The sequence below is a fragment of the Tabrizicola sp. genome, assembly GCF_022842145.1.
Lineage (GTDB): Bacteria > Pseudomonadota > Alphaproteobacteria > Rhodobacterales > Rhodobacteraceae > Tabrizicola.
In genome coordinates this window covers 116,750-172,525 of sequence record NZ_JALHQD010000001.1, presented here as the reverse complement: position 1 = coordinate 172,525, position 55,776 = coordinate 116,750, and the positions used below count along the sequence as shown (strand labels likewise).

Genomic DNA, 55,776 nt, shown 5'->3' with positions numbered 1-55,776 from the left:
GCATCGGCATGTCCATCGCCGTGGGCGCCCTGGTGGCGCGGGCGCTGGGCGCGCGCGATCCGGTCCTGGCGCGGGAGAAGGCGACCACGGGGCTGGTGCTGAGCTTTGTGGCCGGCTCGATCTTCGCCGCGGTCGTCTGGTTGTTCCTGACACCGCTCGTCGGCCTTCTGGGTGCCACGGGCGAGACAGCGGCGCTGGCGGTGCATTTCCTGCAGATCGTCGTCCCGTCGCAGCCCCTGCTGATGGTCGGCATGATCGGCGGTGCGATCCTGCGCAGCCACGGTGATGCGCGGGCGGCGATGATGGCGACGGTCTGGGGCGCGGTGGCGACGGCGGTGCTGGACCCGATCCTGATCTTCGGCTTCGGCTGGGAGCTGACCGGGGCGGCGATTGCATCGGTGGCGGCCCGCATCGTGATCGCCTGGATGGCGCTGCGGCCGATCACCGCGAAATATGGCGGGTTCGACCGGCCGACTCCCGGACAGGTCGTGGCGGACATGGCGCCGATCTGGGCCATCGCGGTGCCGGCGATCCTGACCCAGGTGGCGACGCCCGTGGGCCAGGCTTTCGTGACGCGGGCGACGAGCGCCTATGGCGAGGCCGCGGTGGCGGGCATGGCGATTGCCGGGCGGCTGACGCCGGTGGCTTTCGGGGTGATCTTCGCTTTGGCCGGGGCCATCGGGCCGATCATCGGCCAGAACTTCGGCGCGGGCCGGATGGACCGGGTGCGGCGGACCTTCTGGGACGCGCTGGTCTTCACCGCGCTGGTGATCGTGCTTGTCTCGGGGCTGCTGTACGTCCTGCGCGGTCCGATTGCGGATGCCTTCCGGGCCGAGGGTCTGACGCGGGATCTGGTGTTCCTGTTCTGCGGGCCGCTTGCGCTTTTGTGGTTCTTCAACGGCATGATCTTTGTCGGCAATGCAGTCTGCAACAACCTGGGCCGGCCCTTCTGGTCCACGGTGGTGAACTGGGGGCGGCACACCGTGGGAACCATTCCGCTGGCGCTGTGGCTGGGTCAGCACTGGGGCGCGCAGGGCGTGCTGGTGGGCCAGGCCCTGGGCGGAGTGGTGTTCGGCTTTGCCGCCGCCTGGCTGGCGCTGCTGGCGATCCGCTCTCCGGTCATGCCGGCGCCGCGTGGCCGCCCGGTACCTGACCCCGCGCCCGAAACGGAGCCCGTGGCCAGCCCCGGCGAGCGGCGGGCTTAGCCCTTCCGTTCTGGTTAAGTTCTCATCAAGCATAAGCTGCTACTCCCGTGATGCGCGACACGGGAGAAGCCTATGGCGGAGAACACCAGCACTACGCCTGGAATGGCCGGCGGCAACACCTATACCGGCACCGCGACGAATGACACCTTCACCGCCGGGGGTGGCAACGATGTGGTCAACGCCGGCTCTGGCGACGACCGGATCGCGGGCGACGGACCTCTGTCCGGGCAGTGGACCTATTCGGTCTACACGCGCGACTTCACCAATGCGACGAACCAGACCGGGACGATCTCGACCGGCACGCTGCAGGGCACCGGCTATGTCGACGAGTTCAACGTGCTTGCCCTGCGCAACACGCTGGCCGGGACCGCACAGGGGACGAACCAGGACGATTTCGGGGTCATCTACCAGTCGACACTGAACGTCTCGACCTCGGGGACCTATACCTTCGGGGTGACCTCGGACGACGGGTCGCGGATCATCATCCGGGATTCCTCGGGCAACATCGTCTTCAACCTGGACAACGACCGGGCGCAGACTGCGACCCAGGCGAGCGGGACGGCGACGCTGCAGGCGGGGCAGACCTATTCCATCGAGCTTTTCTACTGGGAGGACTGGGGCGAAACTGCCTTCAGCGCCACCATCGCGGGGCCGGGGCTGGCCCAGACCGACCTTGCCACCGCGTCCCTGGTCGGCACGCCTCCCCTGGCGGCGGGGCATGTCGACGGGAGCGACACGCTGTCGGGTCAGGCCGGGGCCGACACCTTGTCGGGCGGCGGCGGGACCGATGTGCTTTACGGTGGGACCGAGGCGGACAGCCTTCTGGGCGAGGCGGGCAATGACCGGCTTTTCGGCGATGGGGGCAACGACACGCTGTATGGCGGCACCGGTGACGACACGCTTTTTGGCGGGACCGAGGCGGACCGGCTGTTCGGGGGTGACGGCAACGACCAGCTGCACGGCGATGCGGGCAATGACACGCTGCTGGGCGGGATCGGGGAGGACACGCTGTTCGGGGGCACCGACTCCGACAGTCTGGCGGGTGAGGACGGCAATGACCTTCTCTACGGTGAGGCCGCGGCCGACACGCTGAGCGGCGGGCTCGGCAACGACCGGCTGTTCGGCGGCGACAGCGCCGACAGCCTTGCGGGCGACGATGGCGACGATCTTCTGTACGGCGAGGCAGGCAACGACACGCTGGCCGGAGGCATCGGGGAGGACACTCTGTATGGCGGGGCCGAGGCCGACAGCTTGGCCGGGGACGACGGCAACGACCGGCTGTTCGGCGACGACGGCCAGGACACGCTGCAAGGCGGGGCCGGGGATGACACGCTTGTCGGCGGGACCGGGTCCGACCTTCTGAGCGGTGGGACTGGCCGCGACACCGCCGATTACAGCGGATCGGGTCTGGGGGTGAACGTCAACCTGCTGACAGGCCAGGGGTCGGGCGGCGATGCCCTGGGTGACACTCTGACCGGCATGGACAATGTCATCGGCTCTGCCCTTGGCGACACGCTGACGGCGCACAATACCCAGAGCGACCTTTATGGTGGCGGTGGCAATGATCTGCTTTACGGCGGTACCGGCAACGGCGACCGGCTGTTCGGCGGGGACGGCAGCGACCAGCTTTCCGGGCAGGCAGGCGGCGATCTGCTTTACGGCGACGCGGGCGGTGATACCCTTTCGGGCGGGGCCGACAATGATACCCTGTTCGGTGGCAACGACGCCGACCGGGTGTCGGGCGACGACGGCAGCGACCTGTTGTACGGCGAGGCCGGACTGGACACGCTCTTGGGCGGGATCGGCGACGACACGCTTTATGGCGGGGTCGAGGCCGACAGTCTGGCCGGCGAGGACGGGCACGACCGCCTCTTCGGCGAGGCCGGTCTTGATACCCTGCTGGGTGGGGCGGGGAACGATACGCTTTTCGGTGGCGGTGACGCGGACAGCCTGAACGGCGGAACCGGGGATGACATTCTGTACGGCGACGCGGGGCTGGACACTCTCAGCACCGGCGGTGGCGAGGATACCGTCTATGGCGGCGCCGACGCGGACCGGATCCAGGGCGAGGATGGCAACGACCGCCTTTACGGTGACGCCGGCATGGACAGCCTGGTCGGCGGCATCGGCAACGATCAGCTGTTCGGCGGGACCGAGGCGGACAACCTGTCGGGCGATGCGGGCAACGACGTCCTGGACGGCGGGAGCAATACCGACACGATCTATGGCGGCGACGGCAACGATACGGTCGATGCGGGGTCCGAGGACGATTCCGTCTACGGCGGCGACGGTTCGGATTCGATCCTGGGCGGCGAGGGGCGGGACTACCTGCTGTTCGGCAGTGGCGACGACACCGTGTATGGCGGCGGTGGAGACGAATTCATCGACGACCAGGAAGGCGTGCAGCTGACGGGCCGCAACCTGATCTACGGCGGCGACGGCGCGGACCGTGTCTATACCGGCTTCGATGCGGACACCGTCTTTGGTGATGCGGGAGCCGACAGCATCTTCGCCGAGGGCGGGAACGACCTTCTCTACGGCGGTGGCGGGGCCGACTGGGTCGAGGGCGGCGACGGCCGTGACAGCATCCTCATGCGGGATGGCGACTTCGCGCAGGGGGATTTTGTCGACGGCGGGGCCGGGGGCGACGACTTCGACGTCCTTGATCTGTCGGGGTACGGCTGGGCGCGGACGGACGTGGCCTACAACAGCGCCGAGTCCGGAACCGTGACCTTCTACGATACCAGTGGCGCGGTCCTTGGCACGATGAACTTCGCCGAGATCGAGCAGGTCGTGCCCTGCTTTGCCGCGGGCATGCTGGTCGAAACGCCGACGGGTCCGCGCGCGGTCGAACAGCTGCGGCCGGGCGATCTGGTGCTGACGCTGGACGACGGGCCGCAGCCGGTCCGCTGGGTGGGCCAGCGCCGCGTGGGGCTTGCCGATCTGCTGGCCGACCCCAACCTGCAGCCGGTGGACATCGACGCCGATGCCTTCGGGCCCGGCGTGCCCGACCGCCTGGTACAGGTCTCGCCGCAGCACCGGGTCCTGTTCGGCGGCGCGGCCTGCGAGCTTTACTTCGGCACCGGTGAAGTTCTGATTCCAGCGATCCAGATGGTCGGGCAGGATGGCGTCCGGCAAAGGCTTGCCGCGGTCACCTATGTGCATGTCATGTTCGACTGCCACCAGATCGTCCTGACGCATGGCATGTGGTCGGAAAGCTTCCAGCCGGGAAAGCGCACGCTGGACGGCATGCCCGACCCGCAAAGGGATGAACTTCTGCGGCTGTTCCCCGAACTTCACGACCCGGAAACCTATCCTGCCGCCCGCATGACCCTGAAGGGTTATGAGGCAAGGGTGCTGCTGCAGGCGTGACCGGGGAAGGTCGCGGATGCTCGGCATACCGTCGCATTCCGATTTCCTCTTGCCCGATCGGGGGGCTTTGCGGTAGGCAAAGGTCGTCAGGTTCGGGAGAATCCGGCGGGCCCGCTTGCCCGACGGTGCCGAAGGAGCAACCGCCCCGGTAAACTCTCAGGCGCAAGGGACCGTAGCTGACGACAGACTCTGGAGAGTTCCCGGCACGGTCGGGACGCCGAAGGGATAACGATCTCAGGCGCGCTAGATGGCGCAAGGACAGAGGGGGCATCGCAGGGTGGGGATTTGCCCGCCTGACGGTGCCGGTGTGTTTTCCGGCAAGACGACGGGAGGGACGGCGATGGCCGACCTTGAAGAGCCGGAGCTGCGGCTTCTGGGGCTGGATGCGCTGCACGAGGGGCTGGGCGGCAAGATGGTGCCCTTCGCGGGCTACCGGATGCCGGTGCAATATCCCGATGGAGTGATGAAGGAACACCTGCACACGCGGTCGGAGGCGGGGCTGTTCGACGTCAGCCACATGGGTCAGGTGATCCTGCGGCCCAAGGGTCAGATGGACGACCTGAAGCTGGCCTTCGAAGCGCTGATGCCGGTCGATGTGCTGGGTCTGGCCGAGGGGCGGCAGCGCTATGGCCTGTTCACCAACGACCAGGGTGGCATCCTGGACGACCTGATGTTCACCAACCGGGGCGACCACCTTTATGTGGTGGTCAATGCGGCCTGCAAGGCCGAGGACATCGCCCACATGACCAGGATGATGCCGGGCGTGTCGGTCCAGCCCGTGACCGACCGCGCGCTTCTGGCGCTGCAGGGGCCCGGGGCGGAAGCGGCGCTGGAAACAGTGGTGCCAGGGGTCGCGGCCATGCGGTTCATGGATCACCGGGTGATCGGCGACATCTGGGTCTCGCGGTCGGGCTATACCGGCGAGGACGGGTTCGAGATCTCGGTCCCGGACGCGCAGGCCGAGGCCTTTGCGCGCAAGCTTCTGGCGCAGCCGGGTGTCGCCCCCATCGGGCTTGGCGCGCGGGATTCCTTGCGGCTTGAGGCGGGGCTTTGCCTTTACGGCCATGACATCGACACGATGACCAGCCCGGTCGAGGCGAACCTGACCTGGGCGATCCAGAAGGCGCGCCGCGCCGGTGGTCCCCGCGAGGGGGGTTTCCCCGGGGCTGCGCGTATCCTTAAGGAGTTGGCCGAGGGGCCGGAGCGGCTTCGTGTGGGTCTGCGCCCCGAGGGCCGCGCCCCGATGCGCGAAGGCGTGGAGCTGTTCGCGGAAGATGGCACTCCGGTCGGGCGCGTCACCTCGGGCGGCTTCGGGCCTTCGGTGAATGCCCCGATTGCCATGGGCTATGTGGCCCGCGCCCATGCTAATCTGGGCACGACTCTGATGGGCGAAGTGCGCGGCAAGCGCCTGCCCGTGACCGTGACCGAACTTCCCTTCCACCCGACAACCTACAAGCGCTGAGGACATTGCGATGAAATACACCAAGGAACACGAATGGCTGCGGGTCGAGGGTGACCTCGTGGTCGTCGGGATCACCGAACACGCCGCGACCCAATTGGGCGACGTGGTTTTCGTGGAACTGCCCGAGACGGACACGGTGGTCGCCGAGGGCGACGAGGTCTGCGTGATCGAAAGCGTCAAGGCCGCATCTGACATCCTGGCCCCGGTCGATGGCGAAATCGTCGCGGTCAACACCAAGCTGGTCGACACACCGGCGCTGGTGAACGAGGACCCGACAGGGGCCGGTTGGTTCTTCAAGATGAAGCTCGATGACCTGAGCGTGCTCGACCAGCTTATGGACGAGGACGAGTATCAGGACCTGATCGGCTGATCGCGATCCCGAGGTTGAAGCCGGGGGGCCAGCCCCCCGGACCCCCCGGGGATATTTGGGCAAAGATGAAAGGGAGCGGGTCCATAGCGGCCCCGAGCAGGACATGAGCTTTACCCCGACCGACTACAATCCCTACGACTTCGCCAACCGCCGCCACATCGGCCCCTCTCCCTTGGAGATGGAGGAGATGCTGGCCGCGGTCGGCGTGCGGACCCTGGACGAGTTGATCGAGCAGACGGTGCCGCCGTCGATCCGGCAGACGCAGCCGCTGCCTTGGGCGCCTTTGGCCGAGCATGAGTTGCTGGCCAAGATGAAGGAGGTCGGCGCGAAGAACCGGGTGATGACCCAGCTGATCGGGCAGGGCTATTACGGGACCGTCACGCCTCCGGCGATCCAGCGGAACATCCTGGAGAACCCGGCCTGGTACACGGCCTATACTCCGTATCAGCCCGAGATCGCGCAGGGCCGGCTGGAGGCGCTGCTCAATTTCCAGACGATGGTCTGCGACCTGACGGGTCTGGACGTGGCGAACGCAAGTCTTCTGGACGAGGCGACGGCGGCGGCCGAGGCGATGACGATGGCCGAACGGGTGGCGAAGTCCAAGGCCAAGGCGTTCTTCGTCGACCGCTTCTGCCATCCCCAGACCATTGCCGTGATCCGCACCCGGGCGCTGCCCTTGGGGATCGAGATCATCGAGGATGATGTGCGCAACCTGGACCCGACCAAGGTGTTCGGCGCGATCTTCCAGTATCCCTCCAGCTACGGGCATGTGGTGGACTTCACCGTCCGCATCGCCACGCTGCATGCGGCGGGGGCCATCGCGATCATGGCGACGGACCTGCTGGCGCTGTGCGTTCTGAAGGAACCGGGCGCGATGGGGGCGGATATCGCCATCGGCAGCGCCCAGCGGTTTGGCGTGCCGATGGGGTATGGCGGGCCGCATGCCGCCTTCATGGCGGTGAAGGATGCCCACAAGCGGCAGATGCCGGGGCGGATCGTGGGGGTGTCGATCGACGCTCAGGGCGGCAAGGCCTACCGGCTGTCGCTGCAAACCCGCGAGCAGCATATCCGGCGCGAGAAGGCGACGTCGAACGTCTGCACGGCCCAGGCTTTGCTGGCGGTGATGGCCAGCATGTATGCCGTCTTCCACGGGCCGAAGGGCCTGCGCGCGATTGCGGAGCGGGTGCATTTCCTGACTCAGCGGCTGGCGCGGGCGCTGAAGGCGGCGGGGGCGAAGGTGGCTCCGAAAGCCTTTTTCGACACGATCACGGTCGAGGTTGGTGTGGGTCAGGCTGGCATCCTTGCCGCCGCCCGCAATGAGGGGCTGAACTTCCGCAAGATCGGCAATGATCGCGTCGGGATCAGCCTGGATGAGACGACGGATGAGCGCGTGCTGATCAAGGTCCTGCGCGCCTTCGGCATCGACGGGGTGCCGCCGCATCGCGCCACGCTGGGCTTCCCGGAAGAGATGCTGCGCACGACCGACTACCTGACCCACCCGGTCTTCCACATGAACCGAGCCGAGTCGGAGATGATGCGCTACATGCGCCGCTTGTCGGACCGCGACCTGGCGCTGGACCGGGCGATGATCCCCTTGGGGTCCTGCACGATGAAGCTGAACGCGGCGGCGGAGATGATGCCGATCACCTGGCCGGAATTTGGGAGCCTTCACCCCTTCGTGCCGCGCGATCAGGCGGCAGGGTATCATGAGGCGATCAGCGACCTTTCCGCCAAGCTGTGCGAGATCACCGGCTATGACGCGATGTCGATGCAGCCGAACTCGGGCGCGCAAGGGGAATATGCGGGGCTACTGACCATCCTCGCCTATCACCGCGCCCGGGGCGATACCCAGCGGACGGTCTGCCTGATCCCGACCAGCGCGCATGGTACCAACCCGGCCTCGGCACAGATGGCGGGGATGGAGGTGGTGGTGGTCAAGGCTTCGCCCAACGGGGACGTGGATGTCGAGGACTTCCGCGCCAAGGCCGTGGCGGCGGGGACCAAGCTGGCGGCCTGCATGATCACCTATCCGTCCACGCATGGGGTGTTCGAGGAAACCGTGAAGGCGATCTGCCAGATCACCCATGACCACGGCGGGCAGGTCTACATCGACGGCGCGAACATGAACGCGCTGGTCGGGCTGGTGAAGCCGGGCGAGATCGGGGGCGACGTCAGCCACCTGAACCTGCACAAGACCTTTGCCATCCCGCATGGCGGCGGGGGGCCGGGGATGGGGCCGATTGGTGTGAAGGCTCACCTTGCTCCGCATCTGCCGGGGCATCCTGAAACCGGGGGCGACGGCGCGGTTTCGGCGGCGCCCTATGGGTCGGCAAGCATCCTCCTGATCAGCTGGGCCTACTGCCTGATGATGGGGGGGCCGGGGCTGACGCAGGCAACGCGGGTGGCGATCCTGAACGCCAATTACATCGCGGCGCGGCTGGCGGGCAGCTATCCGATCCTCTTCATGGGCAACAAGGGCCGGGTCGCGCATGAGTGCATCCTGGACACCCGCCCCTTTGCCGAGGTGGGCGTGACGGTGGACGACATCGCCAAGCGTCTGATCGACAACGGTTTCCACGCGCCGACGATGTCCTGGCCGGTGGCCGGCACGCTGATGGTGGAGCCGACCGAGTCCGAAACCAAGGCCGAGATCGACCGTTTCATCACGGCGCTTTTGTCGATCCGCGAGGAGATCCGCGCGGTGGAGAAGGGCGAGATCACCGCCGAGGAAAGCCCGCTGCGCTTTGCCCCGCATACGGTGGCGGCGCTGGTCGGCGACTGGGACCGGAAGTACAGCCGCGAGACGGGCTGCTTCCCGCCGGGGTCGTTCCGCGTCGACAAGTACTGGCCACCGGTGGGGCGGGTCGACAACGTCTTTGGCGACCGCAACCTGATCTGCACTTGCCCGCCGGTGGAAAGCTATGCCGAAGCGGCGGAGTGAGGACCCAAAATCCTTGAGCAAGGATTTTGACAAATTTCTTGCTTAAGAAATTTGGCCCCCGGGGAAACCTGGGGGCCGTTGCGTCAGGGCTGGGGCTTTGGCGCGGGCGTCCCGAGCGCGCCGCCCGGCCGGGTGCCAAGTCCGCCGCCCGACCCGACGCCGCTGGTCTTGGGCTTTGACAGGTCCGGCACCTTGGGTGGGCCCTTCACGCCTCCGGGGGCGGAGCCGAGGACCTTGCCACCCGCCCCGGATTGCCGGGCCAGACAGTCCTGCGCAAGTTCCAGCGCCGGGGCAATTCCGTCGATGTCGAAGCCGTCGTCGATGCCCATGCCCAGCATCCGCAGGTAGCGACCGCTGAGAAGGAAGTCGACGGTCGGCTGGATGCCGTCATAGGTGATGCCGGCAAAGCTTTCGTCCCAGGCCTCGCCGTCGCCGATGGCGGGCAGGCCGGTTTCCATCATCACCCAAAGCTCGAACTTCTGGCCTGGCTCGAAGCGCACCTCGGGCTGCGACAACAGGATGGACACCGTGTCGTTGGGGTAAAGCCCGACCCAGAGCGTCTGGCCGTTCACGTATCCGACCGAGGTGTAGCAGTGCGAGAACGCCCCGCGGTCATCCGGGATCGCGCCGCCGACCCAGTTGCCCGCCTCGAACGCAGAGCCTGGCATGTCCTGGGCAGAGGCTGGGACGAGGGGGGCCAAGGTAAGGGCGGACGCAAGGGCAAGGCAGCGCATGGGCGGATCCTGAGGAGGTTTCTGGGGCAAGAATGCAGAGACGGGCGGCGAGGCGCAAGTCAGGGTTTCCGCAGCGGACGGGCGGCATTGACCGCGACCGGCCGCCACGATAGCCGTTTCGCCCGATGACCCGCACGCGCCCGCCTTTCCTTGACGGCCTGATCGCCAGCCTGCCGATCGTCCTGGGCTATTTCCCCATCTCCTTTTCCTTCGGGGTCGCCGCCACCCGCGCCGGGTCCACCGGGCTGGAGGCCTTCGCGCTGTCGCTGGTCGTCTATGCCGGCGCTTCGCAGTTCCTGGCGCTGGCATTGCTCTCCTCGGGCGCGCCCGTGCTGGTGGCCGGCTTCACGCTGATCGCGATGAACCTGCGGCACATGCTCTACGGCCCCGCCCTGATGCGCGAGGCAGGTTCGGGCGCTGGCCGCCGCCACGCCTGGGCATGGGCCTGGGGCCTGACGGACGAGGTGTTCGGCCAAGCCCTGGGCGCGCTGGCACGGGGACACAGGTTTTCCGAGCCGTACATGTTTGGCCTTGGGCTTGGGGCCTATGCCAGCTGGGTTACGGGTACGGTCGTGGGGGCCTATGCGGGGGGCGGTGCACTGGAGGGCTGGCCCGCGCTGAACGCAGGCCTTGGCTTCATGCTGCCGGCGCTGTTCCTGGCGCTTCTGCTGTCGATCATCAGCCGCCCGCAGGTTCCGGTGATCGCGGTTGCAGGCCTGGTGACCGTGGCGGCAACGCTGATGCTTGGCGCGACAAGCGGCATTCTGCTGGGAATGGTGTCAGGCGCTGTCACAGGGCTGGCGCGGCGATGAACTGGGAACTCCTGACCGTCGCCCTGATGGCCGGAGCCGCCAACTGGGCCTTCCGGTCCCTGCCGATCCTGCTGCACATGGACCGCATGGCAGCGGGCGGCTGGCTGGGCAGGTTTCTGTCGGCCACCGGACCTGCCGCCATCGCCACCCTCTTTGTCGCCTCGATCCTGCCCGCGCTGACCCCGGACCTTGCCCGCCTTGCCCCGATCCTGACCGGCACCGCGGCGGTCCTCGTCACCTGGGCCGCCCGCCGTTCTGTCGTGCTGGCCACGCTGGCCGGGGCCGTGGCGCATGGCGGGACGGTCTGGCTGCTTGGCTGACCGCTTGCGCGAAGCCCCGCCATGCGCGACCATGCGCAAAAGGGGAGGGCTGCCATGCTAGAGATAAACCCGCAGAAGGTGGTGCATGTGATCTACCTGGCCCGCGAGGCCGGGGCAGGCGATGCCGAACTGCACGCGTTCATCGACGGCCTGAACGACGACGAGAAGGCTCAGCTCACCGCCGTGGCCTGGGTCGGACGCGGGGCTTTCGAACCCGAGGATTTCGACGAGGCGCTGGCAACCGCGACGGCCGAGGCCACCACGCCAACCGCCGACTACCTGATGGGAATGCCGCATCTGGCCGAGAACCTGGAAGGCGGGCTTGAGGCTTTGGGCATCGACGTGACGGGCGAGGAAGAGGATTTTCTCTGATCCCGCCTTGCGCTGCAGCCGCGCGCACCACATCTTCAGGCTTTGCTAGATGTGAGGTGTCTCCATGCCCGTCGCCGATGCCGTCAAGCTGACCTGTGCCACCTGCGGTCAGGCAAACCGCGTACCGACCGCTCGCTTGGGCGACGCGCCGAAATGCGGGTCCTGCGGTGACGTGCTGCTGGATGGCAGTGTGGCGGAACTGGACGCCACCACCCACGACAAGGTGACGCGGGGCGATGGCCTGCCGGTCCTGGTGGATTACTGGGCACCCTGGTGCGGCCCCTGCCGGATGATGGCGCCCGAATTTGCCAAGGCCGCCAAGGCGGTGGCGACCGAGGCGCGGCTGATGAAGCTGAACACCGAGGACCATCCCCAGATCTCTGCGCGCATCGGCATCCGCGGCATCCCGGCGCTCATCCTCTATCGCGACGGCCGCGAGATCGCCCGCCTTGCCGGCGCCCGCCCGACCGCCGACATCGTGGCCTTCGTCCGCCAGCACGCCCGCTGAACCGCTGCGGACCCGGCTTGACTCTGCCCGGGATTTGCGATGAAAACACCGTCGCGGCGGGGCAGTAGCTCAGTTGGGAGAGCGTATCGTTCGCAATGATAAGGTCAGGGGTTCGATCCCCCTCTGCTCCACCAAGTATCTCTGATTTTATTGGGTAAAATCGGGATTTTCACGCAATACCCGCCTAAGTGCCCGCCCAATTCAAACCGTCTGAACGTTCATGTCCTCGCAGTGAGTGTACGTGCGCCTTCATGTGCCCGACTGACTTGGCGGGAATCGTCCTGTGAGCAAACGTCCCCGCGCTGCTCGCGAGGTCGAGGATTTTTGCTTCCGGTTCAGTCAGGACTTAGCAAAGGACCTGAGCCAGCTCTTGCTCGTCTCGGGCACGGTCCATGCGCAGGTCAATAGCCTCCTACCATGACGAAACGCGCGTAATCCATGCAAATTGGACCAGCGCCAGGCAGTATCTCCAAGCTGAAATCCAACCAGAGACTCTGATCCGTATGACAACGAGTTCCAGATGGTAGGGGAAACGCGCACGGGGGATGGACGGATCGCTCATGAAACGGCGACGACATTGGTGCCGGCGTGCTCCGTCAGCGTCGCGTCGAGCCATGGGAAAAGTGCCGGTGCATCATGTTAACTCCAGCGTGTCTCGGCGTCGCGACAATACAGGGGCCAGGCTCAACAACACCCAGAACTTCTTAAACAGGCACTTCCGCATCCCTTCGGGACGGTTCCATTTCCGAAACGTTAGGCTTGCAGCGCTGTTACGCCGGTGATAATATGCATATACATTGCATATGCATTCAGGGACCATGATGGGTAAGCAGAAGTCGGACGACAAGAAAAAGAAGAAGAAGACCAGCCAGTTGGTGATCCGCATTGATGCGGGCGAGCGGGACGCTTTCGTAAAGCTCTGCGACACGCTGGACACCAGCGCCGCGCGCGAAATCCGCCGTTTCATGCGGGACTGGGTTGCGGCACATGCTTCGAAGCCGGGTCCGATCGAGGAGGCCGCCGCCGTCCCGGATGCTGTGGTGAAAGAAGCAGTGGCAGTACAGCCGGAACCTGCGGCCGAGGATAAGCCCGCCGCAAAGGTCAGGCGAAAGCGCGCGGTCGTACCGGCGGCCTGACCCTTAGACCCTCCCAGAAAATGGTGGCACAGCGCGTCACCGATCCGTCGTCAATCTTTCACTGAAGTCGAACGGTTCTGTCGCGAGACCGGCGCAGCATCCGCGCGTCAACAACGCAGGATGCACCCCGATGACCTCCCGTCCGATCCTTGGCGCGGCGCTTTGCCGTTCCAGCCTTGCCGCCCATGTCGACTGGCTGCGCGAAGCGCCGCGTGATCTTGAACTCCAGCACTTCGTCGATGCCGAGGTTCTGGAAGGCGACTGGTCGGGCTTGGCTGCCGAGGTCAACCAGCTTCTGGACGGCCACCAGGGCCGCCGTGGCATCCACGGCCCGTTCTGGGGCTTTACCATCGCGTCCTACGACCCCGAGGTCCGCCGCATCGTCGCCCGCCGGATGGATCAGGCGCTGGATGTCTGCGCCGCGGTCAACGGCACCCATGTGGTCATCCATTCGCCCTTCACCACCTGGGGCTACAACCATCGCGGCCTTTACCCAACCGACACCGACCGAATGCTCTCGGCCGCCCGCGACACATTGGGTGGTGCTCTGAAACGGGCGGAGGATATGGGCGTCACGTTTGTCCTGGAGAACATCGAAGACATCGAACCCAGCGACCGTGCCATGCTGTGCGAAGCACTTGGCTGGCAGGCCCTTGAGCTTTCGGTCGACACTGGCCACGCGCATTACTCCCATGTCTCGACCGGGGCACCGCCGGTCGACTTCTACGTCCGCGCCGCAGGGTCGCGGTTGGGCCACATCCACCTGCAGGACGCCGATGGTTTTGCCGACAGGCACTGGCAGATCGGACATGGCACGATCCTGTGGCAATCGGTTTTTTCAGCCATCGCCCACACCGGGGCCAACCCCCGGCTGATCCTGGAGCTGCGCGACAAGGCCGGAGTCCTGCCGTCCGCCGCCTATCTGAAGGAAATGGGAATCGCCGAATGAGCATTCTGAAATTCGTCGTCCTTTCCGACCTGCACCTTGGCCTGCCGGAGCAGCCGGTAAATGGTCTCGACACTGCCGCCCGCCTAACCGAAGCGGTTCAGGTCATAGCGCGCGACCATTCCGACGCTGCCTTCGTCCTTCTTGCCGGGGATCTGGCTGACCGCGGCGAGGCCGGGGCCTACAGCTTGCTGCAATCCATCATCGTTTCCCTGCCGATGCCGGTGCACATCACCCTTGGCAACCACGACGACCGGTCGACCTTCCTGTCCGTCTTCGGGCCGGACCGCGACGATCCGAAAGGGCGGGTGTCTCAGGTGATCGACGCGGGCAACCACCGGATCATCCTTCTCGACACCTCCGAGCCGGGCCTGGTTGGAGGGCGCCTCTGTCGGGGGAGACTCGACTGGCTGGCCGCCCGCTTGGACGAGGCACTGGACCGCCCGGTCATCATTGTCCAGCATCACCATGCAAACCCGCTGTCGCTTCCGGTGGACGAGATCATTCTGGAGAACGCCGAGGACTATGTCGAGGTTCTGCGGCGTCATCCCGAGGTGCGCCAGGTCATTGCCGGGCATGTTCATCTGCCCTCGACCGCCGTCTGGCGCGGCATCCCAATGACAACGATGGCCGGGTCGCATTATTCGGTGACCCCGCATGTTCCGGGGGTTCCGGGACGCCAACGCCAGTTGGAGGGGCCCGCGCAGATGGCCGTCGTGCTGGCCACGGACGATGGGGTGACCGTGCATTTCCAGGACCATCTGGAGCGGCACCTGACGATGGCGCCCGGCCTCTTCCACTAGGTCCAGGCGCAGCACCAACCTCCGTCACTACCCGCCGGACATGGTCCGGCGGGCTTTGACAGATTCGTATCAACCATTTGAAACGTAACAGTTTTTCAAGTTTTAGTGTCGCGTTTTCGTCACCGAATCCTTTCATAAGGTCGCTGCGCTGCACCCGTGGCAGCCTCAAATGGAGACAGGGAAGATGACCCAGAGACTTGCTGCTGCCGCGCTGGTGCTTGCCGCCACCGCTGGCTCGGCCTCGGCCGAAAAGATCAAGTTCGAATACTGGTATGGCCTGACCGGCGACCTCGGTGCCGTCGTGGCCGAGACCTGCAACCGCTTCAACGCCTCCCAGGACCAGTTCGAGGCCGTCTGTGTCGGCCAGGACGGCTATGAGAAGGCGGTGCAGAACACCATCGCCGCCTTCCGCGCAGGCAAACACCCGACGCTGCTGCAGTCCTTTGACGCCGGCACTGCCGACCTGATGCTTTCGGGCGAATTTTACCCCGTCACCCAACTGATGGCCGATACCGGCGTCACCGTGGACTGGACCGACTACTTCCCCGGCATCGCCAACTACTATTCGTCGAAGTCGGGCGAGTTCTTCTCGATGCCCTGGAACTCGTCGACCCCGGTCTACTACTTCAACAAGGACCACTTCGCCAAAGCCGGGATCACCGAAGCGCCGGTGACCTGGGAAGGCATGGAAGAGGCGTTCAAGGCGCTGAAGGCTAGCGGTCAGGCCTGCTCGCTTGCCTATGCCCCGTCCTCTTGGATCGACCTTGAGCAGTTCTCGATGGCGCACAACATTCCCGTCGCTTCGAACAACAACGGCTATGACGGGCTGGACACTGAACTTCTGTTCAACACCACGCTGCATGTCCAGCACATGGAGAACATCCAGCGCTGGATCACCGAAGGCTACGCCCTTCTGCGGACCCAGGCCGCCGGCAAGACCTCACGCGACAGCTTTGTCGAAGGTGAATGCTCGGTCTTCTTCTCGTCGATCGCGGACCATAACACGATCCACAAGCTGACTCCGGCCTTTGGCTGGGATGTGCAGATCATCCCGACCTATGAAGGGGTGGAACGCCACAACACCGTCGTCGGCGGCGCATCCCTCTGGGTTCTGGCCGGCAAGACCGAGGACGAATACAAGGCTGCCGCGTCCTATCTGGCCTTCCTGGCCACCAAGCCGGAACAGCAGTTCCTCTTGGAAAACACGGGCTACATCCCGGTCACGAAGTCGACCTACGAGGCCCTGCTGGCCGAAGGCTTCTACGCCAAGGCCCCCTATCTCAACCGCGACATCGCGATGAAGTCTCTGACCTACACCGAGCCGACCGAACTGACCCGCGGCATCCGCCTGGGTGGCATGATCCAGATCCGCTCGGAGTGGCAGTCCGAGGTCGAAGCGGCCCTCGCCGGGCAAAAAACGATGAAAGAGGCGCTCGACAACGCTGTGTCGCGCGGGAACGATCAGCTGACCCGCTTTGCGCAAACCTACGCGGGCAAGTCCTTCCCCTAACCGCAATTCGGCGCGGCCTGCCAAGGCCGCGCCCTTCTCATTTTGGGGGACCAAACATGCGCCGCGCCTATTTCAAGTTCAGCTGGATCGCTGCCGCGCTGTTGGCACCGCAGCTTCTGATCATCTTCGTCTTCTTCTACTGGCCCTCCGCGCAGGCGCTTTACTGGGCCTTCACGCTGGAGCAGCCCTGGGGCGGCGGCAATACCTGGGTGGGCTTCGACAACTTCCGCAACGTGCTGAGCGACCCCTACTATTGGGGGTCGGTCCGGGTGTCGGTTATCTACGCGCTAGCGACGACGGTGCTTGCGATGACTATGGCGCTGACGCTGGCGATCTTCGTCGATCGGCAGCTCTCGGGCTACAAGGCCTACCGCGTTGCGATCATCTGGCCCTATGCCGTTGCCGCCCCTGCCGTGGGCCTGGCGTTCCAGTTCGTCTTTAACCCCGGCGCGGGGATCTTCAGTTACATCAACACCATCGCCCCTGGCTGGTGGGACCTTTCGAAATATCCTTGGCAGGCCGTCACCGCCATTGTCGTGGCCGGCGCATGGAAGCAGGTCGCCTACAGTTTCGTCTTCTTCCTGGCCGCGCTGCAATCCATCCCCCGCAGCCTGACCGAGGCCGCCGCAATGGATGGCGCGCGCCCGCTGCGCCGGATGGTGGACCTGCAACTGCCGCTTCTCACGCCGACCTTCTTCTTCCTTCTGGTCATCAACATCACCGACAGCTTTACCGACAGCTTCGGTATCGTCGACACGCTGACCGGGGGCGGTCCGTTCCGGGCCACGGACCTCATGGTCTACAAGATCTATGCAGACGGGTTCCGGGGCTTTGATTACTCGGGTGCCGCCGCTCAATCCATCATCCTGATGCTTCTCGTCATGGCGCTGACCTTCGTGCAGTTCCGGTACGTCGAGAAGCGCGTCCACTACACCTGAGGGGGCCGCCAATGATCGAACGCACGCCTATCCTGAACATCGCGACCCATGCGATCCTGGTCTTCGGGCTGATCCTCATCCTTGTGCCGATCTGGCTGGCCTTTGTCGGAGCCACGTTGTCCCTGCAAGAGGTGAACAGCGCTCCGATCGAGCTTTGGCCGGGCGACCAGCTTTGGGTGAACCTGAAGGAAGCCTGGGCGCTGTCGGACTTCGGCCAGAAGTTCGTCAACACGCTGATCGTCGCGACCGGAGTCGTCATAGGCAAGATCACCCTGGCCTGCATCACCGCATTCGCCCTCGTGTTTTTCAACTTCCGCGGTCGAATGCTGATCTTCTGGATGATCTTCATCACCCTGATGCTGCCATTGGAGGTGCGGATCGTTCCCACCTATGCCGTGGCCGCCAACGCGCTGACACCGTTCCAGACCATCATGGACTGGACCGGGATCAGCTGGCTGATCACGACGGTGTCCGGCATCGAGGTCGCACTGGAGTGGAACCTGCTGAACTCCTATACCGGCCTGATCCTTCCCCTCGTCGCCACCGCCACCGGCACCTTCCTCTACCGCCAGTTCTTCCTCACCATCCCGGACGAGCTGGTCGAGGCCGCGCGGATGGACGGCGTTGGGCCGCTGCGCTTCCTGTGGGACATCCTGATCCCGCTGTCGAAGACCAACATCGCCGCACTGGCAACGATCATGTTCGTCTATGCCTGGAACCAGTATCTCTGGCCGCTTCTGGTCGTCACAGACCGGGCAAACTACGGGATGGTCGTGGTGCAGCTTTCCGACCTCGTCCCAGACCAGCTGACCACCGGAGGCGGCACGCCCACCTGGCACCTTGCGATGGCCGCGACCCTGGCCGTCATGCTGCCCCCCATCGCCATCGTCATCCTCATGCAGCGCTGGTTCGTGCGCGGCCTGATCAACACCGACAAGTGAGGCACCCAATGGCTGAGATCGCCATCCGCAACGTCACCAAGACCTATGGCAAGACCACGATCATGGAGGGGGTCAACCTCGACATCCATAACGGCGAATTCGTCGTCATTCTTGGCCCCTCGGGCTGCGGCAAGTCCACGCTGCTGCGCCTGATCGCCGGTCTGGAAGAGATCACGGGCGGTGAGATTGCCATCGCCGGGACCGTCGTCAACCAGTTGGAACCCCGCGAACGCGGCTGCGCGATGGTGTTCCAGAACTATGCGCTTTATCCGCATATGACGGTTGCCGAGAACATCGGCTATGCGTTGAAGGTCGCGGGTGTGCCCAAGGCCGAACGACTGAAGCGGGTCGCCGACACGGCGAAATCGGTGGGACTTGGCGATTTCCTCGACCGCCGGCCCGGCCAGCTGTCGGGCGGCCAGCGCCAGCGCGTCGCGATGGCCCGGGCCATCATCCGCTCGCCCAAGGTGTTTCTCTTCGATGAACCTCTGTCGAACCTCGACGCCAAGCTGCGCGTCCAGATGCGCCACGAAATCCGCCGCATCCACAACCAGATCAAGGCGACCTCGGTCTTTGTCACCCATGATCAGCACGAAGGAATGACCCTGGCCGACCGGCTGGTGGTGATGAACAAGGGCACCGTCGAACAGGTCGGCACCCCGGCCGAGATTTACGACCGTCCCGCCTCGCTATATGTCGCGGGCTTTATCGGCAGTCCCGCAATGAACTTCCTGCCCGGCCAGTACAGCGCGGCCCGTCGCGCCGTCGTGCTGGAAGGCGGTGCCGTCATCGGCCTGCCCGCCGATCACGAGGCCACCGACGGCCAGCTTGTCCAGCTTGGCATTCGACCGGAACACGTGTCCCTCCGCGCTCCCGGCCACGGCATGATCGACGCCAGACTGGAACTGGTCGAGGACCTCGGCGCTGCCCGGCTGTGGAGCATGATGATCGAGGACATTCCCTTCAGCCTGATCACCGAGGCCCGCCCCCATATCGCCGAAGGTGCGGTGACCGGACTGACCCTGGACCTGCGACATGCCCACCTGTTCGACGGGGCCAGCGGCAAGCGGATTGAGGCCAAGGCCCAGGTTGGCGCGGTCCATGCCGTGCCCGCGCTGTGAAGTTCTTAACGCAAAGCGACCGGTGCCAAACGGTCGCTTCCTAGCGATACTTTTCAATGAACGCCCAGATCTCCAGCGCCCGGATGTCGGGCAAGGCCGCCTTTAGCCGGGCATGGTCCCACTCCCACCAGGCGATCTCTTGCAGGACGTCGGCCTCGGGCTTGTCGAATCGCCACTTAATATGGCGTGCTGGAACGCCACCGACGATCTCGTAGGGGGCGACGTCCTTCGACACAACGGCCCCCGCGCCAATCACCGCGCCGTCGCCCACCGTGACCCCCGGCAAGAGGGTGACCCCATGACCGATCCAGACGTCATGGCCGATGGTCACCCAGTGGTCGCGGCGCCATTTGAAAAAGCCCGCGTCATCTTCGCCCAGGCCGAACTGCGCGGCGCGGTAGGTGAAATGGTGCTGCGCCGCCCGCCATGTGGCGTGGTTGCCGGGGTTGATCCGCGCGCCCTCGGCGATCGAGCAGAACTTGCCAATGGTGGACCAGACCACGTTCCCGCCCTTCACGATGTACGAGTAGTCGCCGAACGTGACCTCGCGCATTGTCACATGGGCCATCACCTCGGTCCACTTGCCCAAGGTGCAATCGATGACCGTGGCAGTGGCGTGGACGTTGGGCACTTCGGTCAGCAGTTTCGTTCCGGGATGCCGATCAGGATAGGGCATGGTTCAGACACCGGATACGCATAGACTCGAAGCGGACCGGTTCGCCGCCCCGCATCACCATCGGTTCGACCAGCAGCTTCAGGTCGGCAAAACCGATCTCGGGCTGGGAAAGCGCTATGGAATGGCCAACGGGCAGGCGAAAGCCGCCCTTGGGGTTCAGCGCCGGCCCGGCATCGCGTCGCCCGATCTGCAGGAAATGCGAGATGTCCCAGTGCTGCACCTGCCCACCGATGCGGGTGCGCCAGCGCCAGCGCAGCGAGATCGGGGGCGTAAAGCGAAGCCTCGCCCATCACCCTGTCCACCAGGAACGGCAGTGCATCGCGCACGTGATCCACCCGTTCGGCCGTGATGGGGCCAAGTGCGGCACGATAGAGCCGTTCCGCCTGTTGGATAGCCCGTTCCCCGCCCCGGGTCGCCACATAGGCCATCAAAGCACCTCCACAGCGGTGGAGCGGGGCAAACCGACTATGCGCCGCCCGTCGACAAAAACCAGGTCGATCCCCTCGGGATAACGACAGCGGGCACTGCGCAAATCAAGGAGCCCCTCGGGCAACCCACCCAGCCGCAGCTCGCACTGCCCGTCGACCCCGGGGCCGGTCAGCCGCAACAGGGACCCGGAGTCGATGGCCGCAGGCATCACCAGCGTCGCACCCTGGTCGGGATAAAGCGCCGATCCGACCGGCAGCACGGCCAGCACGGCCATCGCCCCCGCAGCCGTCGCGCAAAAGGCGTGGTCAGCCCGGTCGGGTGTGGCCAGCGCCGCCCCGGTCGCAGCGATGCGGCGGGCCAGGGACGGGTCCTCGGCATGAACGCGGGTTTCCCGGTCCAGCAGAGCCAGCGCCAGGTCGGCCACGCCCTCTGGCAGGCTTTGCACCGTGCCGGGCCTGGTCATGGCCCACATCAGCGCCTCAAAAGCGACAGTATCGCGCAGGTCGGCAAGCGTGGGCTGCGGCAGGGCCATCAGAAGGTCTCCATCTCGACGCGGGTATGGCGGCAGGTTGCGACAGGTGGATGACGGTCGACAGAAAGTTTAGCGACAGTTGCAGTTGCTCGGGGGCGGATACCTACGCCAGGTCGATCCAACCGTAGTCGCCGTTTATGCAGAGACCGCAACTAGGAAGTTTACAAGTTAGGGTGGGAAGATTCTTCTTTCTCATTCAAAGCGTAGATGCTGAAGCTACTGAAAGCTTTCGTATCGCCAAGTAGAAGCCAGTAAGCCTGTCCACTGCGGGCGCCGTGGCGGCCAGCGAGTTGACGACGAGCGCCAGCACAGGCCAGAAGGGCCGCGCATTTCTGGCGGGGGCAAGAGTGTTCATGCGGCCTCGGCATGGTCGAAGAAGTGGCGGAGCCCGGCGGCGCTGGCTCGCCAGTCTGAGGGTCCAGGCTGGTGTCAGGTTCATCCGCCAGCATGAAGGCGGGTCGCTGCATCAGCATTCGCGCGATGCCGACACGTTGCTGCCGGCCGCCGGGAAGGCTGTCGACCCGTTCGAGCGCGCGGTCGGAAAAGCCCCGCGCTGGCCTGATCACCCATCGCCTCGTCACGCACGTGGGCTGGCGACTGTGCCAAGGTGCGCGAGGCGGACATCCGGGCCTGGACACCGGGGATGACGTTCGACAAAGCACACATCCTAGGTAAAAGATTGGGGCGCTGCCAGACGTTCCCGACCTTGGTCCGGAACTGGCGCAGGCAGCGCGGGTTGGATAGACCTGCCACCTTAGGGTATGGTAACTAAGGATGTCCTCCCTTTGGGGGCAGGGAAGGTGTGAGAACTACTCATTTTGTCCCTCTTCTTGGGACAGGCCGTCCCGCTTCTGGTGACAGGTTTTGCTTGAACATCCCTATTTCGATGACAGGGCTATCTTGATTTCGGGGACAGGGTTTTATCTTCCCATTTCTGCCGGTGGGGTTGTTCGTGAGTGTTTTAATCACTGGGAAATCGCCGCCCTCGCGCCAGCTATGGTATAGCTTTCGGCCAGAGAGATTGTTTGGCAGACTGATCTCAGTCAACTCATAGGCCGATGATTTTGCCTCGCCAGAAATGCCAAGTGTCGCAGCTTCAGTGACAACCAGAAAGCCCTTCTTCTGTAGGTCAATGAACGCTTGCGCCGAAGCGTTTTTGCCGCAGCCCATCAGTGCAGCCGCCTGTCTCACGGACAGCCGAAGCTTGCCATTGTTGTTGGCGTTTTTTCCGCGCCATTCGAGCCTTATCCACGGGTAGAGCGTTTGCGCGATTGACCCAAGTGCTCGCCAAGCCTCGGTCTGCATCAAGTTGCGCACCATCATCGTGTAGTGGTCGGTGCGTAGTTCGTTTTTTCTGTCTCGCCCCATCAGCTGTCTCCTCGGCCGCAGGTGCAAACCGTGGTGCGGGCAGCTTTTGCCTTCCCGAGCGATCGAGAGTTTTCCCAAGCCTCAATCTGGCTTAGCTTCCAGCGCGTGCAGCCCGGGGAAAGCGTAGTAGGCTCCGGAAAATCGGGAACGGATTTTACCCAGCGCCAAGGTGTCGAGCGATGCACGCCGTAGCGAGCAGCCAAATCGGTATCTGTGAGGAAAACTTCAGGCGACGACATGATGCGTACTCCGGTGGATTGCATGTGCTTGCAACCTGCCGAAACGCTATCGGTCGTGTCCAAAGTACATCGCGATTAAATTTTCCGCGGCTTGTATGTTACCTTTGAAAATGCCGCTGGAGTGCAACCGTTACTGTGCTGGCGCTCTTTGGGTCTCCAGAAAGCTCATGGGCTTTCAGCACAAAGGCGGGAAGGCGAGTTGCTCAAGGGTCGCCCGCCACTGGTATCGATGCTTTTCGTTGCTGTAGGCGTCCAGCTTTGCGTCCAGGAAGAGCTTCGCTGCCTCGGAAAACGTCAGTCCCTTGCGTGTCGCTGCGGCCAAGGCTTCCCGCGCAGCATTGCGTTCGGCCATGGGGTTAATGCCGCGCTCGATTTTGTCCCGCGCTTCCCGCGCTTTGTCGCGTGCTTGGGCGAGGGTCACGGTCGGAAATCCGCCAAAGCCCATCTCCACCCGCCGTCCAGCCATCGCCGTACGAAGTATCCACGTCTTGCCGCCCTTGGGAGTGATTTGCAGGTAAAGACCAGCAACGCCTCCGACCGGAAGCATGGTGTAGCCCTTGCCCCCGGCGTGAGTTGCCCGCTTCACGTCCAGCGGGCCGAGTTCTTTGGCGACGGGCGGCAAACCCGTTACTCGCATCTTACCCGCCTAAAAATCTGTCACTGGAAGCGCCGAGATACAACGCTCTGCGACGTGCGCGCATGGAAGTAACTGAAGTTTATTGCGGGGATGTCGGAGCGGCGCAGCGGCTTGCTACAGTATGCAATGGCGGACTGGCGGTCCTCTGCACCACCACTCCACCAACCAGCTTCGGCAAATATCACGGTTTAGACCCCCGCGCCGAAACGTCCGCTTCCGCTGATCGCCTGCCCACCGAGGCGGGCGAGCGACGCAGGACTGACGGGATAGTGGTGGGTGCCAATCCCAAGGCCATCGGGGAAACCGGAAAAACCGCTGATGTCCCACATGCCGTCGCGTCCGGTTGACAAGTCTGCGCCGCTCGGGATGCAAAACCGTGCGCCCAGGGATTTGTTCCTGCCGCCACCGCGAAATGCTGTTCCCCGATTTGGTCCGGCGGGGTTTCGGACAAGGATGGACCTGCAAGCCACGGGGAGGCTCGCAGGTCCGGGCCGGCGCGAGGGGGTCGACACCGGCCAGTAGCCCGCAACAGGGACATTGCGGGGTTCAGTGGGGCGAAGGGTAAATGCCCTCCAACGCGATAATGTAATTCATGCAAAGGCTTGGCTGCATGTTGCCATGCAGCTGGCCGCCTTCGGTCAAAGTGATGGACAGTGGGTTCAGCGTGGGCCCACTGGTTTCAGAATGAATTTTTGAACGCGCAAGCATGTCGCCCTGCCTGCGGTCCGAAGCACTTGATACATCGGCGACAACACGTTCATGCCGGTGCGGTGGAACCTGATCCAACCCAGACGTGACGGACTCGCTTCCGAAGACCTCGCCAGGGGAACGCGGCGAAAGCCCGACTCCGGACCCGGCATGGACGGCGACGCGTCCACGCAGATCCGGCAGCCGGAAGGTGTTGATCCCGTCACCTCCGTAAGTCGTGCCAAGCAGCGAAGAGACCGCCGAGCAAGGTACGATCCCCAGCGACTGGCCGCTGCAGAAGGCCCAGCCTCTCGGCTGTAAATTGCCTCCGAAAAGCATGATCGACCCAAGCAGGGGTTCCATCGCATTCGCACCATATCGTCTCGACCGCCGGGGAGCGCACGGCCGATCATCCAGTTCTAGCCGGGGGGGACGAGGGCATCTGTGGCAAAAGGCACAAACCGGACGATCTTTCATTCGGCGGTTGAGCGAGCGGGGTCCACATGCCCGAGCCCGCCCTTGCTACGTATGCCTGGATTTTAAACTTCCGGCGTCCAGAAGATCGCCGCCGGTTTCCCGACTTTCGAGCGCCCGGCAAGTGGAGGTGTCATCGGTACCTTGGGCGCCTGAAAAGCCCCGGCGACCCGCGCCGGAGGCCTGTTTGCCCGCCTGGCCCCAAGTTTACCGCCCTGCGGACGACCTTACCCCCTTGTCCATGCCGAAGGACGGTCGCCGCAACCGCAGGGATCGGCCCAAAGCCTGTGGCCCGCAGGTGCGAACACTGTCAAATCTTTGGACTTGCGGTGAATTGTCCATTTAGAACCCGTCAAGACTAGGCTACCGTGCGGTCAACCTGGGGGGGTGCAGACGGATGGCGAAAGGCGGTGTCGAAACCGGCGGAGTGCGACGGCAGCGGACGTCTGCCTTCATTGCCTTGGAAAACGCCAGCTCCATCGCCACCACCATGGACGTCCCCTCCCTGTCTGCCATCCCTTACGCCCGCCGGTGGGTCGCCGACCGCAGCGAGGGTGCGCGGGCACCTTCATCGCGGGAGAATGTCCGCGTCACCTTCCGTTTTCCCGCTGGGGCCGAGTTGGCCGTGACCCGCTACCTGTTGGCCACCTCATGAGCCTCGACACCCTTCTCGCGCATGAACTGCCGCTCTTCCGGGGCCTGGCGCCCGCGGACTTCGCCGGGATCGAGGTTCCGGTCACCGAGCGGCGACTTGGCTCCTGGGAGATCCTGTTTCATCAGAAGGACCGCAGCCGCGACGTGCACTTCCTTCTTTCGGGCACGCTGATCGCGCTGTACTGGACCGCCGACGGGCGCGAGGTGATCTTCACCCGCTTCGGCCTCGGCGACCATTTCGGCGAGCTGGCAGCCCTGGACGACGGCGACCGCTCGCTGGCCGTGGTCGCCCGCAGCGACGTCACCGTGCTCTCCCTGCCCGGTCCCGTCTTCCGCCAGCTGTTCGACCAGGTCCCGGCCTTGCGCTGGCGGATCACCCAGGGCCTTGTCTCGCGCATCCGCGCCCTGACCGCGCGGAACCTGGAACTGACCACCTACAGTGTCGAACAGCGGGTGGCCTCCTACCTGTTCGGGCTCGCCGTCGACCGCGGCCAATTGCGCGCCGGGGGGGTGATAATCGAGGCGCCAACCCATGCCGAAATCGCGGCCACCATCGGCTCGAACCGCGAGATGGTCAGCCGGATCATGAGTGGCCTCGCCAAACGCGGCGCGATCAAGTCCGCCCGGCAAAGGATCGAGCTGCTGGACCCCACGGTCTTGACCGCCGGCTTCTAGGCCCCGGCCCCGCCCTTTCACATTTGCCCAAATATCCCCGCCGGAGGCAGACCCGAGCGCTTTTGCATCCTTCACGCAAAAGCGCGAGACAGGAAGCTTGCGCGTCAGCGCTCCTTCTCAAAACCGCCCCGGCCTGTGACGCGCTCAGGCGATCTGCACCCCGGTCCCCCAAGCCTCGCATTTCCGCATCAGTTCGGCCGGCAGCGGCACGTCGGTGAAAAGCGTGGTGATCTCGGACAGCGAGGCCACCCGGGCGGGGGCCGACCGCTCCAGCTTGGAATGGTCGCAGACCAGGTAGCTTCGCCGCGATTGCTGGATGATCGCCTTCGACACCCGCACTTCCGCCAGGTCGAAATCCAAGAGGTCCCCGTCCCGGTCCAGCGCCGAGACCCCGATCACCGCGTAATCCACCTTGAACTGCTCGAAGAACTGGGTCGTCAGCTCTCCGACCAAGCCCCCGTCCGTGCGCCGCAAGGCTCCGCCCGCGACCACGATCTCGCAGCCGGGATTGGCGACCAGGATGTTCGCCACGTTCATGTTGTTGGTAATCACCGTGATGTTGCGGTGCCCCAGAAGCTCGCGGGCGACGGCTTCCGTGGTGGTGCCCAGGTTCATGATCAGACTGCAGTTGTCCGGAATTGCCGCTGCGCAGGCGCGCGCGATGGCCGTCTTGGCGGCCTCGTTCATCCGCCGCCGCGCCTCGTAGCCGATGTTTGCAACCCCCGTCCGCAGGATCGCGCCACCATGCACCCGGTCAAGGTGCCCGGCATCCGCAAGGTCGGACAGGTCGCGCCGGATTGTCTGCAAGGTCACGTCGAATCGCTGGGCCAGATCCTCGACCACCACGCGACCCTCGGCGCGGGCGAGTTCCAGGATCTCGGTCTGCCGGAAGTTCAGCGCCACGTTCGATTTCCTTCGCAACCCGCGTTTTTCCCTGTCTGCCACGCTGCAAGCCCGCTGTCAGCGCTTTTTTCGCTTTCGCAGGCGCGCGGTATTTTGCGTTTGCAGCAAATCGCGCTGCGATTGCACATTCGCGCCGGCAAAAATGTTCGCTTTAGCCGCATTCGCGCAAAAGCGAAAATTTCTGTTGACGAAGCGGCCGCAAACATCGCAGCTTCCTGCCCGGGGGAGGAACCCAACGTGACGAACGGAACCGCAGAGGTTGTATCCGACCTCTTCATCATCGGTGGTGGCATCAATGGCTGCGGTATTGCCCGCGACGCCACCGGGCGTGGTCTGACCGTCACGCTGGCCGAGCAGGGCGACCTTGCGCAGGGTACGTCCTCGGCCTCGACGAAGCTCTTTCACGGCGGTCTGCGCTATCTTGAATACTTCGAGTTCCGTCTGGTGCGTGAGGCTTTGGAGGAACGCGAGACCCTTCTCGTCGCCATGCCGCACATCAGCTGGCCGATGCGCTTTGTGCTGCCCCTGTCGCCCGACATGCGCTTCGACAGCGAGACCCCGACCTCGCGCCTTCTGGGCTGGGTCATGCCCTGGGCCAGGGGCCGCCGACCGGACTGGCTGATCCGCCTGGGCCTCTTCCTTTATGACACGATGGGGGGCCGCAAGATTTTGCCCGCGACCCGCACCGTCGACCTTACCCGTGATCCCGCCGGCAAGCCCCTGAAGGACAAGTTCCGCAAGGCCTTCGAGTATTCCGATTGCTGGGTCGAGGATTCCCGCCTTGTCGCCCTGAACGCCCGCGATGCCGCCCTGCGCGGCGCACGCATCCTGACGCGCACCCGCGTCACGTCGGCCGAACGCCGCGACGGGATCTGGCGTGTCACCACGCAAGGCGCGCACGGCAGCGAAATTCACCAGGCCCGCGCGCTGGTCAACGCCGGTGGTCCCTGGGTCGAGGACGTGATCCGCAACGTCGCCCGTATCAATTCCAGCGAAGGCGTCCGCCTTGTGCGCGGGTCGCACATCGTGACGAAAAAGCTTTTCGACCACGAACGCTGCTACTTCTTCCAGGGCTCCGACGGCCGGATCATCTTTGCGATCCCCTACGAGCAGGACTTCACCCTGATCGGCACCACCGACAAGGACCACACTGGCGCGCCGAAAGAGGCCGTCTGCACCGATGAGGAACGCGACTATCTTCTTGCCTTCGCCAGCCAGTATTTTGCCAAGCCGGTGACGAAGGATGACGTGGTCTGGACCTATTCCGGTGTCCGCCCCCTGTACAACGACGGGGCCAAGTCGGCCACGGCGGCCACCCGCGACTATGTCCTCAGCCTGGACCAGAACGGTGCGCCGCTCTTGAATGTCTTTGGCGGCAAGATCACCACCTACCGCCGCCTCGCCGAATCCGCGCTGGCGAAGCTGACACCGTTCTTCCCGCAGGCCAAAGCCTCCTGGACCGCGCGCGTTGCCCTGCCCGGAGGCGATTTCCCGGTTGACGGCGTGGCTGCGCTGACGGCGGCGCTCAAGGGGAAGCACCCGTTCCTGACCGACTACTGGGCCGCCCGACTGGTCCGCGCCTATGGCACCGAGGCCAAGATGATCCTGGGCAACGCCACTACAGCCGAGGCGCTGGGACAGGACTTCGGCGCCACCTTGACCGAGGCCGAGGTGCGCTGGCTGATGTCGCATGAATACGCAAGCGCCGCCGCCGATGTGGTCTGGCGCCGCTCCAAGCTTGGCTTGCGGATGACCGCGGACCAGATCGAACGACTTGACCGCTTCATGGCTAACGAGGTCGGGGCGGACGCTGCGCGGGCTGTCAGCCCGGCGGCGGAATAGGGGGAACGGGATGACGCTGGAACTGCAAGGGGTCTCACGCTCGGTCGCGGGCAGGGTGCATATCCACCCGACCGATCTGACTCTGAAAAACGGGACGATGAACGTGCTGCTTGGGCCGACCCTGTCGGGCAAGACCAGCCTGATGCGGCTGATGGCCGGTCTCGACAAACCGTCGACTGGCCGTCTGGTCTGGGAGGGCCGCGACGTCACCGGCGTCAAGGTTCAGGACCGCAAGGTGGCGATGGTCTACCAGCAGTTCATCAACTACCCCGGCCTGACGGTCTATGAAAACATCGCCTCGCCGCTGCGCCTGATGGGCAAGCAGGCCGCCGAGATCGACAAGGCCGTCCGCCAGACCGCCGAGATGCTGCGCCTGACGCCGCTGCTGAGCCGCAAGCCGCTGGAACTGTCCGGTGGCCAGCAGCAGCGTTGCGCCCTGGCGCGCGCGCTGGTCAAGGGCGCGGGGCTGGTGCTTCTGGACGAGCCGCTGGCGAACCTCGACTACAAGCTGCGCGAAGAGCTGCGGATCGAAATCCCCCGCATCTTCGAAGCTTCCGGGGCGATTTTCGTCTACGCGACGACCGAACCGGAAGAGGCGCTTCTCTTGGGCGGCAATACGGCCACCCTTTGGGAAGGCCGCGTCACCCAGTTTGGTCCCACGCCGCAGGTCTACCGCCTGCCCGCCGACGCGCAGACCGCCCGCGTCTTCAGCGATCCGCCGATGAACTTCCTCCCGGCCCGCAAGGAGGGCGCGCGCCTGACCTTCGGCGAAAGTGCCCATGCACCAGCCGAAGGGGTCACCCGCGACTTGCCCGACGGCACCTATACCGCCGGTTTCCGCGCCAACCATATCACGCTGAACCGCCACTCCGGCGACGCGGTGGAATTCCGCTGCACGATCGGCGCAACCGAGATCACCGGCTCCGAGACCTTCCTGCATCTTGACCACGGCGCGGACCGCTGGGTCGGCCTGGTCCACGGGGTCCATCCGATGTCGGCGGGAACGGCCTGTTCCGTCTTCATCGACCCCGCCCACGTCTATCTCTTTGACAACACGGGCCGCCTTGCCGCGCCCGCCCCTTATGCGATGGCGGCCTGAATGTCCCGGATCACGCTTTCAAACCTGGCGCACAGCTACCTTGCGAACCCGACCAGCGACGCCGACTTTGCGCTGAAGGAGATGGACCACGTCTGGGATGACGGCGGCGCCTATGCCCTGCTTGGCGCCTCGGGCTGCGGCAAGACCACTCTGCTGAACATCATCTCGGGCCTCGTCCGGCCGTCGCAGGGCAGGGTGCTTTTCGGCGACCAGGACGTGACCGACGCCGCGACGACCGAGCGCAACATCGCCCAGGTGTTCCAGTTTCCCGTCGTCTACGACACGATGACCGTGCGCGACAACCTGGCCTTCCCGCTGCGCAATCGCGGCATGGACCCGGTCTATATCGCCAAGCGCGTCGGCCAGATCGCCAAGATGATCGGGATGGAGGACATCCTGTCCAAGAAGGCGCGCGGCCTTACTGCCGATGCCAAGCAGAAGATCAGCCTTGGCCGCGGCATGGTCCGCGAGGATGTCAACGCCATCCTGTTCGACGAGCCGCTGACAGTGATCGACCCGCACATGAAGTGGGAGCTTCGGACCCAGCTGAAGCAGCTGCACCGCGAGTTCGGGCATACGATGATCTACGTGACCCACGACCAGACCGAGGCGCTGACCTTCGCGCAGAAGGTCGTCGTCATGCACGAAGGCCGCGTGGTCCAGATGGGCACGCCGGAAGAGCTGTTCGAGACGCCCGAGCACACTTTCGTCGGCTACTTCATCGGCTCACCCGGCATGAACTTGCTGGACGCCGAGATCAAAGGCTCCGAGGCGCAGCTGCAAGGCGTCTCGGTTGCCCTGGGTGCGGCCTATGGGCCAACAACGGGCCGCACCCAGATCGGCATCCGTCCCGAATATGTGACGATCTCGGACGAAGGGCTGCCCGTCGCCGTGAAAAGCGTCGAGGACGTCGGCCGCCACCGCATCGTCCGGGCCGAATTCGCGGGCCAGCCGCTGAACGCGATCCTGGCCGAAGGGCTGTCTGTTCCGACCGACGCCCGCGTCACCTTCGCCGCCGCAAAGATCAACGTCTATGCAAACGACTGGCGCGTCCAGCCGATGGGGACCTGACCGATGGAAAAGACCCAGAACAACAAGGCCTGGTTCCTGGTCCTGCCGGTCCTCGTGCTGGTGGCCTTCTCGGCCATCCTGCCGCTGATGACCGTCGTGAACTACGCCTTCAACGACACCTTCGGCCAGAACGAATTCTTCTGGGAGGGTATCGGCTGGTTCGAGGAAATGGTCCACTCCGACCGCCTGCACGAAGCCCTTGGCCGCCAGATCCTGTTCTCGGTGATCATCCTGTTGATCCAGGTCCCCCTGGGCATCTTCATCGCGCTGAACATGCCGAAATCCGGTTTCTGGGCCTCGTTCTGCCTTGTCCTGATGGCCCTGCCGCTTCTGGTGCCCTTCAACGTCGTCGGCACCATCTGGCAGATCTTCGGCCGCGTCGACATCGGCCTCTTGGGTCACACGCTGGCCGCGATGGGCCTGGACTACAACTATACCAATGACCCCCTCGACGCCTGGATCACCGTGATCGTGATGGACGTCTGGCACTGGACCTCGCTGGTGGCGCTACTCTGCTACGCGGGCCTCCAGTCGATCCCGCAGGCCTATTACCAGGCCGCCAAGATCGACCAGGCGACCCGCTGGTCCGTCTTCCGCTACATCGAACTGCCCAAGATGAAGGGCGTCCTTCTGATCGCCGTCCTGCTGCGCTTCATGGATAGCTTCATGATCTACACCGAGCCCTTCGTCGTCACCGGCGGCGGTCCCGGCAACTCGACCACCTTCCTGTCCATCGATCTTGCGAAGATGGCGACCGGCCAGTTCGACCTTGGCCCCGCCGCCGCCTTCTCGATCATGTACTTCCTGGTGATCCTGTTGATCTCCTGGGTCTTCTACACCGTGATGACCAACCTCGACCGCGAGGAGAACCGCTGATGCGCATCCGTCCCTCTGCCGTCGTGATGACGATCTACCTCTTGTTCCTGCTGATCCCGATCTACTGGCTGATCAACATGAGCTTCAAGACCAACACCGAGATCACCTCGACCTTCACGCTGTTCCCGCAGGCCTTCACCGTGCAGAACTACGTCACGATCCTGACCGATCCGTCGTGGTACATGGGCTACGTCAACTCGATGATCTACGTGACGATGAACGTGGTCATCACCATCACCGTGGCCCTGCCCGCCGCCTATGCCTTCTCGCGCTACAGCTTCATGGGCGACAAGCACCTGTTCTTCTGGCTGCTGACGAACCGCATGGCGCCCCCGGCCGTCTTCGCGCTGCCGTTCTTCCAGCTTTATTCCGCGATGAACCTGATCGACACGCATATCGCCGTGGCGCTGGCGCACTGCCTTTTCAACGTGCCCCTCGCGGTCTGGATCCTGGAAGGCTTCATGCGCGGCGTCCCGAAGGAAATCGACGAGACGGCCTACATCGACGGCTACAGCTTCCCGAAGTTCTTCATCAAGATCTTCATGCCCCTGATTGCCAGCGGCATCGGCGTCGCGGCCTTCTTCTGCTTCATGTTCTCCTGGGTCGAGCTTCTGCTCTCCCGCACACTGACCACCACTGACGCCAAACCCATCGCCGCCACGATGACCCGCACCGTGTCGGCGTCCGGCATGGACTGGGGTGTCCTGGCCGCAGCCGGGGTCCTGACCATCGTGCCCGGCGCCCTGGTGATCTACTTTGTCCGCAACTACATCGCCAAGGGCTTCGCCCTGGGGAGGGTGTGATGTCACAGACCAGATGGACCCCCATCTACCTGACGCTGGCCGCCATCATGGCCGCGATCCTGGTGCTGCTGATCCTTGCCGTGCCCGTCGACGAAGACGGGGTCCGGGAATGGACCGGGCAGCTTATCCCCGGCTTCTGGATGGCCTGGACCTTCCCGGTCGCGCTGTTCTTCTGGTGCATCGTCGCCCTTCTGATGATCATGACGCTGCTGGCGATCCGCTTTCCCGAAACGCCGCGCGTCGGCATCCTGCGGATCGAGACGACGCGTGGCGACCGGCTTTTCATCACCCTTCTGGGCACGGCCTTCATTCACCTTGGCTGGCTCTTCTTTGCGGGTCCCGACATGCTTTGGGGCGCGCTTATCCTCTCCCTCGCCTATGCCTTCGCGGTCTTCCGCTGGGTGTAAGGGGGCAATGACGGCCCGGGGGCGGGAAGGAGACCGCCCCGGGGAAAAACGAAGATCAACGTCTCAACATTCTGGGAGGAATCACATGAGACTACGTTCCACCGCAACAGCCATGGCGCTTGCGCTCATGGCGACGCAGGCCCCCGCCTGGGCCGACATCGAGGCGGCGAAAGCCTTCCTCGACGCGGAAGTTGGCGAGCTTTCGACCCTGGACCGCGCCGCTCAGGAAGCGGAACTGCAGTGGTTCATCGACGCCGCCAAGCCCTATGCGGGCATGGAGATCAAGGTCGTCTCGGAAACCATCGACACGCACAGCTACGAAGCTAGCGTCCTTGCGCCGGCCTTCACCGCAATCACCGGCATCAAGGTCACCCATGACCTGATCGGTGAAGGCGACGTCGTCGAAAAGCTGCAGACGCAGATGCAGACCGGCGAGAACATCTATGACGCATACGTCAACGACTCGGACCTGATCGGCACCCACTGGCGCTACCAGCAGGCGCGCAGCCTGACCGACTGGATGGCCGGCGAAGGTGCCGCCGTCACCAACCCGAACCTGGACCTGGCCGACTTCATCGGCACCAAGTTCACCACCGCGCCGGATGGCGAGCTGTACCGGCTTCCCGACCAGCAGTTCGCGAACCTCTACTGGTTCCGCTACGACTGGTTCAACGACCAGAAGACCAAGGACGACTTCAAGGCCAAGTATGGCTACGACCTCGGCGTTCCGATCAACTGGTCGGCCTACGAGGATATCGCCGAGTTCTTCACCGGCCGCGACATGTCCTACATGGGCGGGCCGACCTCGGCCTGGGGCAACATGGACTACGGCAAGAAGGACCCCTCGCTGGGCTGGCGCTACACCGACGCGTGGATGTCGATGGCCGGCATGGGCGACGTGGGCGAACCGAACGGTCTGCCGGTGGACGAATGGGGTGTCCGGGTTGACGAAAACTCGCGTCCCGTCGGCTCCTGCGTGGCGCGTGGTGGCTCGACCAACGACGCGGCCGCGGTCTATGCCGTGACCAAGGCGATCGAGTGGCTGCAGAAGTACACGCCGCCGGAAGCCCAGGGCATGACCTTCGGCGAAGCGGGCCCGGTTCCTGCCCAGGGCGCAGTCGCCCAGCAGATGTTCTGGTACACCGCCTTCACCGCGGCTTCGGTCAAGCCCGACCTGCCGGTGATGAACGAGGACGGCACGCCCAAGTGGCGCATGGCCCCCTCGCCGCACGGCGTCTACTGGCAGGAAGGCCAGAAGATCGGCTACCAGGACGTGGGTTCGTGGACCCTGATGAAGTCCACCCCGGTGGACCGCGCTCAGGCTGCCTGGCTTTACGCCCAGTTCGTGACGTCCAAGACCGTGGACGTGAAGAAGGCGCATGTCGGCCTGACCTTCGTGCGTGAATCGACGATCCAGCATGCTTCCTTCACCGAACGCGCACCGAAACTCGGCGGTCTGATCGAATTCTACCGCTCGCCCGCCCGCGTTCAGTGGTCGCCCACCGGCACCAACATCCCGGACTATCCGAAGATGGCGCAGCTGTGGTGGCAGAACATCGGCGACGCCATGTCGGGGGCCAAAACCCCGCAGGAAGCGCTTGATGCCCTCTGCGAAGAGCAGGAAAAGGTCCTGGAGCGGATCGAGAAGTCGGGCGTCCAGGGCGACATCGGCCCGAAGATGAACGAGCCGCAGGACCCGCAGGTCTGGCTTGACGCACCCGGCGCGCCGGTGGCCAAGCTGGAGAACGAGGACGAAGAGCCCAAAACCATCGCTTATGACGAGCTGATCAAGTCCTGGCAGTAAGCCGAACCGCCCGGGCGGAGCGCACAGGCTCCGCCCGGGCACAAACTTCCTGAACAGGAAATCTGGCAAGAATTTTCTTGGAATTCTTGTCGCCCGGCGCTGGCCTTTCGCTTTACTCAGGCGTTAACATTTCCCTGACGCCCACGACCAACCCGTTGTAATCTCTTGCACTCCGCCGTCTGTCCACCGTGGACACATCTTGCCGCAGGCCGCTCCATGACCCATATCCTTGCCATCGATCAGGGCACCACCTCGTCCCGCGCGATCCTGTTTGACGAGAGGCTCCGCCCCGTCGCCTCTGCCCAGGAAGAGTTTCCGCAGCATTACCCCCGCCCCGGCTGGGTGGAACACGACCCCGCCGACCTCTGGTCCACCGTCGCCGGCACCGCCCGCGCCGCGATCGAGAAGGCCGGGGTCGGCGCGACCTCGATCGCCGCGATCGGCATCACCAACCAGCGCGAGACGACGCTGATCTGGGACCGCAAGACCGGCCAGCCGATCCACCCTGCCATCGTCTGGCAGGACCGGCGCACGGCGGACACCTGTACCGCCCTGAAGGACCAGGGCCACGAGCCGATGATCACCGCCCGCACCGGCCTCCTCCTCGACCCCTACTTCTCCGGGACCAAGGTCAAGTGGCTCCTCGACCACGTCGAAGGCGCGCGGGCGAAGGCAGAAGCGGGAGACCTTGCCTTCGGCACCGTCGACACCTGGCTGATCTGGAACCTGACCGGGGGCAAGGTCCACGCCACCGACGCCACCAACGCCTCGCGCACCCTGCTTTACAACATCGCCAAGGGAGCGTGGGACGCCGAGATCTGCGGTCTCCTGAACATCCCGATGTCGCTCCTGCCGCAGGTCCACGATTGCGCCGCCCCTTTCGGGGTGACTCGCCCCGACCTTTTCGGCCGCGAGATCCCGATCCTTGGCGTGGCGGGCGACCAGCAGGCCGCCACCGTCGGTCAGGCCTGCTTCAGCGCGGGCATGATGAAATCCACCTATGGCACCGGCTGCTTCGCCCTGCTGAACACCGGCGCCGACATGGTCCCGTCGAAGAACCGGCTTCTCACCACCATCGCCTACCAGCTGAAGGGCAAGCCGACCTATGCCCTGGAAGGATCGATCTTCATCGCGGGTGCCGTGGTCCAGTGGCTGCGCGACGGGCTGAAGATCATCCGCGAGGCGAAGGAGACGCAGCCCCTGGCCGAGAAGGCCGAAGAGGCGCAGGGTGTCATCCTTGTCCCCGCTTTTACCGGCCTTGGCGCGCCCTACTGGCGGCCCGACTGCCGGGGTGCGGTCTTCGGGTTGACCCGCAACTCCGGCCCCGCCGAGTTGGCCCGCGCGGCGCTGGAGAGCGTCGGCTACCAGACCCGCGACCTTCTGGAGGCGATGCGGGCCGATTGGGGAACAGAGGCGCAGGGCGTCCTCCGCGTCGATGGGGGGATGACCGCCAGCGACTGGACCATGCAGTTCCTGTCCGACATTTTGGGCGCGCCGGTGGACCGGCCCAAGGTCACCGAGACGACGGCCTTGGGTGCAGCCTACCTTGCCGCGATGCAGGTGGGGGTCATGGGCGGACCCGAGGAGTTCTCGAGATCCTGGGCGCTGGACCGCCGCTTCACGCCGCAAATGGACCCGGCCACCCGCGACGCCAAGTACGGCCGCTGGGGCAAGGCGATTGCCGCCACGATGTCGGTATGACCCCGTTCGGGATTACCGCGCCAGGCCGTATTCTGTTTGGCCGGGGCGAGGCCGCGAAGGCGCCCGTCCTGATCCGCAGCTTCGGTGCGCGCGGAGTGCTGGTCCACGGCGCCAAGCCGGCCCGCGCGGCCTGGCTGGTAGACCGGCTGGGGCCGGACACTCTGGCGCTGGCCTGCCAGGGTGAGCCGACGCTGGCCGACCTTGACGCGGCCCTTGGCCAGGCGCGCGCCCACCGCCCGGAATGGGTGGTGGCGCTGGGTGGAGGTGCGGCGCTGGACCTCGGCAAGGCGCTGGCCGCGCTGATCCCGGCGACCGAAGGTCCGATGGAGCATCTGGAGGTCGTGGGCCGGGGCCAGCCTTTGACCGCGCCGCCGCTGCCGTTCATCGCAATCCCGACCACCGCGGGAACCGGGGCGGAGGTGACCAAGAACGCGGTCATCGGCTTGCCCGACCTCGGCCGCAAGGTCAGCCTGCGCGACGACCGCATGGTGGCGCGGCTGGCGATCATCGATCCCGGTCTCACTGACGGATGCCCCAAATCGGTGACGCTTGCTTCGGGGCTGGATGCGGTCACGCAGGTGATCGAGCCATTCGTCTCGATCAAGGCCACGCCTTATACGGACGCGTTGACCCGACCCGCCATCGGTATGGGCATGGCAGCGCTGATGCGACTGATGGAAGGCGAGGACAAAGAGGCGCGGGACCGGATGGCTTGGGTCAGCCTTTGCGGCGGGTTGGCGCTTGCCAATGCCGGACTGGGGGCAGTGCACGGATTTGCCGGGGTGATCGGTGGCATGACCGGGGCCGCACACGGGGCGGTCTGCGGCGCGCTTCTGGGGCCGGTCCTGCAGGCGAACCGGGCGGCATCGGCGGGCGCGACACGCGAGCGGCTGGACGAGGTTTGCGCGCTTCTGGCCGGGGTTCTTGGGTCCAGCGCGCAGGAGTCTCCGTCTGCGCTGCAGGCCTGGTCCTGGGCCGAGGGCCTGCCGGGCCTTGCCGCGCTGGGGGTTACCGAGGACCGGCATGCCGAGATCGTGGCGGCAGCGAAAGGCGCCTCGTCGATGAAGGGCAACCCCGTGGACCTTTCCGATTTGGCCCTGCGCGAGATACTGGAGCGGGCCTGACGGGCGGTGGCGGCGGGCGGTGGGCGGCTCGCCCTCTCTACCCAGACGCGGATTGACGCGGATCAAGGCGCTGACAGGCTCGATGGGCCATACTGTCGGAAAGGCTTGCCAGGAGGGACGTCCGATGCGCCTGATGATGGTTCTCTATTCGATGATCGCGACCGCAATGGCCGGCACCGGAGTGATCGCGGTGCTGACCGCCGGCTACGGCACGCTGTGGCCGATCATCGCGGCCGCCGCCGTGGGAGCCGCCCTGGCCTTGCCGGTGGCCTGGGCCGTTGCCCGGCAGATCGACTAGGCTTCGAGGAAGACCCGGACCGTTTCCTCGAACTCCCGCGGCTTCTCGGCATGCAGCCAGTGGCCCGCGCCGGCAATTTTCGCGAAGCGCGCCTTGGGAAAGCTGGCTCGGATCGCCTCGCGGTGTTCGGGTCGGACGTAATGGCTTTCCGCGCCGGTCAGGAACAGGGCGGGTTGGCCAAAGGTGCCCTCTGTCCCGGGCCAGCCAACGATCTTCGGCATCTCTTCTTCCAGGACGTCGAGGTTCAGTTTCCAGCGCGGCGGCTTGTGGCGCAGGTCCAGCGATTGCAGGAAGAAGGCGCGCAGGGCGGGATCGTCGATCTGTCCGGCGAGGGCCGCATCGGCCTCGGCCCGGGTGGTGATCCGCGACAGGTCGATCGAGGCCATCGCCTGGGCATTGCGGGTCTGGTCGTGGCTGTAGGCGACCGGAGCGATGTCGGCGACGACAAGGCGGCGGATCAGGTCCGGCCGGGTCAGGGCAAGCTGCATTGCAGCCTTGCCGCCCATCGAATGACCCAGAAGGTCGACGGGGGCACCAAGGCTTTCGATCACGTCGGCCAGGTCAGCGGCCATGTCGGGATAGCTTTGGGTCGGGAAGCGGGGGCTGTCGCCGTGGTTGCGCATGTCGACGGCCACCACCTCGCGTCGGTCGGCCAGACGGCGGGCGATAACGCCCCAGTTCCGGCCTGACCCGTAAAGGCCGTGGGCGATGACAAGGGCTGGCGCGACGGCTGCAACGCTGGCGGGGTGGCGGATTATGGCGAGCATGGCTCTTGATAGCCACGTCGGCGGGATCAGGCCAGAGTTGGTTGAACATGTCGGCATTCGCTTCTAGGTTCTGTGGCGGGGTCTCAAGGGGGTGGTGCGAATGAGTGCGGTGACGATCCAGCAGATGGCGGATCGGGTGGCTCAGCTTCTGGAAGAGAGGCTGGGACTGGGCGGGCGTGACCTTTCGGCCAAGCTGAAGCGGGCGGGTCGGACGCTGCCGAAGAAGGTCCGCGAGAGCGGACGCTTGCTTGCAACCTCGGCGCACCGGGCACAGAATCCGAAGCTCCTGGGTCAGATCGACATGGGCGAGGTGACCGAGGCCTATGATGTCTGCCTGAAACATCTGATTGCGATCGATCCGGTCGCGCGGCGGCGGAGCCTGTTTGCAGGGATTGCCGGATCGGTCGGGTTCGGCGTCCTGCTTCTGGCGGTGGCGATCCTGGGTTTCCTGGCCTGGCGCGGGTATTTCTGACGCCGCCACGCGTGGTGCGTCCCACGGTCCTATGAAAAACAAGGACTTGGCCGCGGGCGTTTACCGTCTGGTGGCCATGTCCGCCAGCGGTCCGCCCTGCAGAGCCTCGGTCGAAAGCGCCCGGCGGGTGACCAGGGTCACGGTCACGAAAGCCACGTACAACAGCAGATACCAGGACCCAAGCTTGGCAAGGCTGACCATCTGGCCCGGCAGCTGGCCCGAGTAGATCCAGGTTCCGGTCGCGGTGCCCACGTTCTCGGCCACCCAGAGCGCCAGCGCGGACAGGAAGGCCGCGACGGGCAAGGGCATCCACCAGTGCCGGTCATGGATGCGAAACCAGATCCGGGTCCGCCAGTAGATCGCGACAGTGGCGATGAACAGTGCCACCCGGATGTCGGGCAGGAAGTGGTGGGCGAAGAAGTTGACATAGATCGCGACCGCCAGCGCCACGGTGAGGGGAAAGCTGGGGTAGGGGGCAAAGCGCATGTCGAAGACCCGGATCACGCGGGCCATGTAGCTGCCCACGGCCGCGTACATGAAGCCGGAAAACAGCGGCACGCCCATCAGCATGAAGACCCCCGGCTCGGGGTAGGACCAGGACCCGGCGTGGACCTTGAACCACTCCATCGCCGTTCCGGTGAGGTGGAAGAGGAGGATGACGCGGGCTTCCTCCCAGGTTTCCAGTTTGGTCCAGAGGAAGATGACTTGCGTGGCGATGGCGAAGAGGAAGAGGGCGTCGTAGCGGTGCAGCGGCCAGTCGGGTTGCCAGATCAGCTTGGTGCCGATGATCGCCAGGAGGAGGAGCCCGCCGAAGAGGCAGGCCCAGCCCTGCTTGAGGACGAACATCACCACCTCGGCCACCGCGAAGGGTAGCCGCGCCCGGGCCCAGTCGCCCATGCGGTGTTCAAGGGAGCGGGTGTCAGGGGTGGTCATTCGGGCCTCGGGCGGGTACGTCGGGCGATCAGACCGGCGGCAGGCCCATGCGTCAAGGGCGGGTTTCCCGCCGGGCGGGATCGAAGCGGTAAAAGAGGTTCGGCTCGGACACGAGGAACACCTCGCCTGCAGGGCCGATCGCCACGCCTTCCGCCTGTGGCACGCTGGCCTGCAGCCCGTGCCGCCCGGCCCAGAGCGACAGGAGGCTGACCGGTGCGCCGTTGGCGTCGTATTCGATGATCAGCGAGGACATGTGGCTGAGCAGGATCATGTTCCCGGTCGGATCATGCACAGAAACCGAGGACAGGTCGGAGACCCCATGCCCTGCCCAGTTGTCCGGCACCCATTCGCGGACCGCGATGCCCAGGCCCTGGCCCTGGACGGCGGCTTCCAGACCGTCGACCACCAGGACGCGTACCGGGAGCATCTCTTGCACCACGACCAGTTCCTGCCTGCGCTGGTCCCAGGAGATGCCTTCGAACCCCAGGTTCGAGACCGGGCCAAGGTCCAACGTCACGAAGGGGGTTCCGGCCAGGTCGATGGCCGTCGTGTCTGGCGTGATGGTGATCCAGTTCAGGCGGCTTTTGCCTTCATCGACGATGATGAAACGGTCGCCCTCGACATGGGTGATGCCTTCGACATCCTTCGCCCCGGTCAGCGGCATGACGCGCAAGAGGCTGCCGTCGGGGGAAAGCTCGGCCAGTTTTGGCGGATCGTTGATCGCCGTGAAGAGAGTGCCGGTGGTCGGATTGTAGGTTAGGCCCGAGGTGTTGTCGGTCAGGCCATCGATGGGCCTGGCTTCAATGGCGACGCGGTAGCCGCTGAAATCCAGCCTGGCACCAAAGTCCTCGGGGCCGAGACCGCGCATAGCGAGAAGCTGGCCGGCCAATCCAAAGAGCCCTCCCGCCCAGGCCCCAGTCGCGGTGACGAGGACGAGAAGCGGCAGGAGCCGGAGTAGCCGTCTCCGACGGGGGGAGACGGCTGCTGTCTGGGTCTGGGGGCTGTGGCCCCCCGTCATCAGAGCTCCGGATAGATCGGGAAGGTCTGGCAGAGGGCTTCGACTTCGGCCTTGACCTTGGCCTCCACTGCACCGTTGCCGTCTTCGCCATTGGCGGCGAGGCCCTCGGTCACTTCGATGATCCAGCGGCCGATCTGGCGGAACTCGGGTTCACCGAAGCCGCGGGTGGTGCCTGCCGGGGTGCCGAGGCGGACGCCGGAGGTGATCGTCGGCTTTTCGGTGTCGAAGGGGATACCGTTCTTGTTGCAGGTGATGTGGGCGCGACCGAGGGCTTTCTCGGTGGCATTGCCCTTCACGCCCTTGGGGCGCAGGTCGACCAGCATCAGGTGGGTGTCGGTGCCGCCGGTGACTATGTCGAGGCCACCCTTCATCAGCTCATCGGCCAGGGCCTGGGCGTTCTTGATGACCTGGGCCTGGTAGGTCTTGAAGCCGGGGCGCAGGGCCTCGCCGAAGGCGACGGCCTTGGCGGCGATGACGTGCATCAGGGGGCCGCCTTGGATGCCCGGGAAGATCGCCGAGTTGAACTTCTTGGCCAGCGCCTCGTCGTTGGTGAGGATCATGCCGCCGCGCGGGCCGCGCAGGGTCTTGTGGGTGGTGGTGGTGGCGACATGGGCGTGCGGGAACGGGCTGGGGTAGAGGCCCGCGGCGACGAGGCCCGCGAAGTGGGCCATGTCGACGAGGAGGTAGGCGCCGACGCTGTCGGCGATCTCGCGCATTTTCGCGAAGTCGATGATGCGGGGGATGGCGGAGCCGCCGGCGATGATCATCTTCGGCTGGTGTTCGGTGGCGAGGGCCTGGACCTGGTCGTAGTCGAGGGTCAGGTCCTGCTTCCTCACGCCATACTGGACGGCATGGAACCACTTGCCCGACTGGTTCGGTGCGGCCCCGTGGGTGAGGTGGCCGCCGGCGTCCAGCGACATGCCGAGGATGGTGTCGCCGGGCTTCAGAAGCGCCTGGAACACGCCCTGGTTGGCTTGGCTGCCGGAGTTCGGCTGGACGTTGGCGAAGCTGCAGCCAAACAGCTGGCAGGCGCGGTCGATGGCGAGGTTCTCGGCGATATCAACGTATTGGCAGCCGCCGTAGTAGCGCTTGCCGGGATAGCCCTCGGCGTATTTGTTGGTCATCACCGAGCCCTGCGCTTCCATCACGGCGCGGGAGACGATGTTTTCGGACGCGATCAGCTCGATCTCGTGGCGCTGGCGGCCCAGTTCCTGGGTGACGGCCCCGAACAGCTCGGGGTCGCGCGAGGACAGGGGTTCGCTGAAGAAACCGGTGTCGCGGTGGGAAGCGTTCATCGTTCTGCCCTCGTGGTGAAAGTTGCGGGGTATGTAGAGCAGTCGCGGGCATCGGGAAAGGCAGGAATGCGACCTCTTCGAGGGGTCCTGCGAAATTATGCGGCAGGCGGGAAACCAGTGCTGCCAAAAGGAAACCCGGGTGCGGGCTTGAGTTTGCGGGACGACCCGGCCAAGACTGGCCGGAAAGGGGAACTCAATGACGAAGCGGATCCGGTTCACGGCCTCGAAGGCACCTGCGGCGGTGGCTGCCCTGGCGGCACTGACGGCGGCCTACGGGCAAGCCGATGCGCGGGTGGCCGAGGTGATCGTGGCGCTGGGAGGCGACGGGTTCATGCTGCAGACGCTGCATGCCGCGCATGGGCGGCGGTTGCCGGTCTATGGCATGAACTGCGGGACGATCGGGTTCCTGATGAACGCTTATGCGCTGGAGGACCTGCCCGCGCGGCTGGCGGAGGCCGAGGAGACGCTGATCAACCCGCTGGCGATGCGGGCGGAGAACGTCAAGGGCAAGGTCACGCAAGCGCTGGCGATCAACGAGGTGTCGTTGCTGCGCCAGGGGCCGCAGGCGGCGAAGCTGCGGATCAGCATCGACGGGCGGGTGCGGATGGAGGAGCTGGTCTGCGACGGGGCGCTGGTGGCGACGCCGGCGGGATCGACGGCCTACAACTATTCGGCGCATGGTCCGATCCTGCCCATCGGGTCGGACGTGCTGGCGCTGACGGCGATGTCGGCCTTCCGGCCGCGGCGCTGGCGGGGTGCGCTGTTGCCGCGGTCGGCGGTGGTGCGGTTCGACGTGATCGAGGCCGAGAAGCGGCCGGTGATGGCGGATGCGGACAGCCGGTCGTCGGTCCGCGATGTGACCAGCGTCGAGGTGCGGTCGGACGAAAGCGTGAGCCACCGGCTGCTGTTCGATCCTGGGCATGGCCTAGAGGAACGGCTGATCGGCGAGCAGTTCGTCTGAGGGGGCGGCTCGTTCGACTTCGTTTGGTCGTAGGACGCAGTAAGGGAGACGCAGTCAGCGAAGAGCGGTCAGCTTGCCTTGGAGTTCCAGGATTCGATCTTTCGATACAGCGTCGAGGGCGACACATCCAGGACCCGCGCGGCCTTGGGGATCGAGCCGCCGTGCATTGCAAGCGTGGCCTCGATCAGACGCCGTTCGGCCTCGGCAAGCGGCAGGCCGAGGAGGCTGTCGGGCTTGAAGGCGTCGGGAGCGGCGACGGGGAGAAGCGGCGTGTCGGTCGGGCGCCCCTCATCGGCAAGACCGGGGGGCAGCATCTCGGGCGAAACCCAGCCGCCCTGGTTCAGCACCACGACGTTGCGCATCACGTTGAGAAGCTGCCGGACGTTGCCGGGCCAGGGCAGCAAGAGCATCAGGTTGCGCACAGTGGGGTCAAGGCCATGAAATTCCCGGCCTTCCTCTTGGGCGAAGCGGGCAAGGGCGGCTTCGGCGATCTCGATGATGTCCTGACCGCGGTCGCGCAGGGGCGGCATGTGGATCGGGACGACATAGAGCCGGTAGTATAGATCCTCGCGGAAATGTCCGCGGCGGACGGCGTCCAGGGGGTCGCGGTTGGTGGCGCAGACGATGCGGACGTTGACCTTGCGGGGGCGGGTCGCGCCGACGGGCTGAACCGTGGAGGTCTGCAGGAACCGCAGAAGTTTCGTCTGCAGGGCCGGGGCCATCTCGCAGACTTCGTCGAGAAACAGGGTGCCGCCATCAGCAGCCGTCGCGGCACCGGGCTTGTCGGAAATCGCACCGGTGAAGCTGCCCTTCATGTGGCCGAAGACTTCGGATTCCAGCAGGTCCTGCGGGATCGCGCCGCAGTTCAGCGCGATGAAGGGACCGGAGGCGCGGTTTGAATTGGCGTGGACCGCCAGGGCGCAAAGCTCTTTCCCTGTTCCGCTTTCGCCGGTGATGAACACCGTCGCCATCGAGCGCGCGACCGAGTTGATCGTGCCGTGAATCCGCTTCATCGCCTCGGACGAGCCGATGAAGCCCGACCCTTCCGGCACCTGCCCGGCATCCCGGCTGCGGGTGGCCGGGGCCGAGGGGTCCGTCGGTTTCACGGCATCGCGCGGACCCGCCTCGGCCAAAGCATTCTGCACGGCGGAGAGCAGTTTGCCCTCGTCAAAGGGCTTTACCAGGAAGTCATGCGCGCCGGCACGCATCGCTTCGACCGCGCGATTGACCGAGCCGTTGGCGGTGATCGCGATGACGCGGGTTTCCGGCTGGATCGACTGGATCTCCTGCATCACTTCCAGCCCGTCGCGGTCGGGAAGGATCAGGTCCAGAAGCACGACCATCGGGCGGTGGGTGCGGAACTGTTCAAGGCCTTCCGATGCCGTGGCGGCAACGGCAACGCGGTGGCCGGCGGTCGCAAGGATGGAGCGATACACCATCTGCAGCGACATGGTGTCTTCGACCAGCAGGACGGCGGGGCGCGAGAGCGCGGTGGTGGGCTTCATTCGGCAATCTCGGTTGGTGCACGGGTGGCGCGGATCAGTCGGATCAGGGCGGAGAGTTCACCGTCAAGCGGGCGCATCAGTCCGGCAAGCGCTGCGGTATCTTGCCGGTGGGCGATGGCATTCAGGTTCTCCGACATCGCCTGCAGCGATCTGGCCCCGACCGAGCCCGAAAGCGAGATCAGAACGTGGCTGCCTTCGCGCAGCAGTTTCCAGTCGGCTTCCCGGACCCCGGATGCAAGCGTTTCCTGGGTTGCGGTCAGATCCTCGGTCAGGCGCGACAGGAGTTCCGGGGCAACCGAGGGGCCGGTAAGCTGCAAGAGATGGGCAAGCAAGGTCGGGTCGAAATCGGCGATACCAAGCGTTGCGGCTGCGCGGGGTTGCGACAGGCGCGCGGCAGCCGCTTCGATCAGGGCAAGGTCGGCCTGGTCTTCGGAGGTTTCGAGATGGGGCCGCAGTGACTGGATCGCGCGGCGCAGGGCGGAAACCGCCCCGGCGCGCGGGTCCGCACGGCTGGTGTCGGGCTGTGTCATCCGGTTTGCCGCAGCAGCAATCTTTGCATATTGCAAAGATTGCCCCAGGTCGCGCCGCCTGTCCAGTGCCGCGTCAGGTCTTCGCCAGTCCGAGGCTTTGCAGCGCCGTGGTGATTTCATCCAGGATCGCCGGGTCGTCGATCGTTGCCGGCATCTTCCACGGCGTGCTGTCGGCGATCTTGACCATCGTCCCGCGCAGGATCTTGCCCGAGCGGGTCTTGGGCAGTCGGTCCACGACGACGGCGCGCTTGAAGTCGGCGACCGGGCCGATCTGATCGCGGACCAGCTGGACGCATTCCTTCACCACATCGGCATGCGCGCGGTCGGACCCTTTGTTCAGGCAAAGGAATCCCAGCGGCGACTGGCCCTTGAGGTCGTCTGCGACCCCGATCACCGCACATTCGGCGACGTCCTTGTGGGCGGCCAGCACTTCTTCCATCGCGCCGGTGGACAGGCGGTGGCCGGCGACGTTGATGACGTCATCGGTACGGGCCATGATGTAGAGATAGCCGTCGGCGTCGATGTAGCCCGCGTCCCCCGTCTCGTAATAGCCGGGGAAATGGTTCAGGTAGCTTTTGCGGAAGCGGTCCTCGGCGTTCCAGAGGGTTGGAAGGGTGCCGGGGGGCAGCGGGAGTTTGACGGCGATGGCGCCCAGGGTTCCGGGGCTGACCGGGTGGCCGCCTTCGTCCAGGACCTGTACATGAAAGCCTGGCATCGGGACCGAGGGGCTGCCGATCTTGACCGGCAGATGCTCGATGCCGAGGGGGTTTGCGGCGATGGCATAGCCGGTTTCGGTCTGCCACCAGTGGTCGACGACGGGTACGTTCATGTGGCGCTGCGCCCAGTGGATCGTGTCGGGATCGGCGCGCTCACCCGCCAGGTAGAGGGCCTGCAGGGTGGGAAGCTTGGGGACCAGTTTCCCCTCGGGGTCGTCGCGCTTGATGGCACGCAGGGCCGTGGGGGCGGTAAAGAAGCTGCGGACCTTGTGTTCGTTGATGACGCGCCAGAAGGCGGCGGCGTCGGGGGTGCCGACGGGTTTGCCTTCGTAGACCACGGTGGTGCAGCCGGCGATGAGCGGGGCGTAACAGATGTAGCTGTGGCCGACGACCCAGCCGACGTCACTGGCGGCCCAGAAGACGTCTCCCGCCCCGCAATTGTAGATCGCGCGCATGGTCCAGTTGAGGGCCACAAGGTGCCCGGCCGTGGGGCGGACGACGCCTTTGGGCGCGCCCGTGGTGCCCGAGGTATACAGGATATAGGCGGGGTGGTTGCCTTCCACGGGCGTGCAGTCGGCGGGGGTGACGCCGTACTGGAATTCGTGCCAGGCGTGGTCGCGGCCGGGGGTCAGCTTGGCGACCTCTTGTTCGCGCTGGAAGATCACGCAGAAGTCGGGCTTGTGGGTCGCCTGGTCGATGGCGCTGTCGAGAAGCGGTTTGTAGTGGACCACGCGAGAGGGTTCGATGCCGCAGCTTGCCGCGATGATGGCCTTCGGCGTGCAGTCGTCGATCCGGACGGCAAGTTCGTGGGCCGCGAAGCCACCGAAGACGACCGAGTGGATCGCGCCCAGACGCGCGCAGGCGAGCATCGCCTCCAGCGCCTCGGGGACCATCGGCATGTATATGATGACGCGGTCGCCCTTTTCGATGCCCTTGGCCTTCAGGGCTCCGGCCAGGCGGGAGACGCGGTCCTGCAACTCGGCGTAGGTGATGACATGCTTGGTGCCGGTCACCGGGCTGTCATGGATGATCGCAGGCTGCTTGCCGCGCCCGGCGATGACGTGGCGGTCGACGGCGTTCCAGCAGGTGTTGACCTGGGCGTCCGTGAACCATTCGTAGAGGGGGGCGCGGCTGTCATCCAGCGCGCGGGTGGGTTTCTTCACCCAGTCGATGCCCCCGGCGGCGGAAAGCCAGAAGCCCTCGGGGTCTTTCTGCCACTGGCCGTAAACCTGTGCGTAGCTCATCGCGATCTCCCCCCGCTGATGCACTAAGGGGTTCGTATGCGATGGGATGCCAGTCGCGCAACGGTGTTACCGGTAGCAGGGTGCGGCAGATTTGCAGAATATACTGAATGCAGCGCGCAATATTTGCAAAGCCGCGCTGTTGGAGTGGTTGGAGCCTCCGCCACCGGGGAGTTTGCAAATAGATCGTCGCCCGATCGACAGATGATTCTGCCGACCGGGGAGATGTTGGGCGGGCGCGATGACCCTGGACAGGATCAGAAGTGCATGACCACGGCAGCGTTGACGGTCTGCATGTTCGATTCCAGGCCAACCTCGACCGGGAGCCCGATGGACCCGCTGAACAGGTTGTAGTCCTCGAAGTTTGTCACGCGGTAGTCGAGCCGCACCGAGATCTTGTCGGTCACCATGGTCTCGATCCCGGCGCCGAGTGTCACACCTTGCAGCGACAGCCCGTAGTTGGCCTCCAAGCCGAAGCTGGACGAAAGGGTGCCGTCGAACTGCGCACGGGTCACGCCGGCCAGCGCGAAGATCATGCTCTTGTCGTTGACGAGATAGCCAACGCGGCCCAGGAGCGAAGTCGCGCTCTTTGCGCGGTAGCGGTAGGTCAGGTCCAGCGGCAGAATCGGGGACAGGTTCAGCGCGGCGTCGGTGTCGATGGCCGAGCTGGCGCGGCCCAACTGGACACCGAAGACCAGCTTGTCGCCGACGCGGTGGTTGTAGCCGAGTTCCACGCCTGCGGTGCCGCCCTTGCCGCCGAAGTCGGGAAGGTCGATGCCAGGAAGCGGGCCAGGAAAGCCGGGATCATAAACCGACCCGGCGATGTCATAAGTGGCCCGTCCCGAACCCAGCGCGAAGGATGCCCAGGGCCCGCTCCACGGATCGGCGGGAGCTTCGGCGACGGCGGCGACCGGGGCCTCTGTGGCGGTCGCAAGCGGTCCTCCGGCCAGGGCGGGGAGGGTGGTCGCGGACAGTAGGGCCAGACTGGCCGCAAGTTTGGCAAAGGGCATGGCGTTCTCCAAGAAGGCGCATAAGAAGGAGCGCGATCATTAGAGAGTGTGGTTCCTGCAGAGCAGTGTCCCGAAAGGCTGGCAGAGGTATCCTTTGATCAGCCGTAGTGCGCGACAGGGGTCCCCGCGATGGCGGACATGTTCAGCAATCCCCGCGCAGTGATCGCGGGCGTCACGACGTGCGCCTTGTTTCCCATGCCCATCAGGATCGGACCGACCTCCAAGCCTCCCGCCTTGACCTTCAGGATGTTGCGGACGCCCGACGCCACCTCGGAGGAGGCAAAGACCAGGACATTCGCCCCGCCTTCGTAACGGGAGTTGGGCAAGAGGCGGTCGCGGATCGACTGGTCCAGGGCGGCGTCGAGGTTCATCTCGCCCTCATAAGCGAAGTCGGGTTCGCGCTGGTCCAGAAGCTCCAGCGCATCGCGCATTCGGCGGGCGGAAGCGTTGTCCATGTTGCCGAACTGGCTTTGCGTGCAGAGCGCGATCTTCGGGGTGATGCCGAAGCGGCGGACGTGGCGGGCTGCGCCGATCACGGTCTCCATGATCTGGCTGGGCGTTGGTTCCGAATGGACATGCGTATCGGCGATGAAGAGGGGCCCGTCTTCCAGGATCATCAGCGACAGCGCTGCGACCGGGTGCAAGCCGCCGCGCGCAAGAATCTGGCGGACGTATCCAAGGTGCCAGTTGAACTGACCGAAGGTGCCGCAGATCATGCTGTCGGCTTCCTCGCGGTGCACCATGATCGCGGCGATGGCAGTCGAGTTGGTGCGCATCACCGCGCGGGCGGTGTCAGGGGTGACGCCGCGGCGAGCCATCAACTCGTGGTAGGTGCCCCAGTAATCGCGGTAGCGGTGGTCGTTTTCCGGGTTCACCAGATGGAAATCGCGGCCCGGGCGGATCGGCAGGCCGGACCGTTCGCACCGGGCCTCCACCACTTCGGGACGGCCGATCAGGATCGGAACGTCGGTGGTTTCCTCGAGCATCGCGTTGGCGGCGCGCAGGACGCGTTCATCCTCGCCTTCGGCAAAGACGATGCGGCGGGTGGCGAGCTTGGAGGCCTCGAACACCGGGCGCATCAGGAGGGCGGATTTGAAGACCGAGCCGTCAAGCTTGCGCTTGTAGGCGTCCAGGTCCTCCAGCGGGCGGGTGGCGACGCCGGTTTCCATCGCGGCCTTGGCGACGGCGCTGGCGACCACGCCGATCAGGCGGGGGTCGAACGGCTTGGGGATCAGGTAGTCGGCCCCAAAGGCCATCGTCTCGCCCCGGTACGCGGCGGCGGCTTCGGCGGAGGTGGTGGCGCGGGCAAGGGCGGCGATGCCTTCGATGCAGGCGATCTCCATCTCGTCGTTGATCGTGGTCGCGCCGACGTCGAGGGCACCCCGGAAAATGAAGGGGAAGCAGAGGACGTTGTTGACCTGGTTCGGGAAGTCACTGCGGCCGGTGGCGATGATGGCGGTGGGGGCCACTTCGCGGACCGCATCGGGCAGGATTTCGGGCGTCGGGTTCGCCAGGGCGAAGATGATCGGGTTCGGGGCCATCGCCTTGACCATGTCCTGCGTGAGGACGCCGGGACCGGAGAGCCCGAGGAAAAGGTCGGCACCCTTGATAACGTCGGCCAGCGTGGCGGGCTTGTCGCCTTGCGCGAAATTCGCCTTCTGCTGGGTCATCTGCTCGGCCCGGCCGTGGTAGACAAGGCCTTCAAGGTCGCAAAGCCAGACGTTCTCGCGCTTGACGCCCAGCTTCACCAGCATTTCCAGGCAGGCGATGCCGGCAGCCCCGCCGCCCGTGGAGACGACCTTGATCTCGCCAAAGGTCTTGCCCGCGACGATCATCGCGTTGGTCGCCGCCGCTCCAACCACGATCGCGGTGCCGTGCTGGTCGTCGTGGAAGACGGGGATGTTCATCCGCTCGCGGCAGAGCTTCTCGACGATGAAGCAGTCGGGGGCCTTGATGTCTTCGAGGTTGACCGCGCCGAAGGTGGGCTCCAGCGCGCAGACGATCTCGGCCAGCTTGACCGGGTCGGGTTCGTTCACCTCGATGTCGAAGCAGTCGATGTTGGCGAATTTCTTGAAGAGGACGGCCTTGCCCTCCATCACCGGCTTCGAGGCCAGTGCGCCGATGTTGCCAAGGCCCAGGACGGCGGTGCCGTTCGAGATGACGGCGACAAGGTTGCCCTTGGAGGTGTAGCGGCTGGCAGTCGAGGGGTCGGCCTTGATTTCCAGGCAGGCCTCGGCGACGCCGGGGGAATAGGCGCGGGCAAGGTCGCGACCGTTGGCTAGGGGTTTCGTGGCGCGGATTTCCAGTTTTCCGGGCTTTGGAAACTCGTGATAGTCCAGCGCCGCTTGCCGTGCCGCCTGTTTCGCCTCGTCCTGCCGGTCGTCCATCTGTCCCCTCCTGCAAAATGGTTTAACGTTGAACCATCTTTTCTGAAGCCGTTTCTAGTGGTCTTGACCGGCCTTCCGGCGCCACCATGCCTGCATTTGCGCCCTATGGAAATCAATGAAAACCCGCAAGGGCTTTTAGGCTTTGCAAGCAAGTGTTGGCGCTAGCATTGCGGGAAGTATACCGATCCGACCAATCTTCAGGTGACTGGTGCCGGAATGTATGGACTTGCCGCCACAACAGTATACTTTTCAGTCCATGTCCCGCGCCAGCCACCGTACCCGGATCCACGAGACGCTTCGTCTGCGGCTGCTGCGCGGCGAGGTCGGACCGGAGGTGCGGCTGGTCGACCACGCGATTGCCGAGGAGATGGGCGTCAGCCGGATGCCGGTGCGCGAGGCGCTGATGCAGTTGGTCTCGGAAGGCTATCTTGAAGGCACCAGCCGCGGCTTCGCGTTGCCGAACCTGTCGGCGGAGCGGATTGCCGAGGTCTTCACCTTGCGGCGGCTTCTGGAACCCCACGCGGTCGCCTGTGCTGCGCGGGATCGGACCGAGGCCGACCTTGCCACCCTGCGTGCCGCGCTTGGCGTGGCCGAAGGCGCGGCGGCAGATGTGGCGGCGTTCCATCGCGGTTGCGAGGCCTTTCGCAATGCCTGGCTGGAAGCGGTTCGCAATACCGAACTGCGGTTGGCGATCCAGCGCTATTCGGGGCAGGTCCAGTCGGTCCGCTTTGCCACCATGCCCGACCCTGTCGCGCGCCGGACCATCGTTGCCGGGCTGCGTGCCCTTTTGGACGCGTTCGAGGCGGGGGATGGGCCTGCCGCCTCGGACCGGATGCTGCGCTTCATCTACGACGCCGAGACCGCCTACACCGAAAATGCTGCCCTGCCTGAATGCCGGGCATGAACGAAAGAGAGACGATGACCCAAGAAATCCGCGCCGAGATCCGGCTGCCGACGCAAGAGCTGCGGGAGGATCTGCCGTTCTACACAAAGACCCTTGGCTTTCGGTTGGACATGATCTTCCCGGCGGACAATCCTTCCGTGGCGGTGCTGTCCGGGCATGGCGTGCGCCTTCGGATCGAAAAGGGGGCAAGCGAGGCCCCGGGGACACTGCGCATCCTGACGGATGACCCGGGGTTTGCCGGGGGCGCGAAGTCGCTGGTGGCGCCCAACGGGACGAAGGTCGAAGTGGATGAGCTGAACCCTCCCGTCGTGACGCCCGCGACGGAACATGCCTTCGTGGTGCGGCGACTGGCCGACCAGGCGCCCTGGGTGATCGGGCGGGCGGGGATGGAGTATCGTGACCTGATCCCGACGCGGCTGGGCGGCGCGATGATCGCCAGTCACATCCGGGTGCCGGACGGGCCGGTGCCGGACATGGTGCATTACCACAAGGTCGGCTTCCAGCTGATCTTCTGCGTCGCGGGCTGGGTCGATGTGCTTTACGAGGACCAGGGCGGTATCCGCCGCATCCATGCCGGGGACTGCTTCATCCAGCCGCCGGGCATCCGCCACAAGGTGCTGCATTCCGAAGGGGTGCAGGTCGTGGAGATCGGCGTTCCCGCCGAACATGTGACCGAGATCGACCACGAGATGACCCTGCCCACGCCGCACTACCGGCCGGAGCGGGAGTGGGAGGGGCAGAGGTTCGTCCATGACATCGGGAAGGAAGGCACGTTCATACCGTTCCGGATTCCCGGGTTCGAGGCGCGGGATACGTCGATCCTGACGGCCACGAAGGGCGTGGCCTCGGTCATGGTGGCGCGGCCCAAGGGCGCGGCGCCCTGGACGGTCCATGACGGAGACATCCTGTTTACCTTCGTGATGACCGGAGGAATGACGCTGGAAGGGGAGGGCAAGGACCCGTTCCGCTTGTCTCCGGGGGATGCCTTCGTGGTCCCACCGGGGATGGCGACGCGGTATTCCGAGGCGACTGCGGATTTGGAGTTGCTGGAAGTGACGCTGCCCGGCAATCCGGCGACGCGGGTGGTCGACAGATAGCGCCTCCTCGTGCGGCTTCGCCTTCTCGTCGGAGGGGCCGCGCGCGAGGATAAGCCGAAGGTGACCGACGTTCATACCCGGCTTGCGGAAATCTTCGGGCGGCTTCACACTCTGACCAATTGGTCAAACAGGGGGTGGCGATGACGCTTCTGCAGGCGGCGACGGCGGTCAGGGAACGCGCCTATGCGCCCTATTCGCGGTTCAAGGTGGGGGCGGCGCTGCTGTCACCGAGCGGGGCCGTCCATGTTGGCTGCAATGTCGAGAACGTGGCCTATCCGGAAGGCACCTGCGCCGAGGCTGGAGCCATCGCGGCGATGATCGCAGCGGGGGATACCCGGATCACCGAGGTCTGCGTGATTGCCGACAGCCCCGATCCGGTGCCCCCTTGCGGCGGCTGCCGGCAGAAGATTGCGGAGTTTGCGGCTCAGGACGTGCGCGTCACGCTTTGCACCACGGACGGCAAGTCGAAGGTGATGACGGTGGCGGACCTCTTGCCCGGCGTCTTCACCGCCGCGCATATGGACCGCACATGACCGACGCGCGGGCGATCATCGCCCGAATTCGCGACGGCGGGCAGCCTTCCGTCGACGAGTTGCGCTGGTTCGCGATGGGACTGGCTTCGGGCGCGGTCACGGATGCGCAGGCCGGGGCCTTCGCGATGGCGGTGTTGCTGAAGGGTCTGTCCGAGGAAGGCCGCGTCGCGCTGACGCGGGGGATGCGGGACAGCGGCAAGGTGCTGGAGTGGGACCTGCCCGGCCCGGTGGTGGACAAGCATTCGACGGGCGGGATCGGGGATTGCACCTCGCTGCTTCTGGCACCGGCCTTGGCGGTCTGTGGGGCCTATGTCCCGATGATCTCGGGCCGCGGGTTGGGGCATACCGGCGGGACGCTGGACAAGCTTGAGGCGATACCGGGGTTTCGGACCGGAATGACAGAGGCGGCGCTGCGCAAGCAGATGACCGAGGTGCACTGCGCCATCGTGGCGGCCAGCGCCGACCTTGCCCCGGCGGACCGGCGGCTTTATGCGATCCGCGATGTTTCGGCGACGGTGGAGTCGGTCGATCTGATCACCGCGTCGATCCTGTCGAAAAAGCTGGCGGCGGGGCTGGAGGCGCTGGTGCTGGACGTCAAGTGCGGCAGCGGGGCCTTCATGAAGACGGCGGCCGAGGCCGAGGCACTGGCGCGGTCGCTGGTCAAGACCGCGCAAGGCGCCGGGTGCATGACCTCGGCCCTCATCACCGACATGTCGCAACCCCTGGCTACGGCGGCGGGCAATGCGCTGGAGGTGATCGAGGTGATGGAGACGCTGACCGGGACTTCGGTCAACGCGGCGCTGTGGGATGTTACCGTGGCCTTGGGTGGCGAGGTGCTGGCACTGGCGGGGCTGGCGTCGGACGCGAAGGACGGCGAGGGGCGCATCTCGCAGGCGCTGGAATCCGGCGCGGCGGCGGAGTGTTTCGGGCGCATGGTCGTGGCGCAGGGCGGGCCCGCGGATTTCGTGGAACGCTGGCCGGACCGGCTGCCCTCGGCCCCGGTGATGATGGAAGTGCCCGCGCTGGATGACGGTTTCGTCGGGCGGATCAACGGCGAGGCGCTGGGGCTTGCGGTGGTGCATCTGGGCGGCGGACGCCAGCGGGAAGGCGACCGGGTCAACCCCTCGGTCGGGCTATCGGACCTTGCCGGGATCGGTGAAGAGACCGGGGCCGGGGTGCCACTGGCGATGGTCCACGCGGTGACGGAAGATGCGGCAAGGGCGGCGGTCGCGGCAGTGCAGGCGGCCTACGGGATCGTGCCGGAACTGCCCGAGGAGCCGCCACTGGTGCAAAAGAGGATCGGCTGATGGCCAGTGCGCAAGGGCGGGCGTTTCTGATCGTGATGGACAGCGTCGGCTGCGGCGGTGCGCCCGATGCGGCGGACTTCGGCGACGCGGGGTCGAACACCCTGGGCCATATCGCGGCAGCCTGCGCCGAGGGTCGGGCCGAGGTCGGTCGGTCGGGCCTGCTGAAGATGCCGAACCTCGACCGGCTGGGGTTGGGAGCGGCGATCCGGCTGGCCTCCGGTGCCGCGACGCCGGGGCTTTCGGCGGTGCCCGAGGGCTTGTGGGGGGCAGCGACCGAGGTGTCGCGGGGCAAGGATACGCCCTCCGGGCATTGGGAACTGGCGGGAGTGCCGGTGCCCTGGGACTGGACCTATTTCCCCGATACGGTGCCCGCGTTCCCGGACGACATCGTGGCCGAGGTCTGCCGGCTGGCGGGGACCGAGGGCATCCTGGGCAACTGCCACGCTTCGGGCGTGCCGATCATCGCGGAGCATTGCGAGGCGCATCTGCGGACCGGCTGGCCGATCTGCTACACCTCGGCGGATTCCGTCTTCCAGATCGCCGCACATGAAGAGGCGTTCGGGTTGGAGCGACTTTTGCAGTTGTGCAAGGACCTGTCGCCGATGCTGCATGCCCGGAAAGTGGGGCGGGTGATCGCTCGGCCTTTCACGGGCACTCCGGGGGCGTTCAAGCGGACCTCGAACCGGAAGGACTTTGCCATCGCCCCGCCCGCACCGACGCTGCTGGACTGGGTGCAGGGCGCAGGGCGAGCCACGCATGGGGTCGGCAAGATCGGCGACATCTTTTCGATGCGGGGAATCGGGAAGCTGTGGAAAGGAAAGTCGGACGCTGACCTTTTCGAACACCTCGTCCGGCTGGGAGCCGAATCGGAGGCGGGCAGCTTGACCTTTGCGAACTTCGTGGAGTTCGACACGTTGTACGGCCACCCCCGGGACGTGGCGGGTTACGCCCGCGCACTGGAGTGGTTTGATGCAGGGCTTCCCCGGTTCCTGGCGCAGTTGCGGCCGGGGGACCTGGCGATCTTCACGGCGGACCATGGCAATGACCCGACCTACCACGGGACTGAGCACACGCGGGAACGGGTGCCGGTGGTGGGCTGGGGCGTGGGTGCCCGCGAGGTGGGTTTGCGGGGGTTCGTGGATGTGGGGGCCTCGGTGGCGGCGCATCTGGGGGTGCAGGCGCAGGGGTCGGGGCGGAGTTTCCTGTGACCACCCCCGGGGGTTTCACACCCCCGGACCCCCGTGGGATACTTGTGGACAGATGAAATCAGGGAGCGTTTCGTGGACGGATTGCCGAAGGTCGAATTGCAT

At 65.4% G+C, this 55,776-nt stretch carries 54 protein-coding genes, 1 tRNA gene, 2 pseudogenes and 1 riboswitch (2 of these 58 only partly in view); of the genes and pseudogenes, 37 read left to right on the top strand and 20 right to left on the bottom strand.

Going from position 1 to position 55,776, the window contains the following annotated elements:
- From Q0C42_RS00885 to gcvP, 5 genes are all read left to right on the top strand, one after another.
- Positions 1–1,205, top strand: partial view of an MATE family efflux transporter gene (locus Q0C42_RS00885; protein ID WP_295070646.1) — the 3' portion only. The gene continues 202 nt to the left of window position 1, outside the view; only the last 1,205 of its 1,407 coding nucleotides appear in the window; its start codon lies beyond the left edge, outside the window; its stop codon occupies positions 1,203–1,205.
- Positions 1,206–1,277: 72 nt separating this feature from the next.
- The gene (locus Q0C42_RS00880; RefSeq protein WP_295070643.1) at positions 1,278–4,577 is read left to right on the top strand and encodes a Hint domain-containing protein; all 3,300 of its coding nucleotides are present in this window, start codon (positions 1,278–1,280) and stop codon (positions 4,575–4,577) included.
- Positions 4,578–4,660: 83 nt separating this feature from the next.
- Positions 4,661–4,760, top strand: a riboswitch (glycine riboswitch).
- Between the two features lie 157 nt (positions 4,761–4,917).
- Positions 4,918–6,039 carry a glycine cleavage system aminomethyltransferase GcvT gene (gene gcvT, locus Q0C42_RS00875; RefSeq protein ID WP_295070640.1) on the top strand — a complete coding sequence of 374 codons (1,122 nt, stop codon included), beginning with the start codon at positions 4,918–4,920 and terminating at the stop codon, positions 6,037–6,039.
- Positions 6,040–6,049: 10 nt separating this feature from the next.
- Complete coding sequence (gene gcvH, locus Q0C42_RS00870) at positions 6,050–6,409, top strand: glycine cleavage system protein GcvH (protein ID WP_295070638.1); 360 nt, start codon at positions 6,050–6,052, stop codon at positions 6,407–6,409.
- Between the two features lie 103 nt (positions 6,410–6,512).
- A complete protein-coding gene (gcvP, locus tag Q0C42_RS00865) occupies positions 6,513–9,350 on the top strand; it encodes an aminomethyl-transferring glycine dehydrogenase (protein WP_295070636.1) in 2,838 nt (945 codons plus the stop codon).
- Between the two features lie 83 nt (positions 9,351–9,433).
- Here the strand turns inward: gcvP and Q0C42_RS00860 are convergent, their stop codons facing one another.
- Positions 9,434–10,084 (bottom strand): hypothetical protein, encoded by a 651-nt coding sequence (locus Q0C42_RS00860; protein ID WP_295070635.1) that lies wholly within the window; start codon positions 10,082–10,084, stop codon positions 9,434–9,436.
- 125 nt (positions 10,085–10,209) lie between these two features.
- Here Q0C42_RS00860 and Q0C42_RS00855 point away from each other — a divergent pair, with 125 nt between their 5' ends.
- The 12 genes from Q0C42_RS00855 to Q0C42_RS00800 all read left to right on the top strand — a co-directional run bounded on the left by Q0C42_RS00855 (position 10,210) and on the right by Q0C42_RS00800 (position 19,491).
- Positions 10,210–10,896 carry an AzlC family ABC transporter permease gene (locus Q0C42_RS00855; protein WP_295070632.1) on the top strand — a complete coding sequence of 229 codons (687 nt, stop codon included), beginning with the start codon at positions 10,210–10,212 and terminating at the stop codon, positions 10,894–10,896.
- Entirely contained in the window at positions 10,893–11,216 is a 324-nt protein-coding gene (locus Q0C42_RS00850; protein ID WP_295070628.1) for an AzlD domain-containing protein, read from the top strand. The genes Q0C42_RS00855 and Q0C42_RS00850 overlap by 4 nt, the downstream gene beginning before the upstream one ends.
- A gap of 54 nt (positions 11,217–11,270) precedes the next feature.
- Complete coding sequence (locus Q0C42_RS00845; RefSeq protein ID WP_295070627.1) at positions 11,271–11,588, top strand: DUF3775 domain-containing protein; 318 nt, start codon at positions 11,271–11,273, stop codon at positions 11,586–11,588.
- Positions 11,589–11,652: 64 nt separating this feature from the next.
- Positions 11,653–12,096, top strand: a complete 444-nt coding sequence (gene trxC / locus Q0C42_RS00840; RefSeq protein WP_295070624.1) for a thioredoxin TrxC — start codon at positions 11,653–11,655, stop codon at positions 12,094–12,096.
- A 58-nt stretch (positions 12,097–12,154) separates the two neighbouring features.
- Positions 12,155–12,230 (top strand) — tRNA-Ala (locus Q0C42_RS00835).
- A gap of 687 nt (positions 12,231–12,917) precedes the next feature.
- Positions 12,918–13,232 carry a hypothetical protein gene (locus Q0C42_RS00830; RefSeq protein WP_295070622.1) on the top strand — a complete coding sequence of 105 codons (315 nt, stop codon included), beginning with the start codon at positions 12,918–12,920 and terminating at the stop codon, positions 13,230–13,232.
- Between the two features lie 130 nt (positions 13,233–13,362).
- The gene (locus Q0C42_RS00825) at positions 13,363–14,181 is read left to right on the top strand and encodes a sugar phosphate isomerase/epimerase (RefSeq protein ID WP_295070619.1); all 819 of its coding nucleotides are present in this window, start codon (positions 13,363–13,365) and stop codon (positions 14,179–14,181) included.
- Positions 14,178–14,981 (top strand): metallophosphoesterase, encoded by an 804-nt coding sequence (locus tag Q0C42_RS00820; RefSeq protein WP_295070615.1) that lies wholly within the window; start codon positions 14,178–14,180, stop codon positions 14,979–14,981. The genes Q0C42_RS00825 and Q0C42_RS00820 overlap by 4 nt, the downstream gene beginning before the upstream one ends.
- A 184-nt stretch (positions 14,982–15,165) precedes the next feature.
- Positions 15,166–16,491 carry an extracellular solute-binding protein gene (locus Q0C42_RS00815; protein ID WP_295070613.1) on the top strand — a complete coding sequence of 442 codons (1,326 nt, stop codon included), beginning with the start codon at positions 15,166–15,168 and terminating at the stop codon, positions 16,489–16,491.
- 56 nt (positions 16,492–16,547) lie between these two features.
- Entirely contained in the window at positions 16,548–17,429 is an 882-nt protein-coding gene (locus tag Q0C42_RS00810; RefSeq protein ID WP_295070610.1) for an ABC transporter permease subunit, read from the top strand.
- Positions 17,430–17,440: 11 nt separating this feature from the next.
- Positions 17,441–18,370 carry an ABC transporter permease subunit gene (locus Q0C42_RS00805; RefSeq protein WP_295070607.1) on the top strand — a complete coding sequence of 310 codons (930 nt, stop codon included), beginning with the start codon at positions 17,441–17,443 and terminating at the stop codon, positions 18,368–18,370.
- Between the two features lie 8 nt (positions 18,371–18,378).
- Positions 18,379–19,491 (top strand): ABC transporter ATP-binding protein, encoded by a 1,113-nt coding sequence (locus Q0C42_RS00800; RefSeq protein WP_295070604.1) that lies wholly within the window; start codon positions 18,379–18,381, stop codon positions 19,489–19,491.
- Between the two features lie 40 nt (positions 19,492–19,531).
- On the opposite strand, the gene Q0C42_RS00795 is transcribed toward Q0C42_RS00800, so the two are convergent.
- The 9 genes and pseudogenes from Q0C42_RS00795 to Q0C42_RS00755 form a co-directional block, all read right to left on the bottom strand.
- Positions 19,532–20,167: a DapH/DapD/GlmU-related protein gene (locus Q0C42_RS00795; RefSeq protein WP_295070601.1), complete on the bottom strand. Its 636-nt coding sequence runs from the start codon at positions 20,165–20,167 to the stop codon at positions 19,532–19,534.
- Positions 20,154–20,387, bottom strand: a complete 234-nt coding sequence (locus Q0C42_RS00790) for a hypothetical protein (RefSeq protein ID WP_295072852.1) — start codon at positions 20,385–20,387, stop codon at positions 20,154–20,156. The genes Q0C42_RS00795 and Q0C42_RS00790 overlap by 14 nt, the downstream gene beginning before the upstream one ends.
- A 28-nt stretch (positions 20,388–20,415) precedes the next feature.
- Positions 20,416–20,595, bottom strand: a pseudogene (locus Q0C42_RS00785) (carbon-phosphorus lyase complex subunit PhnI); the annotation flags it as partial.
- Positions 20,595–21,128 (bottom strand): phosphonate C-P lyase system protein PhnH, encoded by a 534-nt coding sequence (gene phnH, locus Q0C42_RS00780; protein ID WP_295070598.1) that lies wholly within the window; start codon positions 21,126–21,128, stop codon positions 20,595–20,597. The pseudogene Q0C42_RS00785 and the gene phnH, both read right to left, overlap by 1 nt.
- Before the next feature lie 407 nt (positions 21,129–21,535).
- A pseudogene (locus Q0C42_RS00775) lies at positions 21,536–21,667 on the bottom strand (ATP-binding cassette domain-containing protein); the annotation flags it as partial.
- Between the two features lie 274 nt (positions 21,668–21,941).
- Complete coding sequence (locus Q0C42_RS00770) at positions 21,942–22,496, bottom strand: hypothetical protein (RefSeq protein ID WP_295070595.1); 555 nt, start codon at positions 22,494–22,496, stop codon at positions 21,942–21,944.
- Between the two features lie 414 nt (positions 22,497–22,910).
- Entirely contained in the window at positions 22,911–23,357 is a 447-nt protein-coding gene (locus Q0C42_RS00765; RefSeq protein ID WP_295070592.1) for an Arm DNA-binding domain-containing protein, read from the bottom strand.
- A 203-nt stretch (positions 23,358–23,560) separates the two neighbouring features.
- Positions 23,561–23,701, bottom strand: a complete 141-nt coding sequence (locus Q0C42_RS00760; RefSeq protein ID WP_295070589.1) for a hypothetical protein — start codon at positions 23,699–23,701, stop codon at positions 23,561–23,563.
- A 217-nt stretch (positions 23,702–23,918) separates the two neighbouring features.
- Entirely contained in the window at positions 23,919–24,422 is a 504-nt protein-coding gene (locus Q0C42_RS00755; protein ID WP_295070586.1) for a phage tail protein, read from the bottom strand.
- 601 nt (positions 24,423–25,023) lie between these two features.
- On the opposite strand from Q0C42_RS00755, the gene Q0C42_RS00750 reads away from it, so the two are divergent.
- Complete coding sequence (locus Q0C42_RS00750) at positions 25,024–25,188, top strand: hypothetical protein (RefSeq protein ID WP_295070583.1); 165 nt, start codon at positions 25,024–25,026, stop codon at positions 25,186–25,188.
- Positions 25,185–25,862, top strand: a complete 678-nt coding sequence (locus Q0C42_RS00745; RefSeq protein ID WP_295070580.1) for a Crp/Fnr family transcriptional regulator — start codon at positions 25,185–25,187, stop codon at positions 25,860–25,862. Before Q0C42_RS00750 ends, Q0C42_RS00745 begins: the two co-directional genes overlap by 4 nt.
- 144 nt (positions 25,863–26,006) lie before the next feature.
- On the opposite strand, the gene Q0C42_RS00740 is transcribed toward Q0C42_RS00745, so the two are convergent.
- Entirely contained in the window at positions 26,007–26,765 is a 759-nt protein-coding gene (locus Q0C42_RS00740; RefSeq protein ID WP_295070578.1) for a DeoR/GlpR family DNA-binding transcription regulator, read from the bottom strand.
- A gap of 237 nt (positions 26,766–27,002) precedes the next feature.
- Here Q0C42_RS00740 and glpD point away from each other — a divergent pair, with 237 nt between their 5' ends.
- From glpD to Q0C42_RS00690, 10 genes are all read left to right on the top strand, one after another.
- Positions 27,003–28,607 carry a glycerol-3-phosphate dehydrogenase gene (gene glpD / locus Q0C42_RS00735; protein ID WP_295070575.1) on the top strand — a complete coding sequence of 535 codons (1,605 nt, stop codon included), beginning with the start codon at positions 27,003–27,005 and terminating at the stop codon, positions 28,605–28,607.
- A 10-nt stretch (positions 28,608–28,617) separates the two neighbouring features.
- Positions 28,618–29,706 carry an ABC transporter ATP-binding protein gene (locus tag Q0C42_RS00730; protein WP_295070572.1) on the top strand — a complete coding sequence of 363 codons (1,089 nt, stop codon included), beginning with the start codon at positions 28,618–28,620 and terminating at the stop codon, positions 29,704–29,706.
- The gene (locus Q0C42_RS00725; protein ID WP_295070569.1) at positions 29,707–30,777 is read left to right on the top strand and encodes an ABC transporter ATP-binding protein; all 1,071 of its coding nucleotides are present in this window, start codon (positions 29,707–29,709) and stop codon (positions 30,775–30,777) included.
- Positions 30,778–30,780: 3 nt separating this feature from the next.
- Complete coding sequence (locus Q0C42_RS00720; RefSeq protein ID WP_295070566.1) at positions 30,781–31,653, top strand: carbohydrate ABC transporter permease; 873 nt, start codon at positions 30,781–30,783, stop codon at positions 31,651–31,653.
- Positions 31,653–32,456: a carbohydrate ABC transporter permease gene (locus Q0C42_RS00715; protein WP_295070563.1), complete on the top strand. Its 804-nt coding sequence runs from the start codon at positions 31,653–31,655 to the stop codon at positions 32,454–32,456. Before Q0C42_RS00720 ends, Q0C42_RS00715 begins: the two co-directional genes overlap by 1 nt.
- Complete coding sequence (locus tag Q0C42_RS00710) at positions 32,456–32,863, top strand: DUF2160 domain-containing protein (RefSeq protein ID WP_295070560.1); 408 nt, start codon at positions 32,456–32,458, stop codon at positions 32,861–32,863. Before Q0C42_RS00715 ends, Q0C42_RS00710 begins: the two co-directional genes overlap by 1 nt.
- Before the next feature lie 85 nt (positions 32,864–32,948).
- On the top strand, positions 32,949–34,667 hold the full coding sequence (locus Q0C42_RS00705; RefSeq protein WP_295070557.1) for an ABC transporter substrate-binding protein: 1,719 nt from the start codon (positions 32,949–32,951) through the stop codon (positions 34,665–34,667).
- A 216-nt stretch (positions 34,668–34,883) separates the two neighbouring features.
- Positions 34,884–36,368, top strand: a complete 1,485-nt coding sequence (gene glpK / locus Q0C42_RS00700) for a glycerol kinase GlpK (RefSeq protein ID WP_295070554.1) — start codon at positions 34,884–34,886, stop codon at positions 36,366–36,368.
- The gene (locus Q0C42_RS00695; RefSeq protein ID WP_295070551.1) at positions 36,365–37,492 is read left to right on the top strand and encodes an iron-containing alcohol dehydrogenase; all 1,128 of its coding nucleotides are present in this window, start codon (positions 36,365–36,367) and stop codon (positions 37,490–37,492) included. Before glpK ends, Q0C42_RS00695 begins: the two co-directional genes overlap by 4 nt.
- A gap of 124 nt (positions 37,493–37,616) precedes the next feature.
- Complete coding sequence (locus Q0C42_RS00690; RefSeq protein WP_295070549.1) at positions 37,617–37,790, top strand: hypothetical protein; 174 nt, start codon at positions 37,617–37,619, stop codon at positions 37,788–37,790.
- Here Q0C42_RS00690 and Q0C42_RS00685 read toward each other — a convergent pair.
- On the bottom strand, positions 37,787–38,557 hold the full coding sequence (locus Q0C42_RS00685; RefSeq protein ID WP_295070546.1) for an alpha/beta fold hydrolase: 771 nt from the start codon (positions 38,555–38,557) through the stop codon (positions 37,787–37,789). The genes Q0C42_RS00690 and Q0C42_RS00685 overlap by 4 nt on opposite strands.
- Before the next feature lie 100 nt (positions 38,558–38,657).
- Between Q0C42_RS00685 and Q0C42_RS00680 the strand changes: the two genes are divergently transcribed.
- On the top strand, positions 38,658–39,029 hold the full coding sequence (locus tag Q0C42_RS00680) for a hypothetical protein (RefSeq protein WP_295070543.1): 372 nt from the start codon (positions 38,658–38,660) through the stop codon (positions 39,027–39,029).
- 60 nt (positions 39,030–39,089) lie between these two features.
- Here the strand turns inward: Q0C42_RS00680 and Q0C42_RS00675 are convergent, their stop codons facing one another.
- The 3 genes from Q0C42_RS00675 to glyA all read right to left on the bottom strand — a co-directional run bounded on the left by Q0C42_RS00675 (position 39,090) and on the right by glyA (position 42,275).
- A complete protein-coding gene (locus Q0C42_RS00675) occupies positions 39,090–39,962 on the bottom strand; it encodes a DUF817 domain-containing protein (RefSeq protein WP_295070540.1) in 873 nt (290 codons plus the stop codon).
- A 52-nt stretch (positions 39,963–40,014) separates the two neighbouring features.
- On the bottom strand, positions 40,015–40,830 hold the full coding sequence (locus Q0C42_RS00670; RefSeq protein WP_295070539.1) for an SdiA-regulated domain-containing protein: 816 nt from the start codon (positions 40,828–40,830) through the stop codon (positions 40,015–40,017).
- A gap of 149 nt (positions 40,831–40,979) precedes the next feature.
- Positions 40,980–42,275, bottom strand: a complete 1,296-nt coding sequence (gene glyA / locus Q0C42_RS00665; protein WP_295070536.1) for a serine hydroxymethyltransferase — start codon at positions 42,273–42,275, stop codon at positions 40,980–40,982.
- A gap of 196 nt (positions 42,276–42,471) precedes the next feature.
- On the opposite strand from glyA, the gene Q0C42_RS00660 reads away from it, so the two are divergent.
- Complete coding sequence (locus tag Q0C42_RS00660) at positions 42,472–43,236, top strand: NAD kinase (protein WP_295070533.1); 765 nt, start codon at positions 42,472–42,474, stop codon at positions 43,234–43,236.
- A 68-nt stretch (positions 43,237–43,304) separates the two neighbouring features.
- Here Q0C42_RS00660 and Q0C42_RS00655 read toward each other — a convergent pair whose 3' ends face one another.
- The 5 genes from Q0C42_RS00655 to Q0C42_RS00635 all read right to left on the bottom strand — a co-directional run bounded on the left by Q0C42_RS00655 (position 43,305) and on the right by Q0C42_RS00635 (position 50,625).
- The gene (locus Q0C42_RS00655; RefSeq protein WP_295070530.1) at positions 43,305–44,741 is read right to left on the bottom strand and encodes a sigma-54 dependent transcriptional regulator; all 1,437 of its coding nucleotides are present in this window, start codon (positions 44,739–44,741) and stop codon (positions 43,305–43,307) included.
- A complete protein-coding gene (locus Q0C42_RS00650; protein WP_295070527.1) occupies positions 44,738–45,271 on the bottom strand; it encodes a hypothetical protein in 534 nt (177 codons plus the stop codon). Before Q0C42_RS00650 ends, Q0C42_RS00655 begins: the two co-directional genes overlap by 4 nt.
- Before the next feature lie 73 nt (positions 45,272–45,344).
- On the bottom strand, positions 45,345–47,231 hold the full coding sequence (locus Q0C42_RS00645) for a propionyl-CoA synthetase (protein WP_295070524.1): 1,887 nt from the start codon (positions 47,229–47,231) through the stop codon (positions 45,345–45,347).
- Between the two features lie 254 nt (positions 47,232–47,485).
- Positions 47,486–48,238, bottom strand: a complete 753-nt coding sequence (locus Q0C42_RS00640) for an outer membrane beta-barrel protein (RefSeq protein ID WP_295070521.1) — start codon at positions 48,236–48,238, stop codon at positions 47,486–47,488.
- Between the two features lie 98 nt (positions 48,239–48,336).
- On the bottom strand, positions 48,337–50,625 hold the full coding sequence (locus Q0C42_RS00635; protein ID WP_295070518.1) for an NADP-dependent malic enzyme: 2,289 nt from the start codon (positions 50,623–50,625) through the stop codon (positions 48,337–48,339).
- Between the two features lie 256 nt (positions 50,626–50,881).
- On the opposite strand from Q0C42_RS00635, the gene Q0C42_RS00630 reads away from it, so the two are divergent.
- The 6 genes from Q0C42_RS00630 to Q0C42_RS00605 all read left to right on the top strand — a co-directional run.
- Positions 50,882–51,529: a GntR family transcriptional regulator gene (locus Q0C42_RS00630; RefSeq protein ID WP_295070515.1), complete on the top strand. Its 648-nt coding sequence runs from the start codon at positions 50,882–50,884 to the stop codon at positions 51,527–51,529.
- A gap of 14 nt (positions 51,530–51,543) precedes the next feature.
- Positions 51,544–52,626 (top strand): cupin domain-containing protein, encoded by a 1,083-nt coding sequence (locus Q0C42_RS00625; protein ID WP_295070513.1) that lies wholly within the window; start codon positions 51,544–51,546, stop codon positions 52,624–52,626.
- A gap of 134 nt (positions 52,627–52,760) precedes the next feature.
- A complete protein-coding gene (locus tag Q0C42_RS00620; protein ID WP_367115714.1) occupies positions 52,761–53,159 on the top strand; it encodes a cytidine deaminase in 399 nt (132 codons plus the stop codon).
- A complete protein-coding gene (locus Q0C42_RS00615; protein WP_295070507.1) occupies positions 53,156–54,466 on the top strand; it encodes a thymidine phosphorylase in 1,311 nt (436 codons plus the stop codon). The genes Q0C42_RS00620 and Q0C42_RS00615 overlap by 4 nt, the downstream gene beginning before the upstream one ends.
- On the top strand, positions 54,466–55,674 hold the full coding sequence (locus Q0C42_RS00610) for a phosphopentomutase (protein WP_295070505.1): 1,209 nt from the start codon (positions 54,466–54,468) through the stop codon (positions 55,672–55,674). The genes Q0C42_RS00615 and Q0C42_RS00610 overlap by 1 nt, the downstream gene beginning before the upstream one ends.
- 72 nt (positions 55,675–55,746) lie before the next feature.
- Positions 55,747–55,776 carry the 5' portion of an adenosine deaminase gene (locus Q0C42_RS00605; protein WP_295070504.1) on the top strand. The gene runs 948 nt beyond the window's last position, so the window shows 30 of its 978 coding nt (coding positions 1–30); the start codon lies at positions 55,747–55,749; its stop codon lies beyond the right edge, outside the window.

What these genes read in the sequence shown, in the direction of transcription:
- Q0C42_RS00880 (WP_295070643.1), top strand. Translation starts at nt 1,278, where the DNA reads ATGGCGGAGAACACCAGCACTACGCCTGGAATGGCCGGCGGCAACACC.
- gcvT (WP_295070640.1), top strand. Translation starts at nt 4,918, where the DNA reads ATGGCCGACCTTGAAGAGCCGGAGCTGCGGCTTCTGGGGCTGGATGCG.
- gcvH (WP_295070638.1), top strand. Translation starts at nt 6,050, where the DNA reads ATGAAATACACCAAGGAACACGAATGGCTGCGGGTCGAGGGTGACCTC.
- gcvP (WP_295070636.1), top strand. Translation starts at nt 6,513, where the DNA reads ATGAGCTTTACCCCGACCGACTACAATCCCTACGACTTCGCCAACCGC.
- Q0C42_RS00860 (WP_295070635.1), bottom strand. Translation starts at nt 10,084, where the DNA reads ATGCGCTGCCTTGCCCTTGCGTCCGCCCTTACCTTGGCCCCCCTCGTC.
- Q0C42_RS00855 (WP_295070632.1), top strand. Translation starts at nt 10,210, where the DNA reads ATGACCCGCACGCGCCCGCCTTTCCTTGACGGCCTGATCGCCAGCCTG.
- Q0C42_RS00850 (WP_295070628.1), top strand. Translation starts at nt 10,893, where the DNA reads ATGAACTGGGAACTCCTGACCGTCGCCCTGATGGCCGGAGCCGCCAAC.
- Q0C42_RS00845 (WP_295070627.1), top strand. Translation starts at nt 11,271, where the DNA reads ATGCTAGAGATAAACCCGCAGAAGGTGGTGCATGTGATCTACCTGGCC.
- trxC (WP_295070624.1), top strand. Translation starts at nt 11,653, where the DNA reads ATGCCCGTCGCCGATGCCGTCAAGCTGACCTGTGCCACCTGCGGTCAG.
- Q0C42_RS00830 (WP_295070622.1), top strand. Translation starts at nt 12,918, where the DNA reads ATGGGTAAGCAGAAGTCGGACGACAAGAAAAAGAAGAAGAAGACCAGC.
- Q0C42_RS00825 (WP_295070619.1), top strand. Translation starts at nt 13,363, where the DNA reads ATGACCTCCCGTCCGATCCTTGGCGCGGCGCTTTGCCGTTCCAGCCTT.
- Q0C42_RS00820 (WP_295070615.1), top strand. Translation starts at nt 14,178, where the DNA reads ATGAGCATTCTGAAATTCGTCGTCCTTTCCGACCTGCACCTTGGCCTG.
- Q0C42_RS00815 (WP_295070613.1), top strand. Translation starts at nt 15,166, where the DNA reads ATGACCCAGAGACTTGCTGCTGCCGCGCTGGTGCTTGCCGCCACCGCT.
- Q0C42_RS00810 (WP_295070610.1), top strand. Translation starts at nt 16,548, where the DNA reads ATGCGCCGCGCCTATTTCAAGTTCAGCTGGATCGCTGCCGCGCTGTTG.
- Q0C42_RS00805 (WP_295070607.1), top strand. Translation starts at nt 17,441, where the DNA reads ATGATCGAACGCACGCCTATCCTGAACATCGCGACCCATGCGATCCTG.
- Q0C42_RS00800 (WP_295070604.1), top strand. Translation starts at nt 18,379, where the DNA reads ATGGCTGAGATCGCCATCCGCAACGTCACCAAGACCTATGGCAAGACC.
- Q0C42_RS00795 (WP_295070601.1), bottom strand. Translation starts at nt 20,167, where the DNA reads ATGCCCTATCCTGATCGGCATCCCGGAACGAAACTGCTGACCGAAGTG.
- phnH (WP_295070598.1), bottom strand. Translation starts at nt 21,128, where the DNA reads ATGGCCCTGCCGCAGCCCACGCTTGCCGACCTGCGCGATACTGTCGCT.
- Q0C42_RS00770 (WP_295070595.1), bottom strand. Translation starts at nt 22,496, where the DNA reads ATGGGGCGAGACAGAAAAAACGAACTACGCACCGACCACTACACGATG.
- Q0C42_RS00760 (WP_295070589.1), bottom strand. Translation starts at nt 23,701, where the DNA reads ATGTGGGACATCAGCGGTTTTTCCGGTTTCCCCGATGGCCTTGGGATT.
- Q0C42_RS00755 (WP_295070586.1), bottom strand. Translation starts at nt 24,422, where the DNA reads ATGGAACCCCTGCTTGGGTCGATCATGCTTTTCGGAGGCAATTTACAG.
- Q0C42_RS00750 (WP_295070583.1), top strand. Translation starts at nt 25,024, where the DNA reads ATGGACGTCCCCTCCCTGTCTGCCATCCCTTACGCCCGCCGGTGGGTC.
- Q0C42_RS00745 (WP_295070580.1), top strand. Translation starts at nt 25,185, where the DNA reads ATGAGCCTCGACACCCTTCTCGCGCATGAACTGCCGCTCTTCCGGGGC.
- Q0C42_RS00730 (WP_295070572.1), top strand. Translation starts at nt 28,618, where the DNA reads ATGACGCTGGAACTGCAAGGGGTCTCACGCTCGGTCGCGGGCAGGGTG.
- Q0C42_RS00725 (WP_295070569.1), top strand. Translation starts at nt 29,707, where the DNA reads ATGTCCCGGATCACGCTTTCAAACCTGGCGCACAGCTACCTTGCGAAC.
- Q0C42_RS00720 (WP_295070566.1), top strand. Translation starts at nt 30,781, where the DNA reads ATGGAAAAGACCCAGAACAACAAGGCCTGGTTCCTGGTCCTGCCGGTC.
- Q0C42_RS00715 (WP_295070563.1), top strand. Translation starts at nt 31,653, where the DNA reads ATGCGCATCCGTCCCTCTGCCGTCGTGATGACGATCTACCTCTTGTTC.
- Q0C42_RS00710 (WP_295070560.1), top strand. Translation starts at nt 32,456, where the DNA reads ATGTCACAGACCAGATGGACCCCCATCTACCTGACGCTGGCCGCCATC.
- Q0C42_RS00705 (WP_295070557.1), top strand. Translation starts at nt 32,949, where the DNA reads ATGAGACTACGTTCCACCGCAACAGCCATGGCGCTTGCGCTCATGGCG.
- glpK (WP_295070554.1), top strand. Translation starts at nt 34,884, where the DNA reads ATGACCCATATCCTTGCCATCGATCAGGGCACCACCTCGTCCCGCGCG.
- Q0C42_RS00695 (WP_295070551.1), top strand. Translation starts at nt 36,365, where the DNA reads ATGACCCCGTTCGGGATTACCGCGCCAGGCCGTATTCTGTTTGGCCGG.
- Q0C42_RS00690 (WP_295070549.1), top strand. Translation starts at nt 37,617, where the DNA reads ATGCGCCTGATGATGGTTCTCTATTCGATGATCGCGACCGCAATGGCC.
- Q0C42_RS00685 (WP_295070546.1), bottom strand. Translation starts at nt 38,557, where the DNA reads ATGCTCGCCATAATCCGCCACCCCGCCAGCGTTGCAGCCGTCGCGCCA.
- Q0C42_RS00680 (WP_295070543.1), top strand. Translation starts at nt 38,658, where the DNA reads ATGAGTGCGGTGACGATCCAGCAGATGGCGGATCGGGTGGCTCAGCTT.
- Q0C42_RS00675 (WP_295070540.1), bottom strand. Translation starts at nt 39,962, where the DNA reads ATGACCACCCCTGACACCCGCTCCCTTGAACACCGCATGGGCGACTGG.
- Q0C42_RS00670 (WP_295070539.1), bottom strand. Translation starts at nt 40,830, where the DNA reads ATGCGCGGTCTCGGCCCCGAGGACTTTGGTGCCAGGCTGGATTTCAGC.
- glyA (WP_295070536.1), bottom strand. Translation starts at nt 42,275, where the DNA reads ATGAACGCTTCCCACCGCGACACCGGTTTCTTCAGCGAACCCCTGTCC.
- Q0C42_RS00660 (WP_295070533.1), top strand. Translation starts at nt 42,472, where the DNA reads ATGACGAAGCGGATCCGGTTCACGGCCTCGAAGGCACCTGCGGCGGTG.
- Q0C42_RS00655 (WP_295070530.1), bottom strand. Translation starts at nt 44,741, where the DNA reads ATGAAGCCCACCACCGCGCTCTCGCGCCCCGCCGTCCTGCTGGTCGAA.
- Q0C42_RS00650 (WP_295070527.1), bottom strand. Translation starts at nt 45,271, where the DNA reads ATGACACAGCCCGACACCAGCCGTGCGGACCCGCGCGCCGGGGCGGTT.
- Q0C42_RS00645 (WP_295070524.1), bottom strand. Translation starts at nt 47,231, where the DNA reads ATGAGCTACGCACAGGTTTACGGCCAGTGGCAGAAAGACCCCGAGGGC.
- Q0C42_RS00640 (WP_295070521.1), bottom strand. Translation starts at nt 48,238, where the DNA reads ATGCCCTTTGCCAAACTTGCGGCCAGTCTGGCCCTACTGTCCGCGACC.
- Q0C42_RS00635 (WP_295070518.1), bottom strand. Translation starts at nt 50,625, where the DNA reads ATGGACGACCGGCAGGACGAGGCGAAACAGGCGGCACGGCAAGCGGCG.
- Q0C42_RS00630 (WP_295070515.1), top strand. Translation starts at nt 50,882, where the DNA reads ATGTCCCGCGCCAGCCACCGTACCCGGATCCACGAGACGCTTCGTCTG.
- Q0C42_RS00625 (WP_295070513.1), top strand. Translation starts at nt 51,544, where the DNA reads ATGACCCAAGAAATCCGCGCCGAGATCCGGCTGCCGACGCAAGAGCTG.
- Q0C42_RS00615 (WP_295070507.1), top strand. Translation starts at nt 53,156, where the DNA reads ATGACCGACGCGCGGGCGATCATCGCCCGAATTCGCGACGGCGGGCAG.
- Q0C42_RS00610 (WP_295070505.1), top strand. Translation starts at nt 54,466, where the DNA reads ATGGCCAGTGCGCAAGGGCGGGCGTTTCTGATCGTGATGGACAGCGTC.